Genomic DNA, 57671 nt, shown 5'->3' with positions numbered 1-57671 from the left:
GTATTCCTTTGTTTGTGGAATGGTTTCGCGGCTATAATGGAGCGCGATGAGCGAGCCAAAATCAAAACGCGGGTTTAGACCGCTGGCGGATATGACGTCGGGGCTGATGGACCCGATGCTCCAGAAGCGTGCGGGTATCAATCTTTCGCTGCTGCAATCGTGGGAAGATATTGTCGGTCCGGCCATTGGCGCGACGTCACGCCCCTTGCGCATTCTCTGGCCGCGTCGCCTGCATGAAGACGACCCGTTCAAACCTGCCACGCTGATCATCGCCTGCGAAGGCTTTGCCGCATTGCAAATCCAGCACGAGACCGGCGAGATCATCAGTCGGGTCAACGGTTTTCTTGGCTTTTCGGCGATTGGGCGCATTCGCATCGAGCAAAAGCCGCCCATGCTGCCACCGAAGCGCCGGGTAAAGCGGCTCGCTCCGCTGGCTCCCTCCGAAGAACGGCGGATCGACAAGGCGACGGACGGTATCGAGGATGATGCCTTGCGGGCGGCGCTGGCGCGGCTTGGCAAGAATATTCTGGCCGAAAAGCGGGCCTCCGGTAAAAAATCGGATTGAACATAATCTGATCGCAGTAAAACGCGCTCCAGCTTCAGTGCGCGGCAAGAAATTTCATGCAATTGCAAAAACACTTATTTGCGATACAAGCTGCCATAAATTTGATGCAAGCCTTGGTCAGTCTGCAGCAAGTTGAATGAGGGGGCTGGGCCTGTCGTTCGGAATATGGAAACAATGTTGGCGCTGTGCTGACTTTCATGTGAACGATGCAGGTCTGGCGAATATCTCTCTGCCGCCTTAGATTATATATCGAAACAACTGAATGAAACAGGACTGGATGATTCGTATGCCTGCAGTGCTTAATCGCAGACACGTCATTTCTCTCGCTGGATCGGCTGCTGCCGGGCTGGCTTTTGCAGGAGCTTCTGCAACGGGCGCCCTGGCGCAGGACCGTGCCCCGGAAGGCACTGTCGACGCGGCCAAGGTCGCCGAGCCGGGCAAGCTCAAGGATATGGTCTATGGCAAGGCCGATGCGCCGGTTACGATCATCGAATATGCATCGTTGACCTGCCCGCATTGCGCGGACTTCTCGATCAATACCCTCCCGAAAATCAAGGAAAAATATATCGATACCGGCAAGGCGCGGCTCATCTTCCGCGAATTCCCGTTCGATCCGCGCGCTACCGCTGCTTTCATGCTCGCACGTTGCGCCCCGGAAGATCGTTATTTCCCGATGGTGGACGTGTTCTTCAAGCAGCAGCAGCAGTGGGCAACTGCCGAAGATGGTGAAGCTGCACTGCTGCAAATCGCAAAACTTGCCGGTTTTACACAGGAGTCCTTCAAGGCTTGCTTGACGAACCAGCAAGTTCTCGATGATGTGAGAGCAACGATGGAGCGTGGATCGAAGGATTACGGGGTCAATGCGACGCCAACCTTCTTTATCAACGGACAAAAATACGCTGGAGCCCTTTCGGTTGACGAAATGTCGGCAATCATCGACAAGCTTCTCTGACCCGTTTTCCCGGTTGAAAAGCGGACGCATTATTGCGTCCGTTTTTACCGTTTCCGGAATGGGTGATAAAATTGGGGGCGCTTGCTGATGCGCTTCTCCAAACTGCGTCTGGTCGGTTTCAAGTCCTTTGTCGAACCCATGGAGTTCGTGATCGAAGGCGGGCTGACGGGCGTCGTCGGGCCGAATGGCTGCGGCAAATCCAATCTCGTTGAAGCCTTGCGCTGGGTTATGGGTGAAAACTCATACAAAAACATGCGCGCTTCCGGCATGGATGATGTGATTTTCTCCGGTTCCGCCACGCGCCCGGCGCGCAACACGGCGGAAGTGACGCTTTTCCTCGATAATTCCGACCGCACGGCTCCGGCCAGCTATAATGATGCCGATGAGTTGCAGGTGTCGCGCCGTATCGAGCGCGAGGCCGGTTCGGTCTATCGCATCAATGGCAAGGAAGCCCGCGCCAAGGATGTACAGCTTCTCTTTGCGGATCAGTCAACGGGCGCGCGTTCGCCATCCATGGTCGGGCAGGGTCGCATTGGCGAGCTTATTCAGGCGAAGCCGCAGGCACGCCGCGCTTTGCTGGAAGAAGCTGCCGGTATTTCCGGCCTGCATACGCGCCGCCACGAAGCGGAACTGCGCTTGCGCGCTGCCGAGGGCAATCTCGACCGTCTGGACGATGTGGTCGGCGAATTGGGCAGCCAGATTGAAAGCCTGAAGCGTCAGGCCCGTCAGGCCAACCGGTTCAAGGCGCTTTCCGCCGATATCCGCCGTGCAGAAGCCGCCTTGCTGCATCTGCGCTGGAGTCAGGCCAAGGTTCAGGAAGGCGAGGCGCAAAGCGCATTGTCGGCTTCCACTGCCACCGTGGGCGATATGGCGCAGGCGCAGATGAATGCGGCGCGCGATCAGGCCGTCGGTGCGCATAAGCTGCCAGAACTGCGTGAAGCGGAAGCCAAGGCCGCTGCCGCCTTGCAGCGCCTTTCAATTGCCCGCACCCAGCTTGACGAAGAGGACGGACGTATTCGCGCCCGCCGCGCCGAGCTGATGAAACGGCTGGAACAGCTGACCGCCGATATCGCTCGTGAAGAGCAGATGGTGCGCGAGAACGCCGACATTCTGGCGAAGCTGGAAGAAGAAGAACAGGAACTGGTCGCTTCCAATGAAGCTTCGGGTGAACGCGACGAGGAATTGCGCGCGCTGTTCGAGGAAGCGGAAATCCGCCTGACCGATAGCGAAGGTGCGTTGGCGCGGGTCACGGCCGAGCGCGCGGAAGCAACCGCTGAACGGGCGCAGATCGAACGTGCCCTGAAGGAAACGCAAGGCCAGCGCGACCGCCTTGCCATGCAGATGGACAATATCGAGCGCGATATTGCGTCCGTTGTGGAGCAGATCGGCGGTTTGTTTGATCCGGCTGAAAAGCGCATCGTGGTCGATGCCTGTGCCGATGCGCTTGCCGCGGCAGAAGAGGCGGTTGTTGCGGCAGAAGAACTGGTCGCAGGCGCACGCGAAATGGAAGCGGCAAGCCGTCAGCCATTGAACGAAGCGCGCACCGAACTGAACCGTATCGAGACCGAAGCACAGACGCTTGCGCGTATCCTCAGTGCTGGTGAAACTGGCCAGTTTCCGCCTGTGGTGGAAGAGCTGCGTGTCGAGAAGGGCTATGAAATCGCACTCGGCGCGGCGCTCGGTGAAGACCTCGACGCGGCAAGCGACGAGCATGCACCTGTCTATTGGGCTTATAACCCCGCGCCGGAAGCCGATCCGGTCTTGCCGCAGGGCGCAACCCCGCTCGACCGGCTGGTCGATGGGCCGCAGCAGCTCCGCCGTAGACTGGCGCAGGTTGGTGTCGTGTCGGACAGCGACGGTCAGCGTTTGCAGGCGCTCTTGCGTCCCGGCCAGCGGCTGGTGAGCAAGGCCGGTGCGCTGTGGCGCTGGGATGGCTATACGGCAAGCGCCGATGCGCCGACGCCGGCTGCACAGCGTCTGGCCCAGAAGAACCGCTTGAGCGAGCTGGAGCAGGAATCTGTCGCCGCCCGCAAGAGCGTCGATGATGCCGAACAGGCTGTGCACCGCGCCGAAGCTTCGGTGCGCGAAGCTGTCGAGCATGAGCGCGTTGCGCGCGACCAGTGGCGGACCAACCAGCGCAAGCTGGACGAGGCGCGTGAAGCGCTGGCGGTCGCGGAGCGCGCAGCAGGGCAGCTTGCAACCCGCCGTTCGGCTTTGGACGAATCCAAGGCGCGGCTCGAAGAAAATCTGGAAGAAGCGCAGATCCGCGTTGCGGAAGCGGAAGACCGGCTCGGTGAGATGCCGGATCTGGACGCCATTGCGCAACGCCTTGCAGCGCTGACGAGCGAAGTTCTGTCTGACCGCACGGCTCTGGCCGAAGCGCGCGCCGCTTATGAAGGGCTGCGTCGTGAGGCCGAAGCGCGATTGCGTCGTCTGGACATGATTGCGCTGGAACGCCGCAACTGGATTTCGCGCGCGGAAAATGCCGACCGGCAGATTGCGTCGCTGAACGACCGTCGTGCGGAGACAGCGGACGAGGCGGAAGGTCTGGCCGAAGCGCCTGACGAGATTGAAGCACGCCGCCGGGCGCTTCTGAACGAGCTTTCGCTGGCCGATGATCGCCGCAAAGAAGCCGCGGATATTCTGGCTGCCGCCGAAACCGCTCAGGCCGAACTCGACAAGGCAGCAACGCTCGCCATCCAGCAACTGGCCTCAAGCCGCGAGCAGCGTGCCCGCGCCGAGGAACGTCTTGCCGCCGCAGAAGAACGGCGCAAGGATGCGGAGGCCCGCATCGTCGAGGCGCTGAACTGTGCGCCGCATGAAGCGATCCGCCATACCGGGCTGAAAGCCGACGATCCGATTCCCGATCCCGATCAGTTGGAGCGCCAGCTGGAGCGGCTTAAGATCGAGCGTGAGCGGCTTGGCGCGGTGAACCTGCGCGCCGAAGAGGAAAGCCAGGAACTGTCAGACCGTCTCGACGCGATTGTGTCCGAGCGCGAGGATGTCATTGAGGCGATCAAGAAGCTGCGTCAGGCGATCCAGAGCCTGAACCGCGAAGGGCGTGAGCGCCTGCTTGCCGCCTTCGAGGTGGTGAATGTGCAGTTCCAGCGTCTGTTCACACATCTGTTCGGCGGTGGCACGGCGGAACTGCAACTGATCGAAAGCGACGACCCGCTGGAAGCCGGGCTTGAAATTCTCGCCCGCCCACCCGGCAAGAAGCCGCAGACCATGACGCTGCTTTCAGGCGGCGAACAGGCGCTGACGGCCATGGCGTTGATCTTTGCGGTGTTCCTCACCAATCCGGCGCCGATCTGCGTACTGGACGAAGTGGACGCGCCGCTCGACGACCACAATGTCGAGCGCTATTGCAATCTGATGGACGAGATGGCGGCTTCGACCGAGACGCGTTTCGTGGTCATCACGCATAACCCGATCACCATGGCGCGCATGAACCGTCTGTTCGGCGTTACCATGGGCGAGCAGGGCGTCAGCCAGCTTGTTTCGGTTGATCTGCAAACGGCGGAACGACTGCGCGAGGCGAGCTAACAAATACAATCTGTGCGGAGGACCGGCATGAGCGGTGATCACGACCACGGAAATGTCAGCGACACGCCGCTTCCAAGGCTGTGGATCGCATTTGCTATAACCAGCCTTTTCATGGTCGTCGAGATTGTCGGCAGTTTCGTTACCGGCAGTCTGGCGCTGTTATCTGATGCCATGCATATGGCGACGGACAGTTTTGCGCTCCTTCTTGCCCTGATCGCCATCTATCTGGGCCGCCGGGCCGCCGATATCCTTCGTACTTACGGTTACGCCCGGTTCGAAATCCTTGCTGCGACGGTGAATGCACTTCTGCTTCTCGGCGTGGCATTCTACATCCTCTATGAAGCCTATGTGCGTCTTTCGAGCCCAGCCGATGTGCAATCCGCTGGCATGATGGTCGTTGCCGTGATTGGTCTGGTCATCAACCTGATATCGATGCGGGTCTTGATGGGGCACAAGGATCAAAGCCTCAACGTCAAGGGCGCCTATCTCGAAGTCTGGGCGGATATGCTGGGCTCTGTCGGTGTGATCGTCGGCGCTGCGATCATTTATCTGACCGGATGGGAATGGGTGGATTCAGTGATCGCCATCGGTATTGGCTTCATGGTATTTCCACGCACATGGGTTCTGCTCAAGGAATGCATCAATATTCTGCTGGAAGGCGTCCCCGCGGGGCTCGACCTCAATGATTTGCAGAAAGCCGTGCTGGCTGTACCTGGCGTGGCGACCCTCCACGACCTTCATGTCTGGTCGCTCACCAAGAATCAGAAATCTCTGACCGCGCATATTGTGCTGGCCGACGGAGCAGAGGGCGAAACCGTGCGCCGCGCGGTAGAGCAGCTCTTGCAGGAGAAATACGATCTCGACCACACCACCTTGCAGATGGAAACCGTAGATCGCGCTTCTGCCGAGCACATTCACTGACACTCGATAGTCTACCGCTGCAACGGGTTTTAACGGTCGCTCCACACGGCAAGTTCGTTCCCGGCCGGATCGGTGAAATGAAAGCGGCGTCCGCCCGGAAATGCAAAGATCGGCTTGACGATGGTGCCGCCAGCTTCGATCACGGCCTGCAACGCGGTTTCCAGCCTGAGTGCGTAAAGCACCGGTAGCGGTTTCGCTGTCGCTTGCGGATCGGCGTCAAAGCCGCCGTCCAGCCCTTCGGAGTAAGCGGAATAGGTCGGACCGTAATCTGTAAACGACCAGCCAAATGCCCGTGCATAAAAGCTCTTCGTCGCATCAAGCGATCCGTTTCCGGCTGGCATTTCCAGATAGTCGAGCTTGCCCGTGATACGCATGGTCCAACTCCAGTGTGTTCTCTATATGTTCTTATTTTTGCGGTATCTGCCCGGCAGAGTCAATCTGTTATGTGGCCTCTGTGCAGCTATTCCTGTCTCTAATCGATTCTATTGTCGCGGCTTGTCTTTTTTGGTTGGCAGCGGCCTTGCGGATCGCATAAGCAACGGGAAGCAGGTTCTGGGAGTACTTGCAATTGTTGCAAGCCTTTTATGAACCGGTCCTGCATAAAGGGAGGCCATAATGGCGAAGTGGGTGTACACATTCGGCGACGGCAAGGCAGAGGGCGCTGCCAGTGATCGCAATCTCCTCGGCGGCAAGGGAGCGAACCTGGCTGAGATGAGCAGCCTTGGTCTGCCCGTACCGCCCGGCTTTACGATTACCACCGAGGTCTGCACCTATTATTACGACCACGACCGCAATTATCCGTCCGAACTGGACGAGCAGGTGCGTTCCGCGCTTTCCCATATCGCCAGGGTGACTGGCCGCAATTTCGGCGATGCCGATAAGCCGTTGCTGGTGTCGGTTCGTTCCGGTGCGCGGGCTTCCATGCCGGGCATGATGGATACGGTGCTCAATCTTGGCCTCAACGATGAAACCGTGCAGGCCATCGCCCGTGAAGCCGGTGACGAGCGTTTCGCCTATGACAGCTACCGTCGTTTCATCCAGATGTATTCGGATGTGGTGTTGGGCGTTGATCATGGCTTCTTCGAAGAAATTCTTGAAGACAAGAAGGCCGATCTCGCTGTCGATGTCGACACGGCGCTGACGGCCGAAGACTGGAAAGACGTCATCTCGCTCTACAAGGCCAAGGTCGAGGAAGAGCTGGGCCAGCCTTTCCCGCAGGACCCGCACGAGCAGCTCTGGGGCGCTGTCGGCGCTGTTTTCTCCAGCTGGATGAATGCGCGCGCCATCACCTATCGCCGTTTGCACAGCATTCCGGCGGCCTGGGGCACGGCGGTCAATGTGCAGGCCATGGTGTTCGGCAATATGGGCGAGACCTCCGCCACGGGCGTGGCCTTTACCCGCAACCCGTCGACGGGCGAGAAGAAGCTTTACGGCGAATTCCTCGTCAATGCACAGGGCGAAGACGTGGTGGCGGGCATTCGCACGCCACAGAACATCACCGAGGAAGCGCGTATCGCTGCCGGTTCCGACAAGCCGTCGCTTGAAAAGGTGATGCCGGAAGCCTTTGCGGAATTCCTGAAAGTCGCGGATCGTCTGGAACAGCATTATCGCGACATGCAGGATCTGGAATTCACCATCGAGCGCGGCAAGCTCTGGATGCTCCAGACCCGTTCGGGCAAGCGCACCGCCAAGGCTGCTTTGAAAATGGCGGTCGAAATGGCTGGTGAAGGGCTGATCACCGAAGAAGAGGCCGTGCTGCGTATCGATCCGGCGGCGCTGGATCAGCTGTTGCACCCGACCATCGATCCTCGTGCCGAGCGCCAGATTGTGGGGCAGGGCCTGCCTGCCTCGCCGGGCGCTGCGACAGGTGAAATCGTCTTCTCGTCGGAAGATGCCGAACAGGCAAAATCGGAAGGCCGCAAGGTCATTCTGGTCCGTATCGAGACCAGCCCGGAAGACATTCACGGCATGCATGCGGCAGAAGGCATTCTGACCACACGCGGCGGCATGACCAGCCATGCGGCGGTCGTGGCGCGCGGCATGGGCAAGCCTTGCGTTTCAGGTGCAGGTTCACTGCGCGTCGATTATCGCAACGGCACCATGCTGGCTGCCGGACAGACCTTCAAGAAGGGCGATGTCGTCACCATTGACGGTTCGAGCGGGCAGGTGCTGAAAGGCGCAGTGGCCATGCTTCAACCGGAGCTTTCCGGCGATTTCGGCCAGCTGATGGAATGGGCCGACCGTCAACGCCGCATGAAAGTGCGCGCCAATGCGGAAACCCCTGCCGATGCCCGCACGGCGCGGTCTTTCGGCGCGGAAGGCATTGGCCTTTGCCGCACCGAGCATATGTTCTTTGACGGAAGCCGCATCGTTGCGATGCGCGAAATGATTCTCTCCGACAATGAAGAAGGCCGTCGCGCAGCGCTGACCAAGCTTCTGCCGATGCAGCGTTCGGACTTTGCCGAGCTGTTCGAAATCATGAAGGGGCTGCCGGTCACGATCCGTCTGCTTGACCCGCCGCTGCATGAATTTCTGCCGCATACGGATGAGGAAGTTGCCGAAGTGGCCAGCTCCATGGGCGTGGACGCAGTGAAGCTGCGCGAGCGCGCCGAAAGCCTGCACGAGTTCAACCCGATGCTCGGCCATCGCGGCTGCCGTCTGGCGATTTCCTATCCGGAAATTGCGGAAATGCAGGCGCGGGCGATTTTCGAGGCTGCTGTTGAAGCAGGCAAGAAGACCGGCGAGCCGGTCGTGCCGGAAGTCATGGTGCCGCTGGTTGGTCTCAAGGCAGAGCTGGATTTCGTCAAGGCGCGCATTGATGCCGTGGCGCAGGATGTCATGAAGGAAGCGGGCGTCAAGATCGACTATATGGTCGGTACGATGATCGAACTGCCGCGTGCCGCTTTGCGGGCGGCAGAAATTGCCGAGACGGCAGAGTTCTTCTCGTTTGGCACCAACGACCTGACCCAGACCACCTTCGGCATTTCGCGTGATGATGCGGCAGGCTTCCTCACCACCTACCAGCAGCGCGGTGTGGTGGAGCAGGACCCGTTCGTGTCGCTCGATGTGGATGGCGTGGGTGAACTGGTGCAGATTGCTGCCGAACGTGGACGCAAGACGCGCGACAAGATCAAGCTTGGCATTTGCGGCGAGCATGGCGGCGATCCATCGTCGATTGCTTTCTGCGAAAAGACTGGGCTCGATTATGTCTCCTGCTCGCCGTTCCGTGTGCCGATTGCACGACTGGCAGCGGCACAGGCCGCAGTGCGCAAGGCCTAATGTCAAAAGAAAGCGCCCCTTAGAAAATAGGGGCGCTTCTGTGGCAAAATCAGTGGGAAATCAGCCTGACGGGCTGGTTTCCGCACCTGCCGTGAGCGGGGAAAATATCCAGAAACCAAATGGTTAGCGTGCCGGTCTGCTGTAAGCGGAGCGGCCCACTGGACAATATTACCCGACGTATTAAAATCCGTCGAAATTTACACTTTCAGAAGAACGGGCCATGCGTCGTTTCATTTCTGCGGCGGGGGCCGCGCTTGTTTTCACGTGCAGCGCGGCAGGCGCTGTCGAGGTTTCACCGCAGGATGCGGCAAAGCCTGAAAAGATTCGTATTGTCGAACCGCAGTTGCGCATTGCGCGGGGCGGGGCTGCAACGCCACAAGTGGCGCTGACGCTTGATGCCTGTATGGGCAAGACGGATCACCGTATTCTCGATACGCTGGTCAAGGAGCGCATTCCCGCCACGATTTTTGTGACGGGGCGCTGGTTGAAACAAAACCCTGAAGCCTTTGCTGTGATGAAGGCCAATCCCGATCTGTTCGCGATTGAAGATCACGGTGCCATGCATATTCCGGCCATTACAAATGCGCCGACCATGTATGGCATCAAGACCGCAGGGTCGCTGGATGCCGTTCGCTCGGAGATTGAGGGCGGATCGACGGCAATTGTCGGGGCTGGTGCGCCAAAGCCGCAATTCTATCGCGACGCCACAGCTCGCTATTCAACCGATGCCGTGGCGCTGGCCACAAGCCTTGGCTACAAGATCGGGGGTTATTCGCTGAATGGCGATCAGGGCGCTTCGCTGCTGGCGCCGACAGTGGCGCGGCGGATTTCGGCAGCGCGCGACGGCGATGTGATCATCTCGCACATTAATCAGCCGACACGCTCGGCAGGCGAGGGCGTTGCCAAGGGCGTATTGGCGCTGAAGGCAAAGGGCGTGAAATTCGTGCTGCTGCGCGATGTCGAAACATCGATGACGTTAAACCCGGTGCCTGAGCATAATCTCCAGGCGGGCGTTCCGGCAGCGAAAAAGCCTGTTGCGGAAAAGGCGAAAGCGAAGGTGGATGCAGGGAAATAATGCATCTGGCCAAATGGACCCATTTGGCTTTGCAAAGATGCGCTTCGATCAGCCGCCGTTCGTCTGTTCTTTTGGTGACAGGCTTTTTATGACGGCGGCATAGTTGCGGCCGAGGCTCTCGAAAAGGGCATTCTCGCCTTTTGGCGGTTCGACAGACAAGGTTGTGCCGTCATTGCGCAGCGTGACGAAAATCACCTGATCCTGCGGTTGACCCGCAATGGCGATCGCGCCGATGCGTTGGGCTTCGCTTGTGTCGAGTGCCGGCATGTTGAAAAGAACTTCGCCGCCGACACGTTCGGCGGCCTTGGCAAGTGCTGCGTCGAACCCCTCGATCAGCACGTCAATGGCGCCGAGCGCAAACTCCAGCTCGACGGCTTCGAGCGTCATCGTGCTCGCTTCAATACCCGTCTGGGCGCTTTCTTCGGCGCTGCCCGACTGGGTCGTGGTGCCAATCCCGTTGGCACTGTTTTCAGGCGCGTGGTTCATTCCGTCCTCTCCGACGAATCCGAAAAAAGCCCCCTAATAATTGATCATGCCCTTCATTAGAAGTTGCTGCAATGCTCTTTTGATTGATTTACCTCGCTTTTTTCTGTTAGGCGGCAATAGTGACCCTCAAATAGCCTACACTTCTTGCGTTTTTACGGTGCTGTGATCGCGTATAGCGTGTGCCTTTTCGGCCAGTAGAGACGAATATGCACGACCGTACAGCTGGATGTTTTGCCGGGGTCGAATCTCTCTGCTATTCATAAGCATGGCTGAATGTTGTGGCCGTTTTGGGATTCTGACGTTTTGTTTTTCACGCACATCTGATCCGAAAACCGCTTTGCACTTTTCGGGATGTGCTTCTGGGAATCTGGATGAGAAAACTTCGCTATCAGCGGCGGCAGTCGCGTTCTGCGGTCTGGGCCTTGCGGTTTGGTGTCTTTGCTGCGGTGCTGCTGGTGCTGGCTTTTCTGCTGCATCGCTTCTGGAAGCTCGAAACGCCTGATTTCGTCCTGGCTGCCGGATTGAGCGGCGCTCTTGCGCTGCTGGCACTGCTTTGCGCAGCCAAGGGTTTTCGCAATCTCTGGGTCAATGGCGACAAGGGCGGGGCACGGTCTTTCACGGGCTGCATGTTTGCCTGCATCGTGCTGGTGCCGCTCGGCTTGCTGGGCGTTCTCTGGATCAGCTCGCCAGCGCTCTATGATATCTCGACCGATTTCGACACGCCGCCGCAATTCCCCACCAACATGCCGCATCGCCTGCAATGGATGAACCCGCTGACATCGACAGTCAGCGGCGATGCGCTGACGCAGCTCACCGCCTATCCCGATGTGCTGGGCCGCCGCTATGAGGCCGCGCCCGACCGCGTGGCGCAGGGCGTGCAGACCGTGTTGAAGAATTTCGGCTGGCAGGTGATCGCCAATGATGCGCCGTCGCCGGAAGAAAACGCCACACGCTTTGTGGCAACCGCCCATAGTTTCATTCTCGGCCTCAAGAGCGATATCGTCATCCGGCTGCTGGATGAAGGCGAAACCACCTATGTCGATATCCGCTCGCTGTCGCGCTATGGCAAACGCGACATGGGGCAAAACGCGGCCTTCATCACCGATTTTCTTGGCAGCCTGGAAGGCGAAGTGAACAAGGCGCCTGCCGACGTTGAATAGTGCGACTTATTTGGGCTGGTAAATGCCGTCGAGCGATGGGTCGCCATCGGTCACAATTTCTCCGCGTCCAACCAGATCTTCCAGATGCGCCAGCACCGAGAGGGCTGCCGCGCCATGCAGGCGCGGATCTGTATCGCGGTAGATCGCCCTTACCATGTCGCCGATGGTGCGGTCACCCTGAATGATCCGCTCGAAAATGGCGCGCTCGCGCATTCTGCGGTGGGCGCGCAAGCCGCGCACAAAGGCTGCGGGCTTGGTCACTGCGCCGCCATGGCCGGGCAGATAGACATGATCTTCGCGGGCCAGCAGTTTTTCGAGCGAGGCCATATAATCGCTCATCGAGCCGTCCGGCGGTGCGACGATGGACGTCGCCCAGGCCATGACATGATCGGCTGAAAACAGGATATCTGTGCCTTTCAGCCCGAAAGCCATGTGGTTCGCGGCATGGCCCGGTGTGTGGAGACCTTCCAGCGCCCAGCCATCACCTTCGACGGTCCCGCCATCAGCGAGCACGATATCAGGCGCGAAATCCGTGTCGGCGCTGGCTTCAAGCGCGTTGACCTCGCCCGCATGATAGGGGCGGGCAGGCCGGTGCGGGCCTTCGGCGACCGTCTTCGCGCCAAGCTCGTTTTTGAGGCGCTCGGCCAGCGGCGAATGATCGCGATGGGTATGGCTGACAAAAATATGGCTGACGGGACGTCCGGCAATGGCGGCGAGCAAGGCATGATAATGAGCCTCATCGACCGGCCCCGGATCAATGACGGCCAGCGTGTCATGGCCGACAATGTAGCTGTTGGTGCCATGAAAGGTGAAGGCGCTCGGATTGTTGACCGTCAGGCGGACAATCCCTTTACTTAGCTCAACCGGCTTCCCATATTCAGGAGAGAAACTGCTGTCGAAAACAAGCGCCATGGAAGTCACTTCCAATTTATCTGTGGTGTCATTGTCGAAACGGCATAGGACTTATATAGTGGGATTTCAAACGTTAACTGTCTGAGTGTCTGATCCAAAAGTCGCCATGCCGGGCTGCAAATGGCAATTTCTATACTTCCGGTGCTCATGTACCCAAAAGTACATTCCGCTCCGGTTCTCGAAATCGCCATTTTCGCCGCGACCTATCGCCTTTTTGATTCAGACACTGCAACGGCAAGTATCGCCAGATGGTTGTGCGTTCGAAATTCGGAAATCGTATTCATCACGTTCAGGAGTTGGATATGCCGCATAGAGCAAAGTCACGCGTCGCTACCGCATCGCTCGCCGCCGAATCTCGTCAAACCAAACAACTGGCCCGAATATTCTCGTTCATTTCGTTTGGCTTGATCGCGACGGCCCTCCTTGCGATTGCTTCCGGGGTGAAGGTCGATTTCATCTATATGATCATGGCGGTGCAGGCAGTTGCGCTCTTGGGCTTTTCCGCGCTCTACGGTTTTTCCAAGAAGAAGTGACACGCGCTCCAGAGCGCATGATTGTCAAACTCATCTTCCAATGGCTGCAAAGGCCGGATGACGTCCGGCCTTTATTCATATCTCGTTGAAACTGCTTCGCGATTGACAAGTGACGCCGGACGACGCTTTGTCATCCTCCTGTTCTGATTTGTGGGAGGCACAGTTGAAGGTTGAGACGCTGGCGGTAGAGCCGCTGACCAAGCAGGCATTCGCACCTTTCGGTGATGTCATCGAGGTTGAAGGGGCGGAGCGACGTCTCATCAACAATGGTTCCACCGAGCGTTTTCATGATCTGGCCCGGGTTGAGGCAGATGGCACGGAAGCGCGCGTGCTGATCAATATTTTTCGGGGCCAGTCTTTTGAAGCGCCCATCGATATCGTCATGATGGAGCGTCACCCCTTCGGCTCGCAGGCTTTCATTCCGCTGGAACGGCGTCCGTTTCTCGTCGTGGTGGCCGAAGATGTGGATGGCAAGCCCGGGCGTCCGCGCGTTTTTCTTGCCAAGCCGGATCAGGGTGTCAACTATCTCAAGAATGTCTGGCATCATCCGCTTCTGGCGCTTGAGCAGAAATCGGATTTTCTCATCGTTGACCGTGCTGGCAAGGAGGATAATCTGGAAGAATATTTCTTCCCGGATGTCGTTTTCCGCATCCAGTCGGCGAAACCAGCCTGAAGTTTTTCGAGGGGTAATATGGGTAGACTCTCCACGCACGTTCTCGACACAGCACATGGCAGCCCGGCTGCGGCAATGCGCATCGAGCTTTACCGGATCAGCAAGGGCGCACCGGAACGGATCAAGCGCGTTGTCACCAATCTGGATGGCCGCACCGATGCTCCGCTGCTGACCGGCGACGACATGCAGGTCGGCATTTATGAGCTGCAATTCCATGTGGCGGAGTATTTTGAAGGGCGCGGGGCCGATCAGGCCAATCCGCCTTTCCTTGATCTCATTCCGATCCGGTTTGCTATCGCGGACGTGGAAGGGCACTATCACGTGCCGCTGCTCGTCAGCCCGTGGTCCTATTCGACCTATCGCGGCAGCTGACCGGCATTTATCCCCAACCTGTTCACCAAGTTTAGACTCCTCGCAGTATCAATCGAGGAGCCGAACATGGACGAAACACCCAATCTGAAACTTCCCTATATTCTGCCCAGTCAGGCGCAGAAGCATGTCACGCACAATGAAGCATTGCGTCTGCTGGATGCGGTCGTGAATCTGAGCGTGAAGTCGCGCACCTTAGCCGCCCCACCGGCGACGCCTTCTGCTGGCGCACGCTATATCGTGGCATCGTCCGCGACCGGCGCTTGGTCGGGCAAGAACGGCATGATTGCCTCGTTTATCGATGATGGCTGGCTGTTCATTCAGCCCGCCACCGGCTGGCAGGCCTATATTGAGGCGGAGGCGAAGCTGCTGGTTTTCGATGGCGCGCTATGGAATTCGACCGGCAGTGTGCCGGATACGCTTTCAGTATCGATGCTTGGCATTCAGGCGACAGCGGATGCGGTCAATCGCTTTGCGGTGTCATCGGCGGCGAGCCTGTTCAACAATGCGGGCGCCGGGCATCAGATCAAGCTCAACAAGCAGGCCGCGACTGACACGGTCAGCCTTCTGTTTCAGACAAGCTGGACCGGCTACGCCGAAATGGGCCTGAATGGCAGCAGCGATTTCAGCATCAAGGTCAGCGATGATCTGGGGACATGGCGTCAGGCAATGCGGGTGGATCGTGCAACAGGCAATGTCGCCATCGGCGCTAATACGCCAGTGACACGCCTCGACGTCGATGGGCCGATCCGGCCGGCATCTTATGCGAAACTCAATCTGCCGCAGGCATCGAATCAAGGCACTGGCGCGATGGTCTATGTGACAGATGCATCGGCCGGCGCACAGCTCGCTTATTCTGACGGCACGTCGTGGCGCAGTGTCAGAACAGGTGTCGCGATATCCTGAACGGAAGATCTCGGCCTATCTGTCTGGAAAATCGGAATTTTTCCGGACAGATCGTCGCTTTTTGGTGTTTTTCTGCCGCACCTGCGTTTTAACTTCCTGAAACTGGTTCGTTTATTATATGCAGGCTCAATTAAGATGGTTCGCCTTGCGGACTCATGCTAACGATTGCGGAAATGCGAGGGGCTTCATTGTCGGTTAGGGTAAGCAATTTTTGCCGTCGACAGTGTGGGTAATTGTTTCGCTCTGTTTTGAGAGCAGGATAATGCGCGTATGAGTTTAAGATATCCCTGGCAAAGGCTGGCGCTTTTGCCGCGAATTACCAAGCAAATTATATTGATGCTGAGCGATTGCGTTCTGCTTTTGCTGAGCGCTTATCTGGCGTTTGTGATCCGTCTGGGCTTTGTTTTCGCACCGAATAATGCTCAGCTTTTTCTGATCATCATTGCGCCCATTCTGGCAGTTCCGGTTTTCATCCGCTTCGGACTGTATCGCGCCATCATTCGCTATCTGGCAGAGCGTGCGATCTGGCCGATCTTTCAGGCGACTGCCGTGGCGGCGCTCTTCTGGGTAGCGCTGGTTTTCCTGATGGGACTCTACGGCGGTGTCGGTTTGCCGCGCTCCGTACCACTGCTTTATTGGCTTTTGAGTACGGTGCTGATCACGGCCAGCCGTTTCGGCGCGAAATGGCTGCTGCGCAATGCCGAAACCGGCCGGACTTTTACCAGTTCGGCGCTGATCGTCGGCGTTGGAGAACCTGCACGTCAGTTGGCAACAGCTTTGCGCAGCCACAGCGACACGTTGGTGGTTGGCTTTGTTGATCCAGACGGGCAGCTCAAGGGGATGGATATCATCGGCCTGCGTGTTTACGCGCCAGAAGAAATCCCCGGCCTTATCGAAAATTACGGCGTTAAGCAGGTGCTGGTGTCTGAACCCTCGCTCGATCAGAAGCAGCGGCAGGATTTTGCGCGTCTGCTTGGGCGGCTCCCGGTCAATACGCGCATTCTACCACCGATTGCCGATCTAAGTGCAGGCAAATATCTGGTCTCGGCGCTGCGCAATATCGAGATTGACGACCTTCTCGGTCGTTCGCCGGTGCCGCCAGACGCGGAACTGCTGCGTGAAGTGGTCGAAGGTCGCCGTATCATGGTCACGGGTGCAGGCGGCTCCATCGGCAGCCAGCTTTGCCGGACCATCGTGCAGTGGAATCCTGAATCTCTCGTGCTTTTTGAATCGAGCGAATTCGCGCTTTATCAGATCGAGCGTCAGCTGCGTCAGCTTGCTTCCTGCCAGATCGTGCCGGTGCTGGGTTCGGTGCGTGACCGTGCCTATGTCGAGCAAGCGCTGAGCGATAACCGCATCGATACGGTTTATCACTGCGCAGCCTATAAACATGTGCCCTTGGTGGAAAAGAACCCACTGATTGGCATCTGCAACAATGTTTTTGGCACGCTGGACGTGGCGGCGGCGGCTTTGGCTACCGATGTTGAACGCATGGTGCTGATCTCCTCAGACAAGGCCGTTCGTCCGACCAATGTCATGGGCGCGACAAAGCGTTGGGCCGAGCTGGTTGTCTATTACTATGGCTTGCTGGCAGCACAAGCGGGCAAGCAGAAGGCGTTCTATTCGGTCCGTTTCGGCAATGTGCTTGGATCGAATGGATCGGTTGTGCCACTTTTCCGCGAGCAGATCGCCAATGGTGGCCCCATCACGCTAACCCATGAGGACATGACGCGTTATTTCATGTCGATCAAGGAAGCGGCAGAGCTGATCGTCCAGTCCGGTGCGATTGCCGAATCTGGCGATACGGTGCTGCTCGAGATGGGCGAGCCGGTCAAAATTCGCGATCTGGCTGAAAATATGATCCTGCTGGCCGGTCTGACCGTGCGCAATGCGGAAAATCCGGCAGGCGATATCGCCATCGAAGTGACAGGGATCCGCGAAGGCGAGAAGATGTATGAAGAGCTCTTCTACGATCCATCGCAGGCGCAATCGACGCGACACCCGAAGATCATGCGCGCTCCAAAGGGAAACAAGGCCGCTGTTGACGTGCCTGAAAGCCTTCAGCGCCTTCAGGCGGCGATGGAAAGCGGCGACGTGGACGCGGTACGCAAGATACTGTTCAGCGTTATAGCTTCCTGAAGCGTCCGCGAAAATCCAGTAGCAGCACGAGCGTAGCCACCACTGCGACCAGCAGAAAGGCGAGGCGCGTGATCAGATGGTCAAGCGCCAACAGCGCGACGGCGCAGGCAATCAGGATCAGGTTGAGCAGCGCTACATGGCCGACAACCTTCAGGACGCTCCAGCCTGCGCGCTTAGCGACCTGATAGGCATGTTTCGAATGGGCTTTCAGGATATTTTCGCCCTGGCCGAGACGCATGATAATGGTCGAGCCTGCATCAAGGATATAATAAAGCGGCAAAATCAACGCCACGACGATGTGAGTCTCGCGCGCCAGAAGAAGCAAGGCAGTGCCGGTGATGAGCCCGAGCGGCAAGCTTCCTGAATCGCCGAGGAAAACGCGGGCAGGGGGACGGTTGAAAAATGCAAATCCAAGCAAACCACCGGCAGTAACGGCGCTGAGCCCACCGCTTTCCATACCTGCAAGACCAAGCGCTGCCAGCAGAGCAATACCTGAAAGCGGCATCCCTAGTCCGGCGACGGTCATCAGATCGAGGCCATCCATGAAATTCGTCACATTGATGGCGATCAGAAGCGCAAATAAAATCAATGCAGCTTCCAGCCAATGGGGCAGAACATCTGCTAGAAGCCGAAAATCAGGTCCCAGGCCATATAGAACGATACATGCAGCCAGAAGCTGCGATCCGAGCCGAAAAATCGCGGACAGTTCATACCTGTCATCCAGCCCCCCGATAACCCACAGCAGGGTCGACGCACCGACGAGGCAGAGCAGCAGCCTGTTGGTAATTTCGAGATCGGCCCCGAAAATCAGCAAAGTAGCGAGCGTGGCCGGTATCAAAGCCAGTCCGCCAATCTGCCTGGCTGCGACGGTGTGATTGGAGCGCGAATTCATCCGCGCGGCCAAAAATGTCGCCGGCAGAAGGCGAGAAAGGATCACAAGACCCAGAACGCACAGGGCCGCACTGAATAGAAAAGAGATTGCTAAAAAAAGCATAAGGATACCGACGGCAAATGAAGCTGAGAAAAGGGATTATCAGCTTTGCTGGCCTACGCAAATCCCTGCTTTCACTGACGGTGGAAGAAGTGAGCCGATTGAGTGATTATGGCGTTCGAACTGGTAGTTTGCGCATCGCCGTTGATTTCGCGATTAGGCGATTGCGCTTGCCAAATGAAGCGGCTATAAGGCCGCGCAACCGATTGCTTCGGTTTGATTTGTTGGGGCGTAGCCAAGCGGTAAGGCAGCGGTTTTTGGTACCGCCATTCCCTGGTTCGAATCCAGGCGCCCCAGCCAATAAGTCAGAATTATTTTGTGACAGTTTAAGATACGAGCGTTGCCGTAATCAGTGACTGTTGGTGTCTTCTGCACATAGGCGTGACTTATTGAAGCCTTATTCTCCACTCATTCGGTGTTCGGAATGGTTGACTCTCTAAAAACTATTCCTCTAGTACGCACATCATGTGGGTTACAGTTTTCATAGTTCTCAGGACTGATGTTGGGAATTTTGCGGTTGATGCAGGGCTATCATGAGCGTTGACTCTTTCGAGCGGCACATAACAGTGGATACGGTTTCTATTCGCCCGAAAGCGGGAATTTCCGCTGCATTGAGCGATATTGCTGACGCCTTTTCTAAGTATCGTTTGGCTTTGATATTTGGCTGGCAAGATGTCGCACAGCGTTATCGCCGCTCACGGGTGGGCGCTTTTTGGCTCACCTTGAATATGGCTGTTTTCATCGGCGCCCTCGGAATTATTTTTGGGACGCTGTTTCAGTCAGAAATGCGGGTATTTCTGCCTTATCTATGCGCTGGCGTTATTATGTGGGGGTTTATTTCGACCTCCCTATCAGAGGGTTGCACGACTTTCAGCGCTTCTGATGGTATTATTCTTCAGGTGAGGCTGCCGCTTTTCACACATATCATGCGGACTCTTTGGCGCAATGTCATTATCTTTGGCCACAACATTGTCATCTTTCCAGTTGTTGCCCTAATTCTAGGGCGCGGATTTAACGCTTATGTGTTTTTGAGTATTCCCGGTTTCCTGCTGGTGTGTCTCAATCTTGCATGGGCAATGCTGATATTGGCTGTCATCTGCGCGCGTTTTCGCGACATGACGCAGGTAATTACAAATATTCTGCAGGTCATGTTCTATGCCACGCCCATCATGTGGATGGTCAAGACTTTACCGGGGCACGTATCGCATGCCTTTATTGATTGGAATCCATTTTATCATTTGATTCAACTGGTGCGTGCGCCTTTGTTCGGCGAAGCGCCCGCAACATTGAGTTGGCTTGTGGCTGGCGGTATTGCCGTTGTGGGGTGGGGCGTGGCTCTGTTATTCTTTGGTAAGTATCGCTGGCGCGTGGCATATTGGTTGTAAATTCATGACTTTCATAAAGCTTCAGAATGCGAGTGTGGAATTTCCAATCTACAACTCCTCAAGTCGTTCGCTCAAAAATCGCGTCTTAAGTGTTGCGACAGGCGGCAAAATTGAACGTCGCACAGACCGGACGGTCATTATTCGTGGTTTGGATGATGTTACGATCTCGCTAAATGAAGGTGATCGTGTTGGACTGATCGGTCATAATGGCTCTGGCAAGACGACGTTACTGCGCGTTTTATCTGGCATTTATACACCGACGCAGGGCACCGCACTTATTCACGGACACACAATTTCGCTCATTAATATCAATTTGGGCATTGATCCGGATGCGACTGGCCGCGAGAATATTCGTCTGCGTTGTGCAATGATGGGTATGCACCCGGATGAGATTGCCGAGAAAATAGATGATATTTCGGATTTCTCCGGGCTTGGTGAGTTTCTGGAGGTTCCTTTCAGGACCTATTCGACAGGCATGCAACTACGCTTGGCTTTTGCTGCTTCGACATCAATCAATCCAGAAATTTTGATCATGGATGAATGGCTATCGACCGGGGATGAGGACTTTAAGGTGCGTGCCAATCAGCGTATGCGCAATCTAGTCGATTCAACGAAAATTTTGGTGCTTGCAAGCCATTCTCGCGATTTGCTCGAAAAGAACTGTAACCGAGTGATCTGGCTGGAGCATGGCCGCGTGAAAATGGATGGTAGTACATCCGAGGTTATGAATACTTACTTTGGCTGAACTTGAATTACTGATACCTAATGTGGGTTCTCAATTTGAACGGGCCGAAATAATAATCTCCCATTAGTGAATAGCTCTGCTCGCTTGATCGAATTTTTGTGCCGATATTCTGGTACAATGTTGATGTTAATCTAGCGAAGATGGTTGTCACGGCTGGTCATTCCATAGTACGTGCCTGTCCTTGAATAGTAGCTCACGGCGCAAAAGCGCCAGCCGAAATCGAGATATGGATTCGATATGGTTTATGTGCCGGTCCAGCAGCAGGCAGATATCAGCGACAATAGTAGTGATGTGCGGCTGCCGATCGTTGTTGACCTCGATCAGACGTTAGTTCTTTCTGACACGCTCTATGAAACGGCAGCGATGCTGTTTTTCAAACGTCCTTTGGCTTTTATTCAGTGTCTGCCGCAGCTTGCGAAAGGCCGCCATTCGCTCAAAGCGGCCATCGCTTCGAAAGTAAATCTGTCCGATGCAGTATTCCCGATCCGTGAGGATCTGGTTGAGTGGTTGCATAAACAGGCAAAAGACGGGCACGAACTGCATCTGTGTTCGGCTGCAGATCAGTCCGTGGTGGATAGCGTTGCGGAGCACCTTGGGATTTTCAGTTCGGCCATTGGGTCGGCCCAAGCCAATCTGAAGGGGCCAGCCAAAGCCGATTATCTAAAAAGGCAATTCCCCGACGGATTTATCTATGTCGGCGATCATGCCGCTGACCTGAATGTCTGGAAGGAATCGAGCGGTATTGTTCTGGCCGGTACAAAGCCGGCAGTGACAGCGCGCGCGAAGGCGCTGGAAAAGCCTGTCATTGCAAGTTTTGACAATCCCAAGCTCAATCTTAAGGCATTTCTGAAGGCCATTCGCGTTCATCACTGGTCAAAGAATGTTCTGATGTTTGTGCCGCTCATTCTCGCACATGAGTGGACAAATGCCGGTTTATGGCTGCACGCTATTTTCGCTTTCGCATGTCTGCTCGCGGTGACCTCGGCAACCTATCTGTTGAATGACATCGCCGATGTTCATGCCGATCGCCATCATTGGACGAAGCGCAATCGGGCCATTGCCAGCGGAAGGCTGGCCATCAGGTCGGCGTTCCTGTTGGCGGTCGGATTGCTTGTTGGAGGTTTTGCGGTCGCCTTTACGATAGCGCCCCGTTTTGGATTGGCGTTGCTCGCTTATCTGGTGATCACCGGCGCATATTCGCTTGGTCTCAAGCGGATTCCACTGCTGGATATGCTGATCATCGGCGTACTGTTCACGCTGCGCCTGGTCATGGGCGTGGCTTTGCTCGCTGATCCTCATCCGGAATGGTTGCTCACTTTCGCAGTGTTCTTCTTCTTTTCGCTCGCTTCAGCCAAAAGGCACACGGAAATCGTGCGCGCTTCGCTGATGGGCGAGACGAGCTTGAAAAGCCGGGGTTATGAGGTTGAAGATGCCCCCCTCACACTGGCTATGGGGCTCAGCACCGCGATTGCTTCGCTTGTCGTGATGATGATTTTCATTTTGCAGGAACTTCTGCCAAGCAAAAGCTATTCGCACCCGCAACCATTGGCGCTTATCCCTCTCGTCCTCTCCATCTGGCTCGGACGCATCTGGCTTTTGTCGCATCGCGGTAAGATGAACGACGATCCGGTCAGCTTTGCCATACGCGACCGGACGAGCATCGGCCTGGGCGTCGTCATTGCGCTGCTCTTCGTTGTTGCGCTATGAGCGGTTTCGTTCCCCGCAGTGATATTCGTTCCTGGGGCGGCACCATATTGCGCGAGCATCTGGTCGCTTCGCCAGCATGGCGTGACCAACTGCCTGGTCTGGTCGTGAGCGCACAGGGGCCGAGCAGTAGTTTGCTTGCCTGTGGATTGCGCCGTTCCTACGGCGATAGCGGCCTCAATCCAGACGGAAGCCTGATCGACATTTCCGGGCTGGACAGGGTGATTGAATTTGACCCCGGGACGCGTCTGTTGCGCGCCGAGGCTGGCGTTTCCTTCGATGCCATTCTGAATATTATCGTCAGGCAAGGCTTCTTCCTGCCTGTTACACCCGGTACGCGCTTCGTTACGCTCGGCGGCGCTGTGGCAAACGATGTGCATGGCAAGAACCATCACACGCATGGGACGATTGGCTGCTGGGTGCGCCGGTTGGGATTGCTTCGTTCCGATGGCCGTGAAATCGAGCTGGCGCCCAATGACAATACTGGCCTGTTTGCGGCAACAATTGGCGGACTGGGACTGACAGGCATCATCACCTGGGTTGAACTGGAAGTCATTCCGGTCGGCAGCGCTTTGATGGATGCGGAGAATATTCCTTTCGGCAATCTGGACGAATTCTTCTCGCTCTCTGCTGAAAGCGAGGCGGGCTATGATTATACGGTATCATGGATCGACTGCCTCTCGAAAGGCGATGCCCTTGGACGCGGAATTTTCACGCGGGGCAATCACGCGCGCACAGGGTCGCGACTTCTGAATCGCGGCAATACGCGGTTTACAATGCCGGTCAATCTGCCCGCATTTGCGATGAACCGCTATTCGATACGGGCGTTCAACGCTCTTTATTTCTGGAACGGCAAGCGAAAGAGTGGCAAGGCAACCATTCCAGCGCATCCGTTCTTTTATCCTCTCGATGCTATTGGCAACTGGAACCGGATGTACGGGCGCGGCGGCATGTATCAGTATCAATCGGTTGTCCCGCCGGCTGGCCAGCTGGACGCGACGCGCGAGATGCTGAATGCAATATCGTCGAGTGGACAAGGGTCGTTTCTGGCCGTGTTGAAGACGTTCGGACGCAAACCGTCACCTGGATTGTTGTCCTTTCCGCGCGAAGGAACAACGCTTGCACTGGATTTCCCGAACCGCGGCGATAAAACGCTCCGGCTCATGGAAAAGCTTGACGCGATTGTGCTAGAGGCTGGTGGAAGGCTTTATCCGGCCAAGGATGGGCGCATGTCGGCGAAGATGTTTCAAAGCGGGTATCCCGAATGGGAAGCTTTTGCCGAACATGTCGATCCGCGCTTCAGCTCCCATTTTTGGGCACGTGTCGTGAAATAGAGCATTGCCTGCAAACGCGTCACGAGGTGTCGCGTGCGGTATTGCGTTCGTTAGATGATTAGGGCGGTTCTGATATTCCGTTTGGAAAGAGCCGATTTGAAAAGGGGAAGGTCTTGCGCCTTATCGTTCTTGGAGCCACGTCGGCTATTGCGATTGCAACGGCACGCCTTCACGCAAAGGATGGCGCAGTTATCCTTCTCGTGGGGAGAGATCAGGTTCGGCTTGACCAGATTGCCGCCGATCTGAAAATCCGGGGTGCGGAGCGTGTTGAGACTGCGATCGCTGATCTCGCTGCTCCACAGGATGCGCAAGCGCAATTCGGTGGCTTTGTCGAGCAGATCGGGGGAGTCGACCAGATATTGCTCGCTTATGGCATTCTCGGCGATCAAGGCAAGGCGGAACGCGATCTGGTGGCTGCCGAAGAGATTTTGCGCGTCAATTTCAATTCGGCTGCTGCCTGGACTCTTGCCGCAGCAGATGTGTTCGAGCGACAGGGCCGGGGCACATTGGTGGTAATCGGCTCCGTTGCAGGAGATCGCGGCCGGCGTGCAAACTATATTTACGGTGCGGCCAAGGCCGGGTTGGCCGCGTTGGTCGAAGGCATTGCGCATCGCTTTGCCGATAAGGGGCCGCGCGCGGTGCTTATCAAGCCCGGTCCGACCGTTACCCCCATGACCGAGGGTATGGACCGGAAAGGTCTGCTTTGGGCAAAGCCGGAACAAATCGCTCTCATTGCCTATAATCGGTCCAAACGCGGTGGGCCCATTGCGTATGCGCCGGGCTTCTGGCGGTTGATTATGCTGGTCATTCGCAATCTGCCGAGCGCAATTTTCAATCGTATGGATATCTGATGCAAAAGATTGTTATTACCGGCGCTGCCGGGCTTGTTGGTCAGAATTTGATCGCACGTCTGAAATCCGTACCGGGGTTGAAAATAGTTGGTATCGACAAACATCCAACCAATACGGATTTGCTGCGCCGCCTTCATCCTGAAGTCGAGGTGATTGAGGCAGATCTGGCGCAGGCAGGTGCCTGGCAGGACGCGTTTGCAGGTGCGGATGCAGTTGTTCTCAATCAGGCGCAGATCGGCGGTCTGGTTGAGAAAGAATTTGTCGATAACAATGTTACAGCGACCGAACGGATCGTCGATGCGATGCGGCGGCACAAGACACCTTATTTCGTGCATATCTCGTCGTCAGTCGTTAACTCGCAGGCCGATGATTTCTACACGCGGTCTAAAACCACCCAGGAACATTTCATCGATAAGGTTACAGACATTCCGCATGTCATTCTGCGGCCAACGCTTATGTTCGGCTGGTTTGATCGCAAGCATCTTGGCTGGCTGCGCCGGTTTATGGATCGGACGGCGGTGTTTCCGATTCCGGGAAACGGTGCGTTTATTCGCCAGCCGCTTTACGTCGGTGACTTCTCGGCCATCATTATTTCGGCGTTGAATACGCGGAAGACCGGTACTTTCGATATTTCGGGTCTGGAGCAGATTAATTACGGCGATCTGATCAAGCTGATCCACAATACGGTCAAGCCGAAGGCTCGGATTGTCCATATCCCTTATACGCTTTTCTGGTGGTTGCTATTCGTCTACGGAAAGTTCAGCAAAAACCCGCCTTTCACCACCAGCCAGCTCGAGGCGCTGGTCATACCGGAAACTTTTCCGGTGATCGATTGGCCGAAGGAATTTGCGATTGCAGCCACGCCTTTGAAGCAAGCTGTTGAGGAAACTTACCTCGACAAGACTTATAATACGATTGTTCTGGATTTCTGAGGTAGCGAAATGAGCCGGATTGTTATCATCGGTGCTGGAGCGATGGGGCTTGCGGCTGCGCACCGCGCGGTTCAGCTAGGGCATGAGGTGGATCTCATCGAAAGTGACAGCGTGCCGGGTGGCATGGCTGCCCATTTTGACTTTGGCGGGCTGTCGATTGAGCGCTTCTATCATTTCGTCTGTAAGTCGGACGATCCGACGTTCAGCCTGATGCACGAGCTTGGTATCGGCGACAAGATGAAATGGCGCGCAACCACTATGGGCTATTACATCAAGGACCGTATCCATCCGTGGGGCGATCCGATTTCGTTGCTGAAGTTCCCTTATCTCAGCCTCGTCTCGAAGTTTCGTACCGGCTTGCAGATGTTCCTGACCACGAAGGCCAAGAACTTCAAATCCATCGAACACAAAACAGCGCGTCAGTGGCTGGAGCAGGGTTCCGGCAAGGAAGTCTACAACACGCTGTGGAAGCGTTTGATGGAGCTCAAATTCTATGAGCTTGCCGACGAGATGTCGGCTTCGTGGATTGCGACACGCGTGCGTCGTGTCGGCAATTCGCGACGTTCGATTTTCCAGGAAGAGCTGGGTTATATTGATGGCGGCACGCAAACGCTCGTTGACGCGCTTGTCGACGCTTACGTGAAAAAAGGCGGGCGCTTGCATCTTTCGACGCCTGCCGAGCTTGTGGAAACCAAAGACGGTAAGGTCACCGGCGTGGTCGCAGGCGGGCGTGTCTTCCCTGCCGACGCGGTCATTTCGACTGTCCCAACGCCATTTATCTCATCGCTTGTTCCTGATTTGCCGACAGCATCGAAAGAACAATATGATGCCATCCGCAACATTGGCGTCGTATGCTTGCTCTTCAAACTGAAGAAAAGTGTCAGCAAGAACTTCTGGCTCAACATCATTGATGAGAAGATCGAAATTCCGGGACTGATCGAGTTCTCAAACCTGCGCCCTGTCGATGATCACATCATCTACGTTCCCTATTACATGCCGACAACGCAGCCGAAATGGCAGTGGAGCGACGAGCAGTTCATTGAGGAAGCGTTCTCCTATATTCGCAAGATCAATCCCAATATCAGCCGCGATGACCTGATTGATGCGAGCGTTGGGCGTTTGCGTTATGCCCAGCCCGTTTGTGAGCCGAACTTCCTCGACAAGCTGCCTCCGATTCAGACGCCGATTGACGGGCTGCAAATCGCAGACACGTGCTATTATTATCCGGAAGACCGCGGTATCGCTGAAAGTGTTCGATATGGGCGTATGATGGCGGAAACTGTCAGCAAATGATCGCTGTTGCCAAGTCTCTTCTCGAACGCCCCTTTGTTCGTTTCGCGTTGTCGGGTGGCATCGCAGCGGCGGTCAATATCGGCTCGCGTGTATTGCTGTCGGAAGTGACCAACTTCTCGACAGCAATCGTCATTGCCTATCTGCTGGGAATGACGACGGCTTATATTCTGATGAAGCTGTTCGTGTTTGACGCTTCCGGCCGGAGTGTAGGGCAAGAATATCTCCGCTTTGGACTGGTCAACGCTGTTGCGCTCGTCCAGGTATGGGCTGTCAGCATGTTGTTGGCGAAATACGCGTTTCCGGCGCTGGGCTATAGCTATTATGCAGAAACGACCGCGCATGTGATCGGTGTTCTCAGCCCGATCGCGACAAGTTATTTCATGCATAAGTATTTCACTTTTGCGAGTTAGGGGCGCGCGATGGGTTCAACTTACACTCGTTTTATTTTGTTCTTTATACTCACGTCGATCATAATTATCGTTAAGTTTCAGCCTTTATATTTCCACCCCGTTCTGCCGGGGTTGGATGCGTCGTGGCAATCGGCTCTGGCTTATGGAGCAGAGAAAAGGCTTCTTTTTGGTAAGGATATTGTTTTTACCGGAGGCCCTCTGTCGGGTTAATATAATCGACAGTTTGAAGTGAGTAATGCATATATATTGGCTGCCGCATCGTTATTGGTAGCTTTTTATATTAGCTTGTGTTTCTCGATTTTCCTAACACGTGTAAGTAGTATTCTTTTTGGTCTTGCAGTCCTCATAATTCTAAGCTTATCTTTGTTTATGACGTCGGACGTAATGCTGATGATTGTGCCGCTTTTTGCAGCGCTGTATGGCATTTGGGGCGAGGAAAAGAGCAAAAATTTAGTAGGCGGCTTCGGAGCATTTCTATCTGGAATAATCGTATTAGCAAAGTTCTCGGTATTTCCAATCGCTATACTTGCGATGCTTGTTTTGGACATTTTGGCTCTATGGCGCCGCAGGGTGCCGTTGCATCTTATTATTTTTTCTGGCGGTTTGATCCTGGTGTTTGTGGCGGCGGGTCAACCTCTGGAACAGTTGCCAAGTTTCATCGCGAGTAGCCTGGAGGTTTCAAGCGGATACTCGTCGGCGATGAGTCTACCAATACAGCTGCCAGATCCCTTTGTCTGGCTAGCTGTCGCGAGCCTGTTTGTGGGCGTTCTCGTTTACGAAATTTCGCGTAACTGGAATACGGAAAACCGTTACAGTCTTGTTGCACAAGTTCTGGTTGTATCGGGCTATTTGTTCGTGGCGTTCAAGGCGGGTTTTGTTCGTCATGATCTTCATATGCTGATCGCTTGGACTGCTTTGATCATGGGAATTTTGGCTGTTATTACAGCCCAGCCTTGGAAGCAAAGAAGCCGTTGGCTTTTGGCTGTCCTTGCCTTTGCGTGCCTGATTCCAGGGCACTTGGCCCTATACAAAGTTTACCGAACTGTTCCTTTCAGTTCTGTTGTCCAACTGCCTGACACGTTAACGCGGGAAGCATCGGAACTAACAAGCTTTGTGCTGTCACCGTCGAACTGGAAGAATAGGCTGGTTGAAGAAAATGCGGCATCTTTGGCTTCAATCAAGGAACAGCGGCCTTTGCCGCACTTGTCCGGTTCGGTGGATACGATCCTGAACGATCAATCTTCGATTATCGCCAACGGATTAGACTATCGACCGCGCCCTACGCTGCAAGAATATACAACCTATTCGCCTTCTTTGATTGCCCGGAATCGTTCTTTTTTCCAAAGCGATCAAGCGCCAGACTTTTTGTTCATGGCGCCGGGGTCTATTGATCGGCGTCATCCTGCCTCAGCCGAAGGGGCTTTGTGGCCATTGTTCTTTTCGAAGTATCAACCTTATCTTATTGAGAAGGACTATCTCGTCTTACAGAAGCGTGCTCTTCCGCTGGGCAACATCGAAACCCGTGGCGAGCCAATTCACGCACGCTTGAACGAGGAAGTGCGTCTGCCCGATACAGCCGAACCAATCGTGGCTTCTATTAAGATGAAGCCTACGGGTTTTGGAAAGTTGCTGGACATGCTCTACCGCTCTCCGCTAACGGAACTCGTCGTCTCATATACAAACGGTTCCGTAGAAACTTACCGCATCATTCCGGGAATGGTGAGTGAAGGTCTCATGGTATCTCCGCTGGTAAAGACGCCATCCGATTATCTGTTGGTATCCACGGGGCATTTGGAAGTCGGCGCATTGCAAAAAGCAAAGAGTTTAAAGGTACGCGCGGGCTTTGGTGGAGTGCTTGCCTATCGGTCGGACATAGATGTCCAATTTTCCATTCTGGACAACAAGGGTCTCCGAGATAACTATAGAGGTAATCTTGCTGATTCATACATCGAACAAGAGAAAAACCTGGGTCTTCTCCTGGAGAGCAATTCAATACACGATCCAACGGTCATAAAGGTGCCAGAGGGGTTGCTGGCCCATGCTCCGACGATTTTGAATCTACCTGTGAGCGGTGCACGCAGTCTCGATATACGCTTCGGTATACGGGAAGGAGCGTGGCTGGATGGAGGCAAAACGAACGGTGTTTGTTTCAGTGTGCAAACCGCGTCTTCAAAATTCTTCGAGCGCTGCCTGAGGCCCGTGGAAAACGAAGCCGACCGCCTGGAGCAGCATGCGAGGGTCGAATTGCCGACCGGTACCGAAGAAATTTCCTTGGAAACATCTTGCATCGACGACTGCGCATGGGATTGGAGCTATTGGGCAATGGCGGTGCCGGGACCCTAGTGTTTTTTTTCGTTGGTGAGCAGATTGATAGGTCAGCCGCAGCGCCGAGTACGGGAATGTCTCCGTTTGGGTAGATCAATGCGATCGCTTTGGTGCAGATTTGGAGTCTTGGTGTAATGTGGGTCAGATATGCATTTGCAGGGTAAAGTATATCTTGTGCGCAAAAAAGGCAGTGCGTGTGAGTAGGAGTCTAAGCCCCAAAGGGGGCGATGCTTTTACGATTTCTAAATAAGGACGAAAACTTGTTTATTCGCAATCTTGCAAGAAAAGCATCTATATTTTCTATCTTTGGGCTATGTTCTTATTTTATAATAAGATCGGCAATGTTTGTATATAAATATTATATTGCTCCAATTTATTGGGATCAATGGGAGTTTATTAAGGATATCAAAGGAAGTAATATATTTTCAATTAACTATTTATTCCTCGCGCATAACGAGCATATTATTGCGACGACTAAAATTTTCTTTATCTTGGATTATCTATTTTTTAAATTGACAAACGGACCTCTAGTCTCACTTATTTTTTTCCTCGCATTCGTCATAGCTAGTTCTATCCCTCTTGTGGTGTTTACGGGAAGAGTTAAAGGCATCCTCTATTTTGCCCTCGTTTTTGTGCTTTTTGCTTCCAGTGTTTCGCTTGCTCAGTATGAGAATCTCTTATGGGGTTTCCAGCCACAGTTCTATCTTGTTAGCTTGACGGCAGTTTGGGGTGTTTTCGCTGCATTGAAACTGGTTGAGAGTCGGATCAGCTCCAGACAATTGTTCTGGTTTGTTGCTTTATGTGTCTTCACGTTCCTATGTATCTTCTCGATGGGAAATGGTATCGCATTGCCCATATCTATTGTTCTATTCCTGATTTTTGTTAGATGGCGTCATTGGCCGATGCTCGCAGGATATGTGGCGATCTCGGTGCTTCTTGTTTGTATAGATTTATATTTGACTCGCCACACTTTGCCGATTGGAGGCCTGAGCCAGAGAACGCCACTGAATGTACTTTTTTTCTTTTTCACAATGATTGGTGGTGCCCTTACTCGAAGCCTTGACGCTGCTTACAAAGTTGGGATCGGCATATTTCTGCTCTATGGTTTCACATTCATTCAACTGATCGCGGTGCCTTGGTTTAAGCACCGGAGTATTGATCGAGGTGTTGCTGCACTCCTAGCCCTCGCAAGTTTCTTTTTTGCGGCAGCACTTGCCACAGCTTGGACTAGAAGCCCCCTGGGTGATGGTGCTGCGTTGGCATCGCGCTATAGTACTCCCATGCTTCTTTTGATTATGACTTGGTTCTGTATCTGGCTACGCGAAATTCTTGTTCGGAAGGGCGATAAAAATTTCGCTTCGATCGCTATATTGATTGTCATGGTAGCAATTGTAGGGGCATCGACGCTGAGCGAGAAAAATGCGGCCAACTTTTCCGAAGCGCAAACGCGCGCCGCATATTTTGCCTTGTCTCAAGTGGACTCAGATGAACAGCTTCTAAAGCTATACCCGGATGCGAAGGCCGTGAGTGCGGAGCTGGGATGGTTGCGTCAAAACAACCTCAATATTTTTGCCCGAAACAGCGGGATCCATACTCCAACGACAACCGAATTATTGAGTGTCCAAAATCTGGGCGACGACCGTATCTGCCAGAACTATGCAATTGAAAGTATCATGCAAACATCGTCAGGTCAGCTGCAACTTGTCGGCTGGATAGCCGACAGGCAAAAAAACACACCAGTTTGGGTGTTGGCTTTCGACGAACAAGGCAATTTGCTGGGCTTTACCAAGCCGCTGGAGGATCGTCCTGATATTACTGCGGCTGTAGGTGCAGAGGCAGGTTTTAAGGGGATGATCTTACCCGTAAATATGAACTCTTCTCAGCGCCGCAATGTGGAGCTCAGGGTTATTTCAACCGAGCGCACTAACTCCTGTAAAATTGTCAATTTAAGAACGACTGGCTAATGTGGTTTGCTTGTTGCAGGCGCGCTCAGCCAAAAGCGCCAGCATTTTTTATTCGAAGAAGACCTTCGCCTCTGGCGGAGGATTGGAAGAGTTTAACGCTGTATAAAAGAAACCTCCGGCTTGGATCTCGAAGTGATCGAAACGGAGATTATAATGGATGTTAACCATCTTGTACCAACGCTCATTGATCAGAACCGATGCGCCCAATCGCGCAGTCCGATTGAAATGATTGTTCATGGATCGGCGATTAGCTTGCACCATGCCTTGCAGCAATGATCAACGATGTCCTCGTAGTTTGGAATATCTGGTTTGACAGCCAATTGTCGCGCATGAACTGCCAGATATTCTCCATTGGATTGAGTTCGGGCGCTTTGGAGGAGATCGGTATCAGGGTGATATTGTCGGGAAGGACCAGTTTGTCCGTCAAATGCCATCCCGCTTGATCGAGGATAAGAACGGCGTGAGTGTTGCGCCCGACATGGCGCGATATTTCTTCAAGATGCTCATTCATCGCATGGGTATCGCGCCACGGCATCACAAGTGCTGCTCCCTTGCCCCATTTGGGGAGATTGCACAGAATATATAGACAGATCGCGTCCTCGGATCCTGTGGTGCTGATGGTCTTGTTCCCCGCCTTGCCTATCGCCGGGTCATTTTCGTCTTCTGTCCAACGCGAGCTTCGTCCTGAAACCAGGTTCGATCTGTTTGCCTCTGGCCTGACTCTCACGAATTTCCGATAGTGTGGCAGAAAGTCATTTTTAGAAACGGCGATGGCTTCGTTATCCTGCGTATTATGCCTGGGACGGGCGGATAGTTTGCGATAGCCCATCATGAACTGTTCGCGCGCAACCGTCTGACGGCTGGCCGTAATGCCAAAATCAACCGCAATCCAGCGCATCAAATCGCATAGACGCCAGCGCCCGGTTCCATCCACTTCAAACTGCGGGTCGCTATCAATCAGAACAGCCAGAGCACGGTGTTGCTCTTCATTGAGGAGGGGTTTGCGGCCTAGGGCTTTGCATTGACCAAGCCATCGACGCCGTAGGCGTTGAAACGTAATGCCAGTCCCGGACAATATGTAGACCGACATCAACGAAACGGGCCGCTTCGCTGCGACTTTCTCCGTCATAGATCAGCGTCGCAGAAGTCAGATCGCAATGCTACTGCCCGTCCGATCCAAATCCTCCTGTTTTGAATGGTGAATCACGAAACCCATCAAAGCGGAAGTCACAAACGAGTCAGTATTAGAAAATACAGTACTACAAATCCGACTTGGGTCTGCCAATATCATGTGGCTTTTGGCAGCAAATACCGCACGAAGCGGCTTTATGGCGGCCTTCACCTGGAGCTATGGGCTTTGTTTATTCGATTGAGCTTGCAAAAAGGGTGCCGAATAGAAGAAGGACATCTGATGCCGGACCATGTACATATACTGATATCGATCCCACCGAAATATTCGGTGGCGCACATTGTCGGGTTTTTGAAGGGCAAGACGGCGCTTTACGTTGCTAATGAATATGCAAAGAAGCGCAAATATCGCGGTTATCACTTTTGGGCGCGAGGGTACTTCGTTTCGACCACCGGTTACGATGAACAGGTCGTTAGACGCTATATCCGCAATCAGGAAAAGGCCGGCAAGGATTCAGATCAAGCCGACCTTTTTAAGGGCGCTTACTAACACATAACAAAACCACTTTTAGTGGTTCATGCGTAGCGCCCTAAATCTCCACTTCTGGTGGAGGTCATGACTTAACAACCGGATTTTGAGAAACAACCCGACTTAGCCAAACTTGCGCATCTCAAAGTGCTCGAAGCCGGGGTGGCCAGGCTAACGAGAAATCATCACGGTCAATAGCCAAATTGGGGCTGTATGCTGGATCGTTCCAGCGATTTGTAGCCCAAGTCTGCTCCATATAGCGGACTTCACCAAGAAAACGCTGCTTCTTCTCTGGAGTTGTCTCCAATCCGCGCGTTGCCGATTCATGATGGTACAATTCCGCATAGGGCGTCCAAATATTGCGATAGCCGGCAGCGCGGACTTTCAGGCAGAAATCCACATCGTTGAAGGCAACGGTAAGGTGAGTGTCGTTCAATCCGCCGACCTCGTTGTAGGTGTTCTTGCTAACGATGAGACAGGCTGCAGTGACGGCGCTGAGAGTCTGTATCAGTTGAGCGCGGCCGAAATAACCGCGCGATTGCCGATCAAGTCCTTTTTGAGAATGTCCAGCGACACCTCCTAAGCCAACGATGACCCCGCCATGCTGTAACGTGTCGTTCGGATACCAGAGGCGGGCCCCTACCGCGCCGACCCTCGGCTGCAACGCGATACTCATCATTTCGGAAAGCCATTCCGGCGATATCACCTCAATATCATTATTGATGAGGCCGATATACTCACCCTTGGCGTGTTCAACTGCATTGTTATTCAAGGCCGAATAATTGAATGGCCGTTCGTCCCGCAAAACCCTGACGCGCTTATGTTCTTTGAAGGTTTCGAAATAGGCCAGGGTCTCTGGATCGTCGGAATTGTTATCGACGATAATAACCTCATAGTTGGGGTAAGTCGTTTTCTCTAGAATACTGTCGATACACTGCTTGACTAGCGAAAGGGCGTTTCTCGTCGGGACAATCAGACTGACTAAAGGCGGATTTTTAGGCAACGCGTAATGCACCCGATACATGCCGAAATCCAGCAGTTCAGCTTTGGCTTCCGTGTTGGTACGCTGGAAATGATCGTTTAGTGTCTTTTCGCCGGCGAGGAGAGCATAATTCTTATTACTGCCCGCCTGCGCGGTGCTCTCTGCGTGACTGCGCCAATGATAAAGTATCCTCGGAATATGAAGAATCTGGTCGTCGTTTAGCTTTTCTATCACGCGCATGGCCAGATCATAGTCCTGAGATCCCTCGAAACCCTGACGAAACCCGCCCAACTGGTGCACTAGATCCCTTTGATACACGCCAAGATGACTGATCATATTATGCGATAGGAAAAGGTCTGGGTTCCAATCGGATTTGAAATAGGGATCAAAACGCCTACCCATTTCATCGATCTTGTCCTCATCGGAATAGATTAGCCTCGCTTCGGGGTGCTCCGTGATCGCGTCGGCGACGTGATACAGAGCATCTTCTGGTAGAAGATCGTCCTGATCCATCAGCGCCAGCCATTCGCCGGTGGCAAGTTCAATCGCGCTGTTTGAGGCAGCCGAAATATGCCCATTTTCTGGACGGAAGACCACGCTTATGCGTCGATCACGTTTCTGAAGTGCTTCCAGTTCCTTCTTTACTTCTGGGTTGGGAGAACAGTCGTCCGCAATACAGAGTTCCCAATTGTCATAAAGCTGGCTTCTTACTGATTCGACGGCTTCGCTGAGCCAATCCAGATTGGGATTGTAAACGGGCATTATGATCGAAATTTTTGGCTTTGCCTGCATCCGATCAATGTTGTTGCGAATCTTCTTTCGGGTTGTTTCGTCGACGGAGCTATAAAGACGCACCCATTCAAAATAGTTATTTCTATCCACGATCTGACCGTCCATGGAAACCTGTATTTGGTCTCCAGGAGTATTGGCGCGAATCCACCGACGTTTGAGGCCGGAAATACCTTCGTCCCTAAGCGTCTCATATGCTTTATAACTGAGTGCTTTCAAACCGCCAGCACGACGAATAATACTAGGCATTGCTTTTGTGACGTGCGCGGCACGGCGTCCTTGTCGACCGAGATATCGATAAGGTTTGGTCATGCGCCAACTCTTTGAATTCAAGATGGCCCTGTTTTTTTCTTGTTCTGCGGTGAGTTCATCAAGAACTTGCGCGGTCTCAAAATTCTTGCGCTCGATCTTATTCTCTATTTCAGAGATTTTATGCTCATAATGTTGGGTGACATTTAATTGCTGATTCTTCCAATGTTCAGAAATTGCTGCTTTCTCTGCTTCATATTTGTCTTTGATAATACGACCGAGTTCAAGTGTGTTTGTATGGAATTTTTCCATGTCACTAGCTGTCAGGCCGCATTCTCGAAGAACGGAATGATTGTGAGAATTGACTACGCCGAATTGATAAAGAACAGAATTTAAGTATCCGAGACGCGCGTAAGTCTCACGTGCGAGTTGCATTTCCTTGAAGCTGGCATTGTGCAGTTTTGACAGAGTTTGAGGCGCATTCTTCCCCCACATGAGGACCCCAAGACCATTGCCGTGGTGGAATTCGAAAGTCGGGTATTGTGATTCAAGTTCCTTCCAGAACTTCCAAACGCCGAAATCTGTATGCTGGACGCGCGTGTCGTGAAAAAGCACGACGCTTCGATCAGAAAGTACACTTTTCCAGTTTTGGAAATCTTCGACGACGTCTTCGTATCTGTGTCGCCCGTCAATATGCAATAGATCAACAGAACCGTCTGCAAATTGAGATCGGGCTTCGCTAAACGTTGAACGTATCAAAACCCCAATGCCGGGATATTGAGTGCGCAGTTCTGCTTCAAGTGCGTCATAGACGTCAGAAGCGTAAAATCCGGCATGTTCATCACCTTGCCAGGTGTCGACGGCATATATTGTTGTGTTCAATTCTGCTGATTTTGCCGCTTGGCACATTGAAAGAAAAGAGAAGCCGTTATGAGTACCTAGCTCAACGACTGTCCTCGGCTTCAGAACGTCCATAAGCCAAAACGCAAATGGTGCGTGCTCAAGCCATGCTGAGATTCGAATATGATTAGAGGGCATGAGCGATTTGGAGTTAAGGTACATCAATTCCTCTGTGTGTCAGCGACATAATCTGAAAATACAATATTGAGCGATGTTAGTGCTGTTCTTTGTCAGTTCTTAGATCAAACGAACGCCGTGATCGCTATAGAATTTTACGCTCGATCGCAAAAATTGCCATATGTGCCAATGGCCTTTTTTTGCAGCGTGTCCGCCCATATGGACGATCTCGACGCTAGGAACGTATGCAATTTTTGTGATGCGGCTTGATCTCACAGACAAATCGAAATCCTCGAAATAGAGGAAATATCCGGGGTCAAAACCGCCAGCCTTCACGAGCACTTCACGACGAAACAGCATAAAGCACCCGCTTACAATAGGTGGGTTCCAGAATATGTCATTCTGGGTTTCGACACGCATTTCGTATCGCTTCAACCGGGTGTCGAAAAATCGCTGGATTCGTTTCGGGGCAAAGCCGCGGAGCAGGAGGTCAAGTATCGCTGGATAGCGCTTGCACAAATATTGGCGTTTGCCGTCTGGCCAGAAGGCTCGCGGTGAGAGCAGTCCGCAATCAGGGTGCTTTTGCATGAAATCAATGGCGTTTCTCAAAGCGAGGTGATCCATCTGAATGTCGGGATTAAGGATGAGATGAAACTCGCCCATATCCGACAGAGCCAGATTGTGTGCGCGACCGAAGCCGACATTACCTTGCCCATGAATAACACGCGTCTGCGAGCCTGGGAGCTGCTCTTCAACAATTGCAGAGACGCCATCTTGGCTCGAATTGTCGATGATAGTGATAACAACGGATGTTGGATCGAAGGGGGTTAAAGCATCTGCAAGCGCTGCAAGCGTGGCGCGAAACTCGTTTATATCCGGGTTGAATGTCACGATTGAAATCGTGAGCATCTGGGTTGTATTCAAGTCTTGCCGGGCAGTGGTTTCTATCAAGGCGTTACTTTCGACCCATTCGATTGATGATTCCGTGCCACAGACCCAGGGTCATCATTTTCGCGTGGCGCATTCCATGCGGGACAAAAAAGGTGAAAAAGAGATATTGGCGGATGAGGCGCCACAGAAGCACAATTTTCCACGAAAAGGATAGCCATGGGCGACGGCAAAGCCAGATAGCGTTGCGGAAGTGATAGTAATGTCTGAGTGGGCTATGGACCGGAATACGACGACCACGGAACTTTATCCACTGGTCTCCAAGCGTGTGTTCCATTTTGGCATCAAAAACGCCGAAGCAGTAATATCTTTTTTCGCGTGCGCGCAAACCCCATTCGATATCGACGTAATCGATGAACATGCCTTCGTCCATGAGGCCGACGGCGTCGAAGCTTTCTATCGGTGTTAGGCAGCCAGAGGCGATGAGGAAGTCGGTTTCCACAAACGCATCAAGGGGCTGCCGTTCACGACGCTTCAGCTTTAGCCCATCCAGATATACGAAGGCTGCGGCCTCTCCTTGCCGGGCATCTATATAGGAAGGACCGACACCCGCTACGTGAACCCCTTTTGCAGCCAGTGTTTTCGCTACGTTCAGAAGCTCGGCCACCATGTTCGGGGCAGGAATGCTGTCTTGATCGAGAAGAAGTACGTAGTCAGAGCCAATTGCTTTGGCGCGTTCGATGCCGACATTTTGGGCCTTTGCGATGCCGAAATTCTCGCCGAGTGCAATCAGTTCAATGTCGGGCTGATCTTTCAAAATGAGGGCGAGGTTGTCGTGGGATCCGTTGTCGACGACAATAAGGTGGCCTAATTGAGGAGTGACAGCGCCGATTAACTGCTTTAGCGGTTCGACATCGGGATTGAATGTGACAATAATCCCGGTCACTCGAGCTGGAGTATTATCGCTTTTTTGACAATCAATAATCATGAATGTTGTTCGTTCGTCGCTCGCTATTCAAGGCAGCATAATGGTTCGGTATTCCAAAAAAAACTTGCCTACAAGCTTCTTTGCGTATTCCGTCGCCAAATCATGGTCAAAGTGCTAGGGCAATAGCCAGCATTCCAATGTTGTTAAGGGAAGTTACATGAAGGGCATTATTCTGGCCGGAGGAAGCGGCACAAGGCTATATCCTCTCACAATAGCCGTTTCTAAACAAATCCTTCCGATCTACGACAAGCCAATGATCTATTATCCGCTGAGCGTTCTCATGCTCGCGGGGATTCAGGATATTCTGATCATCTCGACGCCACAGGATCTGCCGCTATTCCAGAAGCTTCTCGGCGATGGCAGCGAGTTCGGCGTGAACTTCTCCTATGCCGAACAGCCGCATCCCAATGGTCTGGCCGAAGCCTTCATCATCGGACGCGAGTTCATCGGCAATGACAGTGTCGCGATGATTCTCGGTGACAACATCTATTTCGGCGACGGCCTGTCCAAGCTCTGCGAGATTTCGGCAACCGCGACGAAAGGTGGTACCGTGTTCGCCTATCACGTTGACGATCCTGAGCGCTATGGCGTCGTGGATTTCGATAAGGCGACGGGCAAGGCTCTATCGATTGAAGAAAAGCCTGCAAAGCCGAAGTCGCACTGGGCGGTTACCGGGCTCTATTTCTACGACAATCAGGTGGTCGATATCGCCCATTCGATCAAGCCGTCCGAACGCGGAGAGCTGGAGATCACGACCGTCAATAATATCTATCTCGAGCGCGGTGAACTGAATGTGCAGCAGCTCGGACGCGGATATGCCTGGCTCGATACCGGCACGCATGACAGCTTGCACGAAGCGTCGTCGTTCGTGCGTACCATCGAGAAGCGCCAAGGCATCAAGATTGCCTGCCCCGAGGAAATCGGCCTGGAAAAGGGCTGGATTTCGGGCGATGCCGTGTTGGAACGTGCCGGCAAACTGGGTAAAACCGAATATGCGGCCTATTTGCGCCGCCGTGTAAACGAACTGGGAAATCAATAATGGAAGTCCGCTCGCTTGGTCTTGATGGAGTGTTCGAAATCATCCCGCGTAAATTCGGTGATGATCGCGGCTTCTTCTCGGAAACCTACAATGCCAAGTCATTTGCCGAGGCTGGGATCGATCTGCAATTTGTGCAGGACAACCACTCTTTTTCGGCAGCGAAGGGCGTGGTGCGCGGTCTTCATTACCAGTTGCCGACGCGGGCGCAGGACAAGCTCGTCCGCGTGATTCGCGGTGCGATTCTCGACGTCGCGGTCGATATCCGTAAAAGCTCGCCGACATTCGGCAAGTGGGTAGCGCTGGAAGTTTCCGCCGAAAAGTGGAACCAGATTCTGGTGCCCAAGGGCTTTGCCCATGGTTTCATGACGCTCGTGGAGAACACCGAGGTCATCTACAAGGTTACGGATTACTATTCGCCGGAACATGATCGCTCGATCCGTTTTGACGATCCGGCTATCGGTATCGAATGGCCGCTTCCTTCTTCGGGCGTCCAGCTTTCCGACAAGGATCAGAAAGCGCCGCTTTTCGCCGATGCAGAAGTTTTTGCTTGAGGAATGATATGAATATTCTCGTCACTGGCGGTGCAGGCTTCATCGGTTCGGCAGTATGCCGTCATCTGGCTGCCGATCCGAAGGTCAATGTTCTCAATCTCGACAAGCTGACCTATGCGGGCAATCTCGCATCGCTGCGTCAGATCGAAAACCACCCGAACTACAGTTTCCTGCAGGCCGATATCTGCGACGACAATCTCATTCTGGATACGCTGCGTTCGAATGATGTCGATATCGTCATGCATCTGGCCGCTGAAAGCCATGTCGACCGTTCTATTGATGGCCCGGCGGCGTTCATCGAAACCAATATCATTGGCACGTTCCGTCTGCTCAACGCGGCGCTCGCCTATTGGCGTGAACTGCCGGAACCGCGCAAATCTAACTTCCGCTTCCACCATATCTCGACCGATGAAGTTTTCGGCGACTTGCCGTTCGACAGCGGCATTTTCACGGAAGAAACGCCCTATAAGCCCTCGTCGCCCTATTCGGCGTCCAAGGCTTCCTCTGATCATCTGGTACGCGCATGGCACGAGACCTATGGTTTGCCGGTGGTTCTCTCGAATTGTTCGAACAATTACGGGCCATTCCATTTCCCGGAAAAGCTCATTCCGCTTGTCATTCTGAACGCGCTCGATGAAAAGCCGCTGCCCGTTTACGGGGCAGGGGCGAATGTGCGTGACTGGCTTTATGTCGAAGATCACGCCCGCGCGCTGGCTTTGGTCGCGACGACCGGTAAAATCGGCGAAAGCTATAATATCGGCGGACGTTCAGAGCGCACCAATCTCAATGTCGTGGAAACGATCTGCGCCATTCTCGACAAGAAGCGCCCGCGCGCCAACGGCAAGAAATACGGCGACCTGATTACATTCGTGACGGATCGTCCGGGGCATGACCGTCGTTACGCCATTGATGCTTCGAAGATCGAGCGTGACCTCGGATGGACCCCACAGGAAACCTTCGAAACCGGCCTTGAGAAGACCATTCAATGGTATCTCGACAATGGCTGGTGGTGGGAGCCGATCCGCAGCGGTACTTATGCCGGTGAGCGTCTGGGCGGCGGTCAAGCCAAAGCAGGTGCGGCCAAAGCGGGTGCAGTATGAAGATCGTCGTCACCGGGCGGGAAGGGCAGGTCGTTCAGAGCCTTCTGGAAAAGGCCGCAGAGCGCCCGGATCTTGAAGTGATTGCTCTGGGAAGGCCGGAACTTGATCTGGCTGACCCCGAAACGATCCGCAAGGCGATCGTCAATGCCAAGCCAGATGTCGTCGTTTCGGCTGCGGCCTATACGGCTGTGGATCAGGCCGAGGATGAGCCAGAAATCACCTTGGCAGTGAATGCGGCTGGTGCTGCTGCTGTCGCCGAAGCGGCGAAGGCATGCGGTGCGCCGGTCATTCATCTGTCGACGGATTATGTTTTCGCCGGCGATAGCGATAGGCCCTATGTGGAGACTGATCCAACCGGCCCTCGCAGTATCTATGGCAGTTCCAAGCTTGAAGGCGAAAGGCTGGTTGCCGCGGCGCATCCGCAGCATATCATCCTGCGCACGGCCTGGGTTTACAGCCCGTTCGGCAAGAATTTCGTCAAGACGATGCTGCGCCTTGCTGAAACCCGCGACGGCCTGTCGGTCGTGTCCGACCAGTGGGGCAATCCGACTTCCGCGCTCGATATTGCCGAAGCGGTCATCCGCGTGGCGGATCATCTGGCGGCAAAGCCGGATTTTGCTGGCTATGGCGTCTATCATCTTGTTGGTACAGGCGACATCAACTGGAGCGGTTTTGCGCGCGGGATTTTCGCTGAAAGCGCGAAACATGACGGCCCGACCGCCGAAGTGACGGATATTGCCACCGCAGACTATCCGACGAAGGCGGCGCGCCCTGCCAATTCACGCCTTTCCACGAAGAAGTTCAGTACGACATTTGGCTGGGCCATGCCGCATTGGCAGGCTTCGCTGGCGGATGTCGTGGCGCGTCTGCCGTAATCAATTAAGTCTGAATTTGAGAAACGCGGTGCGGTTGATGACCGTCACCGCGTTTTTTGCTTTGCGCAAATATGTTCCCTGCCTTATGCCTTAAGCACTGACTGAACTGTTAGTGCAAAATCACCCGAAACGTGAAAGCTTTTCGGACGTGACAGTGCGGTTGGAGTTCAGTGATAGGTATGCGGTCTGGAGTGCCGCGCACAACACCGGTGAGGAGCATTAAACGTGAGCAGCAATGAAACTTTCGCCTCGGGAACATTTGTCGGGCGAGCATGGAGCCCGACGGCCAAGGGGCCGGTTCTGGTGACTTTGCGCGAAGGGCGCGTCATCGACATTACCACCAAAGCTGCACCGACAATGCGCGACCTGCTCGAACTTGACGATGCGCTGGCTCATGTGCGCGCAACCGCAGGACAGGATATCGGTTCGCTCGAAGCCCTGTTCACGGCCAAGCCCGGCGATGAAAACACACTGCACCTTCTGGCGCCGAATGACCTGCAGTCCATCAAGGCCTGCGGCGTGACCTTTGCCCGCTCCATGATCGAACGCGTGATCGAGGAACGCGCTGCCGGTAATCCCGATCTTGCTTTGAAAATCCGCGAGCGCGTGGGTGCGATCATCGGCGACAGCCTGCGCAACCTCAAGGCAGGCTCGGAAGAGGCGGCCCGCGTCAAGGCGGCGCTGATCGAAGAAGGCGTCTGGTCGCAGTATCTCGAAGTCGGTATCGGCCCCGATGCGGAAGTCTTCACCAAGAGCCAGCCCATGTCGGCGGTCGGCCATGGCGCCGAGGTTGGCCTGCATCCGATTTCCACCTGGAACAACCCCGAGCCGGAAGTGGTGCTGGCAGTCAACAGCCAGGGCCAGGTCAAGGGCGCGACGCTTGGCAATGACGTGAATTTGCGAGACGTCGAAGGCCGCTCAGCCCTGCTGCTTGGCAAGGCCAAGGATAACAATGCGTCCTGTTCGGTTGGACCGTTCATCCGCCTGTTCGACGAAACCTATTCGATGGAAGATGTGCGCTCGGCGGAACTGGCTCTGAAGGTCGAAGGACCGGATGGCTATGTTCTCAACGGTCGCAGCACCATGAAGGAAATCAGCCGCGATCCGCTGGATCTGGTTGCTCAGACCATCGGCAAGCACCATCAGTATCCGGATGGTTTCGTGCTGTTCATGGGAACGTTGTTTGCGCCGGTCGAAGACCGTGACACGCCGGGGCAGGGCTTTACGCACAAGATCGGCGATGTGGTCACCATCTCCAATCCGCAGCTTGGCGCTCTCACCAACACTGTGCGCCTGTCGACTGAATGCAGCCCATGGCGGTTCGGCTCGTCGCATCTGATGCGCAATCTCGCATCGCGCGGCCTGATCTGATTGAACGAGAGCATTTCCAGCAAAAGTGCGTAGCGGTTTTGCGTAGGATAATGCGTAAAAACAAATAACTGCGCGGCGGGTAAGCCGCCGCGCATATAGCCCTTAGTAAGGGCTGTCGACCTTGCCCATCTCGACATAGACGGTCTTGATCTGGCTGTAATGCGCAAGGGCTGCAACGCCGTTTTCGCGCCCGATGCCGGATTGCTTGTAACCACCGAACGGCACTTCCACCGGCGTCAGATTATAGGCATTGATCCAGCAGGTGCCTGCCTTGATCTGGCCGATGACGCGGTGACCGCGCGCGATGTCGGCGGTGAATACGCCTGCCGCCAGACCGAATTCGGTGTCATTGGCCCGCGCGATGACTTCATCCTCATCCGAAAATTCGAGAACGCTCATGACAGGTCCGAAGATTTCTTCGCGCGCGATGGTCATGGTGTCGGTCACGTCGGTAAAGACTGTCGGTTCGATGAAGTAACCCTTGTCGAAGCCCTGTAGCTTGGGAATACCGCCGCCGCAGGCAAGCGTTGCGCCTTCTGCCTTGCCTTTTTCGATATAGGAAAGAACCTTGTCGCGTTGGGCGCTGTTGACGAGCGGCCCCATCTGGGTGGCCTCATCCAGCGGGTCACCGATACGAATCTTGCGCGTGCGTTCGACCAATCGTTCGACAAAACGCTCGCGGACCTTCTTGTGCACGAAGACGCGGGTGCCGTTGGAGCAGACCTGACCTGTCGAATAGAAATTGCCGAGCATCGCGCCGCCGATGGCGCTTTCGAGATCGGCATCGTCGAACACGATTATGGGCGACTTGCCGCCTAGCTCCATCGTCACATGCTTCAGATGTTCGCCTGCCTGCGCCATAATGCGCTTGCCGGTCGGAACCGAGCCGGTGAGCGAAACCTTGGCCGTCTGGCGATGATTGACGAGGGCCGCACCCACATCGCCGTAGCCCTGAACGACATTGAAGAGGCCATCGGGCAGCCCGGCTTCCTGATAGGCTTCCGCCAGAGCGAGGGCCGAGAGCGGTGTATTTTCTGACGGCTTGAAGATGAAGGCGTTGCCCATGGCGAGCGCCGGAGCGGACTTCCACGCTGCAATCTGGATTGGATAGTTCCACGCGCCGATGCCGACACATATGCCCAGCGCTTCGCGGCGCGTATAGGCGAAGGAACCGCCCAGTTCCACGAATTCACCGTTGAAACCGGAAATGATGCCGCCGAAAAACTCCAGCGCATCGGCAGCCGAGGCCGCATCCGCAACGAGCGTTTCCTGAAGCGCCTTGCCGGTATCGAGCGTTTCGAGCTTGGAGAGCTTCTTGTTCTTCTCGCGCAGGATTTCGGCGGTGCGGCGCAGAATGCGGCCCCGTTCGACAGGCTTCAGCGCAGCCCATGCTTCCTGCGCCTTCATCGCCGCCGCATAGGCAGCTTCGATCACGCTTGGCGTGGCGGAATAAAGCTTGGCAATTTCTTCGCCAGTCGCCGGATAAATGACGGGAAGCGGCTTGCCAGCCTTGTCTTCCACAAACGAGCCGCCGATGAAGTGCGAGGCTTTGGGTTGTGCTTTCATGATGTATTCCTTCGAAAAGAAGGGAATAGGGCAGTAGGGGAATAAGGGAATATGTTTTGGTTGTGAACAACATACTCCCTTATTCCCCTATTCCCTTACTCCCCTAAAAATTACCTATCCGAAACCTGCCAGCGCGGATTGATCCACGGCTCCTGATTGGAGCGTGCCAGTGGTGTGCGGCCAAGGATATGATCGGACGCCTTTTCGCCGACCATGATCGATGGCCCGTTGAGATTGCCATTGGGGATGCGCGGAAAGATGGATGAATCCGCCACGCGCAAGCCATCGACGCCGATCACCCGGCATTCAGGATCAACCACCGCAAACGGATCGTCAACCGCGCCCATCTTGACCGTTCCGCAGGGGTGGAAGGCACTCTCGACATGCTCGCGGATGAAATTGTCGATTTCATCATCGGTCTGTACTTTCGCGCCGGGCTGGATTTCCGCGCCGCGATAGGGGTCGAAGGCCGCTTGCCCGAAGATCTCGCGGGTCAGTCGCACGCAGTGGCGGAAATCGGCCCAGTCGTCTTCATGAGACATATAGTTGAATTTGATGACAGGCTTTTCACGCGGATTGGCCGTGCGCAATGTCACGCTGCCACGCGACTTGGAGCGCATCGGGCCGACATGGGCTTGAAACCCGTGGGATTGTGCTGCCGCCTTGCCATCGTAGCGGATCGCCACCGGCAGGAAGTGGTACTGAATATCAGGATATTCCACGCCCGCTTTCGAGCGCACGAAGGCTGCGGATTCGAAATGGTTGGTCGCGCCGTCACCGGTTTTGAAGAACAGCCATTCGGCCCCGATCTTCGCTTTCGAAAACAGGTTCAGCTTGGAATAAAGCGTAATGGGCTGTGTGCATTCCTGCTGGATATAGACTTCCAGATGGTCCTGAAGGTTCTGGCCCACGCCGGGACGATCAGCCACCACTTCAATGCCGTGCTCCTTGAGATGCGCCGCCGGGCCAATGCCGGACAGCATCAACAGCTTCGGCGAGTTGATCGAGGAAGCAGCAATGATGACCTCGCGGCGTGCACGAATGGTCGAGAAGCTGCGCCCCGATTCGATCTCCACACCGACAGCGCGTTTGCCTTCAAGGACGATCTTGCGCGCCAACCCTTTGACGAGCTGCACATTCGGGCGTTTCAGCGCCGGTTTCAGATAGGCATTGGCGGCGGACCAACGACGACCATTATAGATCGTCTGCTCCATGGGACCGAAGCCTTCCTGCTTCTCGCCGTTATAATCTTCGGTCACTTCGAACCCGGCTTCGTGGCCTGCTTCGACGAAGGCGTGAAACAGCGGGTTGTCGCGCTTGCCCCGCTGCACATGCAACGGCCCGTCGGTTCCGCGCCAGCCTTCCTGCCCGCCCCCCTCTTTCTCTCGAAAATGCGCGTTTTCCATGCGCTTGAAATAGGGGAGCACATCGGCATAGGCCCAGCCTTGCGCGCCGCTTTCCGACCAGAAGTCGTAATCGCGTGCATGGCCGCGCACATAGACCATGCCGTTGATCGAGGACGAGCCGCCGAGCACCTTGCCGCGCGGCGTGACAAGGCTGCGCCCGCCAATATGTGGTTCAGGCTCGGTGGAAAAACCCCAGTCGTAGGTTTCCATATTCATCGGAAAGGAGAGGGCGGCGGGCATCTGGATCAAAGGCCCGACATCCGGCACGCCATATTCAATGACGATCACCGAATATCGCCCGTCTTCCGACAGGCGATAGGCCATGGCCGAACCGGCGGAGCCTGAGCCGATGATGACGAAATCCGCTTCCATACTCATGTCTCCACCGAAAGCTGAATAGAAATATAATCTTCCACCAATGTGACGGCGGATTGGGCGTCGGGCGCGTCGGCGCCGAGCGCATGGCGAATGTAAAGCCCGTCGATCATCGCGCCCGCACCTTCCGCGATGCGGTGTGCCCGATCCCGCCCTGTGAGCTGCTCCAGCGCAAAGACCAGATTGGAATGCAGGCGGCGCGCATAAATGCGCAAAAGCCGCCGCGTGTCCTCCGACTGCTGGGCGTGGACATAGAAAGTCAGCCAGGCGGCGATGGTTTCCTGCGTGAACTGCGAGGCGGAAAAATTGACGGCTACGATTGCCGCAATCCGCTCACGCGGCGTCTCGGTCTGCTTTACCGCCTCATTGAGATCATGGCCCAGTTCGCGCAGCAGATGGCGCATCGTGGCGAGAATGAGCTTGTCCTTGCCGCCGAAATAATGATGCGCGAGCGCAGGCGAGACGCCCGCTTCATGAGCGATCTGCGCAACGGTTACGTCCAGCGAACCGCGCTGTCCGATGGTGCGTATGGCAGCGTCGATCAGTTCGCGCCGCCGCAAAGGTTCCATCCCGATCTTCGGCATCGTCTCAATTCCTGTCCGGTTTTCAGGTCTGTTACCGCTATTTTATCTTTGATTGACTCATCAATCAATAAAAACTCCGACCTGTGGGAAATGGGGTTTGGATGCTGAAGCTTGAGCGGGGACAAGGCTTGCGGGGGCGTTATGTGCCGCTTACATTCATTGAATGAGCAGAGCTTTTACAAAAGAACAGGATGATGCGCCGACCGATCTCGGTGAGCGTCCGGTCAGTCCGCACCGCAATCTCGTTACGCCGACCGGCCTGAAGATGATGGATGACGAGATTGCCCGCCTTCAGCGCGAGCTGGCGGAAGCGAACGTCGCCGGTGAGCGCTCGGCCATTGCGCGCATCTCGCGTGACCTGCGCTACTGGACCGTGCGTCGTGAAACGGCAGAGCTGTCCGTGCCTGATGCCGACAGCGACGTGGTGCGGTTCGGTATGACGGTAGAGCTGGAAAATCTGGACGATGGTCAAACCCGCCGCTGGACGATTGTCGGCGAAGACGAAGCCGATCCGTCGAGCGGTAAGATCTCACATGTCGCGCCGGTCGCCATTATGCTGTTCGGCAAACCGGCTGGTGATGTGTTGAAGATTAACGGCAAGGACTGGGAAATCGTGTCGCTGAAAGCCTGGGCTTAGCCTTCCAGCGCCACGCTATGATCGCGGAAGAAAGGACTGGATGAGAGTGATGTGAGCTCACTCAGCAAGCTTCTGCAAGGTAACCTTATATTTGTCCATGACTTTACGAGCCGCTTCCACTTGCTGCTCGAAACTGTCGTCGATGGGCTCCAGCGAAAGACCACTCTGTGTCTCGGCGAGCTGCAGCTTGTCTCCCGCTCTCAAATTAAGTCGCTTGAGCACTTCCTTGGGCAGGATCACGCCTTCGGAATTGCCGATCTTGCGCAAAGTGACGTACATGGCTTTTATCCTATGTTACGGCAATGATCTAACATAGTTGTGCTCTTGTCGAGCTGGCCGCTTAGAGCCAGCCCTTGCGGCGGAAATAATAGAGTGGCAACAGGGCCGAGGCGATCATCAGTCCGAGTGCCATTGGATAGCCCCAGGGCGACGTCAGTTCCGGCATGAAGGAAAAGTTCATGCCGTAGATGGAAGCCACCAGCGTTGGTGGCATGAAGCCCACGGCAGCCACCGAAAATATCTTGATGATGGCGTTCTGCTCCACGGAGATCAGTCCGACGATGGTATCGAGCAGGAAGGTGACCTTATTGGACAGAAAGTCCACATAGGCAGTCAGCGATTGCATGTCGCGTTCGAGCGACTTGATCCAGGAGCGCGTTTCCTTCTTGCCGGTCGCGGGATTGCTGGTTGCCGAGAGGTAGACCAGCATGCGGCTGATGCCTGCAAGACTTTCACGCATGCGCGACAGAAACGTTCCCTGACCACCGATCTGTGTCAGGATGTGCCGAAAATCCTGCGTCGTCATCGGCCGCGCCTTTGGCTGGCGGCGATAGATCGAATGCGATGCGGCGTCAATTTTACCGGCCACACCTTCCAGAATATCCGCAAGGCGGTTGGTGGTGGCTTCGGTAATGCCGAGCATGATCGAAAGCCCGGTGCATTTGGCGGAAATCAGCCCGTTGCCCGGCTTGGTGGAGCGGAGAATATAGGTCGTGAAGGATTTGGGGTCCGCATAGCGCACAGTGATCAGACGTGAGCCGTGCAGGATAAACGTCACCGGCGCGAGTTCACGATGGTCGAGATCGACCGCATGGAGAATAGGCACGGTGAGATATTGCGCGCCGTTTTCCATGTAGAAGCGGCTGGATTCCTCGATTTCCGTCATGTCTTCACGGGTGGGTATGGAAATGCCCGTCCACGCTTCGACGATGTGATCTTCATTGACGCCGGGTGTGGACAGGTCGATCCAGATCACGTTGTCCGGTAATGGCGTGCCCGGTTCAACTTCCGTTTTTTCAAGATGGTCACCGGAAAGGCTGTAGAGCGTGATCATGCTGGCACCTGCTGGCTGCGTATGAAAATCCAATCTGCGCGAGAATTCTTAGAGCATTTTGAAGCCAATTGAAAACATTTGCCTGCACACAAATATGGCATGACCTCGGGAATATGAAAGCGCACCTGAACCCGACTTGTGCCAATCACCCTATATATTGACAGTTCCATTCGTCTGCTCTAATTCATCAAGTCATCCGATGAATTTGGAGTGCCTATGAAGACGGTTTCCCGCAAAAGCCTGACGGAAGCGGCGACGCAATCCATTCGTTCCGAAATCACCTCGGGGCGCTGGGCTGTGGGCGAGCAATTGCCGAACGAAGCCCAGCTTTCGGCGCGGCTTGGCGTCAGTCGCGGTACGGTGCGTGAGGCCGTCAGGGCGCTGGTGGCGCAAGGCATGCTGGAGACGCGCCAGGGCTCGGGCACCTATGTCCGCTCGAAGACCGATACGGCGCGCAGCCTCAATCGCATACGCCATACGAGCCTGCGCGACAGGCTTGAAATGCGCGCTGCGCTGGAAGTGGAGGCCGCGCGCCTTGCCGCGCAGCGCGTCACGCCGCAGACGATTGCTCATCTCGAAGCCGTGCTGACCACACGTGGATTGCGCGAAGATACCGACCGGACGACATTCGTTGAGCGCGATTTTGCATTTCATGAAGCCATCGCCGCCGCTTCCGGCAATCAAGCGTTGATCGAGGTCTATGGCTTCTTTTCCGCGTCGATCCGCGAATCCATTGAAGCCACGCTTGATGGCGAGTTGCCGGAGCCGGACTTCGAGGCGCATCGGCAGATCATCGAAGCCATTGCTACCGGCGACCCGGACAAGGCCAGCGCGACGGTTCGTCGTTTTCTGGCGCCCCTGATTGAAGAACTGGAAAGGTTGCTCGCATCATGAGCCGCATAAACGCCGTGCCGCCCACAGCACGGGAGGAACACACCATGACATCTCAGGCAGAGCAGCCAGAACCGCTTGTCGACGCTGAAGCGGACAGCGTGCCGCCGCCGTCTGTGCCGCAAACGCCGAGCAAGGCCACGCGCATCCTGCTGGGGTTGAGCCTTGTTCTCATTGCCGCCAATCTGCGTCCGGTTTTTTCCAGTGTTTCGGTGCTTTTGCCGGAAATCATCGATGGTATCGGCATGTCGTCGCTCGCCGCAGGCGTGCTGACCACCTTGCCGGTTGTCTGCCTTGGCGCATTTGCTCCCTTCGCGCCGCGTCTCGCACAACGTTTCGGCGCTGAGCGCGTACTTCTGGCGGTGCTGGTGGTCTTGACCATCGGTACGGCGCTGCGTGGTGTCGGGTCTTTCTGGTCACTCTATATGGGCGCGACGCTTGCCGGTGCGGCGATTGCCATGGGCAATGTGCTGCTGCCGGGTGTGGTGAAACGCGATTTCCCAAAAACCGCCGCGATCATGACTGGTCTCTATACCATGGCGCTTTGCGGGGGGGCGGCTTCCGCGGCTGGCTTCACGATCCCGATCAAGAACATGCTTGGCGGTTCGTGGAATCTCGCTCTGGCGTTCTGGGCGGTTCCGGCTGTGCTGGTGCTCGTGCTATGGCTGCCGCAGGCGCTGCGCAGCAAGCACAATGTCGCGCATTCGGGTTTCCGTGTCGTTGGTCTGTGGAACGACGCGCTTGCCTGGCAGGTGACGCTGTTCATGGGGCTGCAATCGTCGACGGCCTATATCGTATTCGGCTGGCTGGCGCCGATCCTGCGTGAACGGGGCATGAGCCCGGCTGCGGCGGGCGGTCTGGTGTCGTTTTCGATCATGGCGCAGGTCGTGACATGCCTGCTGATACCGTCGATTGCCGTGCGACAGAAAAGCCAGAGCTTTATCAATGTGTTCCTCTGCGCCTGCGCATCGCTCGCGCTGATCGGCTTTCTCTATCTGCCGGAATGGAGCTTCTGGCTTCTGGCCATCATTCAGGGGATCGGGCAGGGCGGGCTGATCGCGGCTGCGATGATGGTGATCGTGCTGCGCTCGCCGGATTCGCACACGGCAGCGCATCTGTCCGGTATGGCGCAATGCGTCGGCTATATTCTCGCGGCCATTGGCCCGCTGCTGGTTGGTGTGATTCACAGCGCCACGGGAAGCTTCGCGGCCTGCGGTCTGTTCTTTGTGATTCTGTGGATCGGGGCCAGCATCAATGGCTGGCTGTCGGGACGCGCCCTCCATGTCGGGGCGAGAACCATACACAAAGACGCATAGAGCGCATCCCGAAAAGTGTGAAACGTCTCCGCAGGAAAATCAGTCCACTGGACTGATTTCTGATCCTGCTTCGATCAGAAAAGATGTGCGTTAAAACAAAGAATTAGAGCGCCGATCTGATCCAATCAGATCGAAACGCGCTCTAAACAAAAACCCCGGCCATCGAGCCGGGGTTTTTCGTTGCGGAATGTATTCGCTCAGATGAACTGGCCGAGACCCGGGATCGAGCCGATCACGGCATCGACAGGCTCGTCGCCAGCCTTTTCCTTGGCGAAACGAATGGTTTCCTTGGCAACGCCGGAAATCTCGCCCATGCCGAGGCCGGCACCCATGAGCTGCGAGCCGAGGCCCATCACGCCGCCCATCAGGTTGGACAGGAAACCGCCGCCCTTGACCTGTGCAACGGCTTCGGTAGCACCGGGGATCGCGGCCAGAAGCTGCTGAACCTGATCCGCCGGACCTTCTTTCTGAAGGAATGCGAGGATCATGCCGACAGACTTTTCCGCCGTCGCGGCATCGATGCCGACATTCGAGGTGATACGTGCGATCAGTTCTTCCATGGAAACTCTCCCAAAAATCTTACGTTTACGTAATATGCATTCTCGCTATCGCTTTGCAAGCAGGTCCGGATCAAAATTATAGGGAATTTTTTCAGCGCTTATGACAGCAAAAACGGTTCTCTATCCGCAGTGTGGGCTTTATCGTTGTCGCATCACGGGACGGCGTCTATATCTGACAAGAGTGCGGCTCTGGATGTGCCGGTCGAAATAAGGAGCAAATCGCCTGATGACTGCTGACGACGCTATTTTTCTTGGCGCAAGCCGCAAGCCTGACGATTCCTACCAGCAGCCGGAATATCTGGCGCTGAAATACGGCAACAGGCACGGTCTGGTCACCGGCGCGACGGGTACGGGCAAGACCGTGACCCTTCAGGTGCTGGCGGAAAGCTTTTCCGCTGCTGGCGTTCCGGTTTTCTGCGCCGACATCAAGGGCGATCTATCCGGCATTGCCGCGATTGGCGTCGAGAATGAAGGCCTGACCAAGCGGGCCGAGGAAATCAAGCTCGATCCTTATCAGCTGCGCGCATCGCCGGTTATTTTCTGGGATATTTTTGGCGAGCAGGGGCACCCGGTTCGCGCCACCATTTCGGAAATGGGGCCGCTGCTGCTGTCACGCCTTATGAACCTGACGGAAGCGCAGGAAGGCGTGTTGAATATCGCATTCCGCCTGTCCGACGAAGAGGGACTTCTGCTGCTTGATCTCAAGGATTTGCAGGCGATCCTCAAGGAAATGGCGGAGCGTTCCGCCGAGCTTTCGGGTAAATACGGCAACGTCAACAAGGCGTCGGTTGGTGCCGTGCAGCGGTCGCTGCTGGTGCTGGAGCAACAGGGCGGTGCGAAGTTCTTTGGCGAACCGGCTTTGACCATCGCCGACCTGATGCGCACGACGACGGATGGGCGCGGCGTGGTCAGCGTGCTTGCCGCCGACAAGCTGATGATGAGCCCGCGTCTATATTCGACCTTCCTGCTCTGGCTGATGTCGGAACTGTTCGAGGCGCTGCCGGAAGTGGGCGACCCGGACAAGCCGAGGCTCGTCTTCTTCTTCGACGAAGCGCATCTTCTGTTCGATGAAGCGCCCAAGGCGCTGGTCGACCGCGTCGAACAGGTCGTTCGCCTCATCCGTTCCAAGGGCGTTGGCGTTTATTTCGTCACGCAAAACCCGCTCGACGTGCCGGAAACGGTGCTGGCGCAGCTTGGTAACCGTGTGCAACATGCGCTGCGCGCCTATACGCCGCGCGAGACCAATGCGGTGAAAACCGCCGCGGATACGTTCCGTCCCAATCCGGACTTCAAGACATTCGACGCGATCACCAATCTGGCGACCGGCGAGGCGCTGGTCTCGACCTTGCAGGCCAAGGGCGTGCCGTCCATGGTGCAGCGGACATTGATCCGCCCACCATCGTCACGCATCGGCCCGTTGACACCAGAAGAGCGCGCCAAGATCATTGCCGCAAGCCCGGTCTCCGGCCAGTACGATACGCTTGTGGACCGCGATTCCGCATTCGAAATGCTGGCGCGCAAGGCGCAGAACGCGACGGTCGAACAGCAGAAAACCAAGCAGGAAGAGGAAGGCGGCGGCGGAATACTGGGCGATCTCCTCGGCACGGCATTGGGCACGGGCAAGCGCTCAGGTCGTCAGACCGTTGCGGAAACGGCCATGAAGTCCGTGGTGCGTACGGTCGGCAATTCGCTGGGTCGCGCATTGGTGCGCGGCATTCTCGGCAGTTTCAAGAAATAAGGGAGCAGGGGAATAGGGGAGTAGGGGAATAGGGGAGTAAGGCAGTAAGGCAGTATGTTGCCTCTCCCCATTCCTTCGCACTGGTGTTCCGAAAGAGCCGAGCGAATCCACCCAATAATGGGTTATTCGACATTGCTAATGTTGATTTACGGCAGCGAATTTTCTGCCTAATGTCCGCCAGCCCAATCTTGGGCGGGGCGGGATAACACTATGAAACTATTGAAAATTGCAGGCATGGCGTCGGCCGTGCTGCTGACGCTTGCCGGCGTTTCGAAGGCTGATGATCTGGTCTTCAAGCTGAAGAACGGCACCAACTCCACATTGACCCATTTCTATACGTCGCCGGTCGGCGTCAACAATTGGGAAGGTGAGGTTTTCGGTGATCAGGTTCTGGAGCCGGGCGAAACCATCGAAATCACCATCGCTGACGGTCGCCGCGTTTGCAAATACGATATGCGGTTCGAATTTCAGGATAGTGACGACCTCGACACCACCACCGACACGCAAGATTTATGCGAACTCGGCTCCTATACAATCGAGGAATAGTTTAATTTAGGCGGGGGCGCCGCGGCTGGGTCGAAAGACCCAGCCGCTTTTTTATGTGTCGAATAGTTTTTTGGCCGCTCCGTGCATGCCCTTGCTGATTGCCGCGAATTTGAGCGCTTGCCATTGACGGTAATCCTGCACGAGCGTGGCGGAGATCCAGCAATCACCGCGATTACCGGGGCGTTCCCAGCCGATCAGCCCGGCGTCGCGTGCCCGTGCCAGAATGCGCGCCGTGTTGCTCTGCGACATGCGATAGCGCGTCGATATCCCGTTGGACGTGACTTTGCCGATCCACGCCCGGTCGCCGGAAAATGTCCATGGCGCGCGGGATGCAACATCGTGAAGGATGTTGTTGCCGGATTCCGAATGGGTGAAATTCGCAATGCTGGGCTGCGGGCGGCACCAGTCGCTGTTGTGCAGCACATCGCGCGTCATGATCGGCTGGGCATATCTCAGCATATCGGGATGGCGGAGCATGAGTGCCGCCCGGTTGCCGTTATCCATCCGGTCGATTGCGATGAGATGGGTGGTCAGCCACAGGCGGATCAGCTCTTCCGTGGCCGTACAGGCGCGGAAGAGGTGCTGCCTGCGATCCCGGGTCGGGAGCGGTTCGATGAAATTGTAGTGCCGGGTTTCCTGAAGAAAGGCCAGCGTGGTGTTCTTGCTGGCAATCGGCGTCCCTTTCAGGAAGTTCAGCAGATTGGTTGGCGAGATCGGCGGATTGCGCGGATCGGTCTGATGCTCGAAATGAATGGCGAAGGTCGCCTGGCTCAACAGCCATTTCTGCATATCGGAAAGATAGCGCACCTCGCGCGGCAACTCAGCCGTAATGGCCAAAAGTTCACTGGCGGTCGTTTGCAGGCAATCGTGAAAGCGCTCATTCCGGACAAGGTCCGCAGGATCGAATATGGCCGGTATGTTAATATCGGCGAGAGCGACAGTTGCTGTATGCATGATGATAAACTTGCATCAGGTGGAGTTTATTGCCGCTAATATATTTCCCGCTCCTGAACAAGGTGAAAACGTGTGGGATCGCAAGTCTTTCTGGCGTGGCCTGCTTAAAAGAAAAACCCCGGAGCATCGGATGCTCCGGGGTTTTCGATAGGAATTCTATCGTCCGTCTTCGTCTTACATGACGAGGATAGGCGACTTCGGCGGCACGCGATCATAAAGATCGATGATATCCTGATTGAGGAAGCGCACGCAGCCCGACGAAACCGCCTTGCCGATGGACCACCACTCCGGATTGCCATGCAGGCGATAGAGCGTGTCTTTGCCGTCCTGGAAGATATAGAGCGCACGCGCACCGAGCGGGTTCTTGAGGCCCGGAGCCATGCCGCCATTGGCAGCGCTGTACTGGACCAGCTCCGGCTGGCGGGCGACCATTTCATCCGGCGGCGTCCAGCGCGGCCACTGGCGCTTGTACTGGATCACAGCACGGCCGGACCATGCAAAGCCTTCGCGGCCGATGCCGACGCCATAACGCAGCGCCTGGCCATTATCGAGCACGAGATAGCAGAAGCGGTTGGCAGTATCGATGACCAGCGTGCCGGGCGTTTCGCCGGTGGGGTCCTGTACGACCTGACGCAGATAGCGCTTGTCCATTTTCTGGATCGGGATTGCCGGAAGCTGGAAGCCGCCATCATTGACGGAGGCATACATCTGCTCCCAGCCGCCATAGGACGAATCCACATTGGCCTGGGGCGTCCTGTTGATCGGGTTGCCGGACGCATCGACATCGATGATAGGTACATTCTGTCCCAACTGGGCGCAACCGGCGAGACCGGCAGCCGCAGTGGCAGTCATTGCCGTCAGGAAAGAGCGGCGGGTGAGGGTCGTTTGCATAAGAAAACCAGACTAGTGACGGGAGGGTTATGAATACAACAATCAGGGTTAACGAAGTGCGACCAAACCAGATGTGGTAGAGGCGCCATGGGGGAAGGCACGGACTTGGACGGTGTTTTTCGCCAAGCATCGAGTTTCGACTGATCGGAAAACGCCCTAGAAATGTGGCGTCGAGCCGGTCTGAATACGGCCTAAACGTGGCGAAAAGCCACCCGCAGGGCGCGTGTTGCAGCCACGACACAATTTTGCGGACAATCGACCTGTTTGCCGGAAGCTGGATAATTCAAATTTTAGTGAAATGCTCAATTAGTTCTGCGCGACCGTCCGTGTTTTCAGTCGAGAAGCTGGAGACTCGGCAAAATAAGGGCAGGCGGGAACGACCGATATTCGTCCGGCTGGTTGGAACGATTGACCCAGACGCCGCGCATGCCGAACTTGACCGCGCCTGCCACATCCCACCGATTGGAGGATTGAAAGGAGATTGCGGAAGGATAAAGCCGCCATTGCATGGTGATCAGCTCATAGGCGGAAGGCGACGTCTTGTATTTGCGCACGGCATCGACCGAAATCACATCATCCAGCAAAACGTCCAGCGCAGCCGACTTCACGGCGGCTTCCAGCATGGCAGGCGAGCCGTTGGACAGGATGGCAAGCCGCGCGCCGCGATCCTTGAGATGCTTCAACGCGGCAGGGACTTCCGGATAGCAGTCGAGTTTCCAGTATGCGTCGAGCAGGTCGTTGCGCAACGACGGATCGACGGACGGATAGCGCGCAAAGGCGAAATCGAGAGACTCTTCCGTCAGCTTCCAGAAGTCGCTGTAAGCGCCCATCAGGCTCAGCACCCAGGAATATTCAAGCTGCTTGGCGCGCCAGAGTTCGGAAAAGGCGCGTCCATCGGGGCCAGCCTTGTCCGCATGCCGCCGAACTGCCGAATGGACATCGAACAATGTGCCATAGGCATCGAAGACATAGGAACTAATTGGGCCGGACACGGTTACTCCTTTACCGATGCGGTGATGCGGAAATTCTCAATGGGGTTCATCCTACTGTGATTTCAATAATATTTCATTGCCGCTCACGCGGTTGGGGCCTATGTAGAGTCCGCACGCAATTTTTCGGGTAGGCAACACATTGCCCGCCGCGCGATGAGAGATAAAGAGGAGAGTTTCCAATGGCTTTCGAACTGCCCGCCCTTCCATATGACTATGAAGCACTTGCGCCTTTCATGTCGCGCGAAACGCTTGAACTGCACCACGACAAGCACCATCAGGCTTATGTCACCAACGGCAACAAGCTGCTCGAAGGTTCCGGCCTCGAAGGCAAGAGCCTGGAAGAAGTCGTCAAGGAAAGCTACGGCAAGAATCAGGGCCTCTTCAACAATGCCGGCCAGCACTACAACCACATCCATTTCTGGAAGTGGATGAAGAAGGGCGGCGGCGGCACGAAGCTGCCGGGCAAGCTTGAAAAGGCAATCGAATCCGATCTCGGCGGCTACGCCAAGTTCCGCGAAGATTTCATCGCAGCTGGCGTCGGCCAGTTCGGTTCGGGCTGGGCATGGCTTTCGGTCAAGGATGGCAAGCTGGAAATCTCCAAGACCCCGAACGGCGAAAACCCGCTGGTTCATGGCGCAAAGCCGATCCTCGGCGTGGACGTGTGGGAACACTCCTACTATGTCGATTACCGCAACCTGCGTCCGAAGTATCTCGAAGCTTTCGTCGACAGCCTGATCAACTGGGACTACGTTCTGGAAATGTACGAACAGGCATAATGCCAAGGCATTGATGTTATGAGATGAGCCCCGCTTCGGCGGGGCTTTTTCTTTCATGAGAAGAAAACCTTCGCCTCTGGCGGAGGATTGGAAGAGTTTTACGCTGTATGAAAGAAACCTCCGGCTTGGATCACGAAGTGATCGAAAGCG

Annotated in this window: 52 protein-coding genes and 1 tRNA gene (1 of these 53 running past the window's edge); 36 read left to right on the top strand and 17 right to left on the bottom strand. The window is 55.2% G+C overall.

From position 1 onward, the window contains the following. From FGI60_RS19205 to FGI60_RS19185, 5 genes are all read left to right on the top strand, one after another. On the top strand, positions 1–50 hold the end of the coding sequence (locus tag FGI60_RS19205) for an SDR family NAD(P)-dependent oxidoreductase (RefSeq protein WP_138786548.1). Its footprint begins 928 nt before the window's first position; only the last 50 of its 978 coding nucleotides appear in the window; its start codon lies off the left edge, out of view; it ends in the stop codon at positions 48–50. Next, positions 47–565 (top strand): DUF721 domain-containing protein, encoded by a 519-nt coding sequence (locus tag FGI60_RS19200; RefSeq protein WP_138786547.1) that lies wholly within the window; start codon positions 47–49, stop codon positions 563–565. The genes FGI60_RS19205 and FGI60_RS19200 overlap by 4 nt, the downstream gene beginning before the upstream one ends. Before the next feature lie 286 nt (positions 566–851). Then, entirely contained in the window at positions 852–1517 is a 666-nt protein-coding gene (locus tag FGI60_RS19195) for a DsbA family protein (protein ID WP_138786546.1), read from the top strand. 87 nt (positions 1518–1604) lie between these two features. Beyond that, on the top strand, positions 1605–5063 hold the full coding sequence (locus FGI60_RS19190; protein WP_138786545.1) for a chromosome segregation SMC family protein: 3459 nt from the start codon (positions 1605–1607) through the stop codon (positions 5061–5063). Positions 5064–5090: 27 nt separating this feature from the next. After that, the gene (locus tag FGI60_RS19185; RefSeq protein WP_138786544.1) at positions 5091–5984 is read left to right on the top strand and encodes a cation diffusion facilitator family transporter; all 894 of its coding nucleotides are present in this window, start codon (positions 5091–5093) and stop codon (positions 5982–5984) included. Positions 5985–6013: 29 nt separating this feature from the next. Here the strand turns inward: FGI60_RS19185 and FGI60_RS19180 are convergent, their stop codons facing one another. After that, positions 6014–6358 carry a VOC family protein gene (locus tag FGI60_RS19180; RefSeq protein WP_138786543.1) on the bottom strand — a complete coding sequence of 115 codons (345 nt, stop codon included), beginning with the start codon at positions 6356–6358 and terminating at the stop codon, positions 6014–6016. 241 nt (positions 6359–6599) lie between these two features. Between FGI60_RS19180 and ppdK the strand changes: the two genes are divergently transcribed. Further along, the gene (ppdK, locus tag FGI60_RS19175; protein WP_138786542.1) at positions 6600–9263 is read left to right on the top strand and encodes a pyruvate, phosphate dikinase; all 2664 of its coding nucleotides are present in this window, start codon (positions 6600–6602) and stop codon (positions 9261–9263) included. A gap of 220 nt (positions 9264–9483) precedes the next feature. Then, on the top strand, positions 9484–10338 hold the full coding sequence (locus FGI60_RS19170; RefSeq protein WP_138786541.1) for a polysaccharide deacetylase family protein: 855 nt from the start codon (positions 9484–9486) through the stop codon (positions 10336–10338). Positions 10339–10386: 48 nt separating this feature from the next. On the opposite strand, the gene FGI60_RS26550 is transcribed toward FGI60_RS19170, so the two are convergent. Continuing rightward, on the bottom strand, positions 10387–10725 hold the full coding sequence (locus tag FGI60_RS26550; RefSeq protein ID WP_235889866.1) for a hypothetical protein: 339 nt from the start codon (positions 10723–10725) through the stop codon (positions 10387–10389). Between the two features lie 470 nt (positions 10726–11195). Here FGI60_RS26550 and FGI60_RS19160 point away from each other — a divergent pair, with 470 nt between their 5' ends. Further along, positions 11196–11984: a DUF1499 domain-containing protein gene (locus FGI60_RS19160; protein WP_138786540.1), complete on the top strand. Its 789-nt coding sequence runs from the start codon at positions 11196–11198 to the stop codon at positions 11982–11984. A gap of 6 nt (positions 11985–11990) precedes the next feature. Here the strand turns inward: FGI60_RS19160 and FGI60_RS19155 are convergent, their stop codons facing one another. Then, on the bottom strand, positions 11991–12896 hold the full coding sequence (locus FGI60_RS19155) for an MBL fold metallo-hydrolase (protein WP_138786539.1): 906 nt from the start codon (positions 12894–12896) through the stop codon (positions 11991–11993). Between the two features lie 302 nt (positions 12897–13198). Between FGI60_RS19155 and FGI60_RS19150 the strand changes: the two genes are divergently transcribed. The 5 genes from FGI60_RS19150 (at position 13199) to FGI60_RS19130 (ending at position 17516) form a co-directional block, all read left to right on the top strand. Further along, on the top strand, positions 13199–13429 hold the full coding sequence (locus FGI60_RS19150; protein ID WP_138786538.1) for a hypothetical protein: 231 nt from the start codon (positions 13199–13201) through the stop codon (positions 13427–13429). A gap of 163 nt (positions 13430–13592) precedes the next feature. Then, positions 13593–14102 carry an ureidoglycolate lyase gene (locus FGI60_RS19145; protein WP_138786537.1) on the top strand — a complete coding sequence of 170 codons (510 nt, stop codon included), beginning with the start codon at positions 13593–13595 and terminating at the stop codon, positions 14100–14102. An 18-nt stretch (positions 14103–14120) separates the two neighbouring features. Next, positions 14121–14474: a hydroxyisourate hydrolase gene (gene uraH, locus FGI60_RS19140; RefSeq protein WP_138786536.1), complete on the top strand. Its 354-nt coding sequence runs from the start codon at positions 14121–14123 to the stop codon at positions 14472–14474. A 66-nt stretch (positions 14475–14540) separates the two neighbouring features. Then, positions 14541–15377, top strand: a complete 837-nt coding sequence (locus tag FGI60_RS19135) for a DUF2793 domain-containing protein (protein WP_138786535.1) — start codon at positions 14541–14543, stop codon at positions 15375–15377. Positions 15378–15647: 270 nt separating this feature from the next. Further along, positions 15648–17516, top strand: a complete 1869-nt coding sequence (locus FGI60_RS19130) for a polysaccharide biosynthesis protein (RefSeq protein ID WP_138786534.1) — start codon at positions 15648–15650, stop codon at positions 17514–17516. On the opposite strand, the gene FGI60_RS19125 is transcribed toward FGI60_RS19130, so the two are convergent. Further along, positions 17503–18510: an MraY family glycosyltransferase gene (locus FGI60_RS19125; RefSeq protein WP_138786533.1), complete on the bottom strand. Its 1008-nt coding sequence runs from the start codon at positions 18508–18510 to the stop codon at positions 17503–17505. The genes FGI60_RS19130 and FGI60_RS19125 overlap by 14 nt on opposite strands. 222 nt (positions 18511–18732) lie before the next feature. Here FGI60_RS19125 and FGI60_RS19120 point away from each other — a divergent pair. The 11 genes from FGI60_RS19120 (at position 18733) to FGI60_RS19070 (ending at position 31450) form a co-directional block, all read left to right on the top strand. Next, positions 18733–18807: transfer RNA gene (locus FGI60_RS19120), tRNA-Gln, on the top strand. A gap of 233 nt (positions 18808–19040) precedes the next feature. Continuing rightward, the gene (locus FGI60_RS19115) at positions 19041–19892 is read left to right on the top strand and encodes an ABC transporter permease (protein ID WP_138786532.1); all 852 of its coding nucleotides are present in this window, start codon (positions 19041–19043) and stop codon (positions 19890–19892) included. Positions 19893–19896: 4 nt separating this feature from the next. Beyond that, complete coding sequence (locus FGI60_RS19110) at positions 19897–20637, top strand: ABC transporter ATP-binding protein (RefSeq protein WP_138786531.1); 741 nt, start codon at positions 19897–19899, stop codon at positions 20635–20637. 237 nt (positions 20638–20874) lie between these two features. Beyond that, positions 20875–22344, top strand: coding sequence for a UbiA family prenyltransferase (locus FGI60_RS19105; protein WP_138786530.1), 1470 nt, complete (start codon positions 20875–20877; stop codon positions 22342–22344). Further along, on the top strand, positions 22341–23675 hold the full coding sequence (locus FGI60_RS19100; protein WP_171058811.1) for an FAD-binding oxidoreductase: 1335 nt from the start codon (positions 22341–22343) through the stop codon (positions 23673–23675). The genes FGI60_RS19105 and FGI60_RS19100 overlap by 4 nt, the downstream gene beginning before the upstream one ends. 113 nt (positions 23676–23788) lie before the next feature. Further along, positions 23789–24526 carry an SDR family NAD(P)-dependent oxidoreductase gene (locus tag FGI60_RS19095; RefSeq protein WP_171058810.1) on the top strand — a complete coding sequence of 246 codons (738 nt, stop codon included), beginning with the start codon at positions 23789–23791 and terminating at the stop codon, positions 24524–24526. Next, positions 24526–25458, top strand: coding sequence for an NAD-dependent epimerase/dehydratase family protein (locus FGI60_RS19090; protein WP_138786529.1), 933 nt, complete (start codon positions 24526–24528; stop codon positions 25456–25458). Before FGI60_RS19095 ends, FGI60_RS19090 begins: the two co-directional genes overlap by 1 nt. Before the next feature lie 9 nt (positions 25459–25467). Further along, entirely contained in the window at positions 25468–26751 is a 1284-nt protein-coding gene (locus FGI60_RS19085) for an NAD(P)/FAD-dependent oxidoreductase (protein WP_138786528.1), read from the top strand. Next, positions 26748–27161: a GtrA family protein gene (locus FGI60_RS19080; RefSeq protein WP_138786527.1), complete on the top strand. Its 414-nt coding sequence runs from the start codon at positions 26748–26750 to the stop codon at positions 27159–27161. Before FGI60_RS19085 ends, FGI60_RS19080 begins: the two co-directional genes overlap by 4 nt. Positions 27162–27551: 390 nt before the next feature. Further along, on the top strand, positions 27552–29504 hold the full coding sequence (locus FGI60_RS19075) for a hypothetical protein (protein ID WP_210238452.1): 1953 nt from the start codon (positions 27552–27554) through the stop codon (positions 29502–29504). A 242-nt stretch (positions 29505–29746) separates the two neighbouring features. Then, positions 29747–31450 carry a hypothetical protein gene (locus tag FGI60_RS19070; RefSeq protein WP_210238451.1) on the top strand — a complete coding sequence of 568 codons (1704 nt, stop codon included), beginning with the start codon at positions 29747–29749 and terminating at the stop codon, positions 31448–31450. A 247-nt stretch (positions 31451–31697) separates the two neighbouring features. On the opposite strand, the gene FGI60_RS19065 is transcribed toward FGI60_RS19070, so the two are convergent. Continuing rightward, on the bottom strand, positions 31698–32579 hold the full coding sequence (locus tag FGI60_RS19065) for an IS630 family transposase (protein ID WP_138786524.1): 882 nt from the start codon (positions 32577–32579) through the stop codon (positions 31698–31700). Positions 32580–32645: 66 nt separating this feature from the next. Here FGI60_RS19065 and tnpA point away from each other — a divergent pair, with 66 nt between their 5' ends. Then, positions 32646–33128 (top strand): IS200/IS605 family transposase, encoded by a 483-nt coding sequence (gene tnpA, locus FGI60_RS19060; protein WP_374843816.1) that lies wholly within the window; start codon positions 32646–32648, stop codon positions 33126–33128. Between the two features lie 121 nt (positions 33129–33249). Here the strand turns inward: tnpA and FGI60_RS19055 are convergent, their stop codons facing one another. The 3 genes from FGI60_RS19055 to FGI60_RS19045 all read right to left on the bottom strand — a co-directional run bounded on the left by FGI60_RS19055 (position 33250) and on the right by FGI60_RS19045 (position 38020). Then, positions 33250–36189: a glycosyltransferase gene (locus FGI60_RS19055; protein WP_138786523.1), complete on the bottom strand. Its 2940-nt coding sequence runs from the start codon at positions 36187–36189 to the stop codon at positions 33250–33252. A gap of 75 nt (positions 36190–36264) precedes the next feature. Beyond that, complete coding sequence (locus FGI60_RS19050) at positions 36265–37095, bottom strand: glycosyltransferase family 2 protein (RefSeq protein WP_235889860.1); 831 nt, start codon at positions 37093–37095, stop codon at positions 36265–36267. A 4-nt stretch (positions 37096–37099) separates the two neighbouring features. Then, the gene (locus tag FGI60_RS19045; RefSeq protein ID WP_235889859.1) at positions 37100–38020 is read right to left on the bottom strand and encodes a glycosyltransferase family 2 protein; all 921 of its coding nucleotides are present in this window, start codon (positions 38018–38020) and stop codon (positions 37100–37102) included. A gap of 157 nt (positions 38021–38177) precedes the next feature. Here FGI60_RS19045 and rfbA point away from each other — a divergent pair, with 157 nt between their 5' ends. The 5 genes from rfbA (at position 38178) to FGI60_RS19020 (ending at position 42956) form a co-directional block, all read left to right on the top strand. Continuing rightward, positions 38178–39059, top strand: coding sequence for a glucose-1-phosphate thymidylyltransferase RfbA (rfbA, locus tag FGI60_RS19040; protein WP_138786522.1), 882 nt, complete (start codon positions 38178–38180; stop codon positions 39057–39059). After that, on the top strand, positions 39059–39610 hold the full coding sequence (gene rfbC, locus FGI60_RS19035; protein WP_171058808.1) for a dTDP-4-dehydrorhamnose 3,5-epimerase: 552 nt from the start codon (positions 39059–39061) through the stop codon (positions 39608–39610). The genes rfbA and rfbC overlap by 1 nt, the downstream gene beginning before the upstream one ends. Before the next feature lie 8 nt (positions 39611–39618). After that, a complete protein-coding gene (rfbB, locus tag FGI60_RS19030) occupies positions 39619–40710 on the top strand; it encodes a dTDP-glucose 4,6-dehydratase (RefSeq protein ID WP_138786521.1) in 1092 nt (363 codons plus the stop codon). Further along, entirely contained in the window at positions 40707–41585 is an 879-nt protein-coding gene (gene rfbD, locus FGI60_RS19025; RefSeq protein ID WP_138786520.1) for a dTDP-4-dehydrorhamnose reductase, read from the top strand. The genes rfbB and rfbD overlap by 4 nt, the downstream gene beginning before the upstream one ends. A gap of 225 nt (positions 41586–41810) precedes the next feature. Then, positions 41811–42956 (top strand): fumarylacetoacetate hydrolase family protein, encoded by a 1146-nt coding sequence (locus FGI60_RS19020; protein ID WP_138786519.1) that lies wholly within the window; start codon positions 41811–41813, stop codon positions 42954–42956. 102 nt (positions 42957–43058) lie between these two features. Here FGI60_RS19020 and betB read toward each other — a convergent pair whose 3' ends face one another. From betB to betI, 3 genes are all read right to left on the bottom strand, one after another. Next, positions 43059–44522 (bottom strand): betaine-aldehyde dehydrogenase, encoded by a 1464-nt coding sequence (betB, locus tag FGI60_RS19015; RefSeq protein WP_138786518.1) that lies wholly within the window; start codon positions 44520–44522, stop codon positions 43059–43061. A 110-nt stretch (positions 44523–44632) separates the two neighbouring features. Then, complete coding sequence (betA, locus tag FGI60_RS19010) at positions 44633–46300, bottom strand: choline dehydrogenase (protein WP_138786631.1); 1668 nt, start codon at positions 46298–46300, stop codon at positions 44633–44635. A gap of 2 nt (positions 46301–46302) precedes the next feature. After that, positions 46303–46887 carry a transcriptional regulator BetI gene (betI, locus tag FGI60_RS19005; protein WP_138786517.1) on the bottom strand — a complete coding sequence of 195 codons (585 nt, stop codon included), beginning with the start codon at positions 46885–46887 and terminating at the stop codon, positions 46303–46305. Between the two features lie 163 nt (positions 46888–47050). On the opposite strand from betI, the gene FGI60_RS19000 reads away from it, so the two are divergent. After that, positions 47051–47524 carry a GreA/GreB family elongation factor gene (locus FGI60_RS19000; protein WP_138786516.1) on the top strand — a complete coding sequence of 158 codons (474 nt, stop codon included), beginning with the start codon at positions 47051–47053 and terminating at the stop codon, positions 47522–47524. Between the two features lie 57 nt (positions 47525–47581). On the opposite strand, the gene FGI60_RS18995 is transcribed toward FGI60_RS19000, so the two are convergent. Beyond that, a complete protein-coding gene (locus FGI60_RS18995; protein ID WP_138786515.1) occupies positions 47582–47803 on the bottom strand; it encodes an AbrB/MazE/SpoVT family DNA-binding domain-containing protein in 222 nt (73 codons plus the stop codon). Between the two features lie 61 nt (positions 47804–47864). After that, a complete protein-coding gene (locus tag FGI60_RS18990; protein ID WP_078340219.1) occupies positions 47865–48857 on the bottom strand; it encodes a magnesium transporter CorA family protein in 993 nt (330 codons plus the stop codon). A gap of 216 nt (positions 48858–49073) precedes the next feature. Here FGI60_RS18990 and FGI60_RS18985 point away from each other — a divergent pair, with 216 nt between their 5' ends. Then, positions 49074–49751 carry a FadR/GntR family transcriptional regulator gene (locus FGI60_RS18985; RefSeq protein ID WP_138786514.1) on the top strand — a complete coding sequence of 226 codons (678 nt, stop codon included), beginning with the start codon at positions 49074–49076 and terminating at the stop codon, positions 49749–49751. Positions 49752–49795: 44 nt separating this feature from the next. Further along, positions 49796–51064 carry a CynX/NimT family MFS transporter gene (locus tag FGI60_RS18980; protein WP_374843821.1) on the top strand — a complete coding sequence of 423 codons (1269 nt, stop codon included), beginning with the start codon at positions 49796–49798 and terminating at the stop codon, positions 51062–51064. A gap of 197 nt (positions 51065–51261) precedes the next feature. On the opposite strand, the gene FGI60_RS18975 is transcribed toward FGI60_RS18980, so the two are convergent. Then, positions 51262–51624 (bottom strand): DUF2780 domain-containing protein, encoded by a 363-nt coding sequence (locus FGI60_RS18975; RefSeq protein ID WP_138786512.1) that lies wholly within the window; start codon positions 51622–51624, stop codon positions 51262–51264. A gap of 226 nt (positions 51625–51850) precedes the next feature. Here FGI60_RS18975 and FGI60_RS18970 point away from each other — a divergent pair, with 226 nt between their 5' ends. Further along, positions 51851–53362, top strand: coding sequence for a helicase HerA-like C-terminal domain-containing protein (locus FGI60_RS18970; protein WP_138786511.1), 1512 nt, complete (start codon positions 51851–51853; stop codon positions 53360–53362). A gap of 234 nt (positions 53363–53596) precedes the next feature. After that, complete coding sequence (locus FGI60_RS18965; RefSeq protein ID WP_374843842.1) at positions 53597–53908, top strand: hypothetical protein; 312 nt, start codon at positions 53597–53599, stop codon at positions 53906–53908. A 51-nt stretch (positions 53909–53959) separates the two neighbouring features. On the opposite strand, the gene FGI60_RS18960 is transcribed toward FGI60_RS18965, so the two are convergent. From FGI60_RS18960 to FGI60_RS18950, 3 genes are all read right to left on the bottom strand, one after another. Then, the gene (locus FGI60_RS18960; protein WP_138786510.1) at positions 53960–54862 is read right to left on the bottom strand and encodes a hypothetical protein; all 903 of its coding nucleotides are present in this window, start codon (positions 54860–54862) and stop codon (positions 53960–53962) included. 174 nt (positions 54863–55036) lie between these two features. Then, positions 55037–55753, bottom strand: a complete 717-nt coding sequence (locus tag FGI60_RS18955) for a L,D-transpeptidase (RefSeq protein ID WP_078340191.1) — start codon at positions 55751–55753, stop codon at positions 55037–55039. 332 nt (positions 55754–56085) lie between these two features. After that, positions 56086–56745, bottom strand: a complete 660-nt coding sequence (locus tag FGI60_RS18950; RefSeq protein ID WP_235889858.1) for a haloacid dehalogenase type II — start codon at positions 56743–56745, stop codon at positions 56086–56088. 179 nt (positions 56746–56924) lie between these two features. Here FGI60_RS18950 and FGI60_RS18945 point away from each other — a divergent pair, with 179 nt between their 5' ends. Next, positions 56925–57521, top strand: coding sequence for a superoxide dismutase (locus FGI60_RS18945; RefSeq protein ID WP_138786509.1), 597 nt, complete (start codon positions 56925–56927; stop codon positions 57519–57521). The last annotated feature ends 150 nt before the right edge of the window (positions 57522–57671 follow it).

The organism is Brucella haematophila (assembly GCF_005938105.1).
Lineage (GTDB): Bacteria > Pseudomonadota > Alphaproteobacteria > Rhizobiales > Rhizobiaceae > Brucella > Brucella haematophila.
This window is presented reverse-complemented; position numbering and strand designations above follow the sequence as displayed.

Coding starts and splice junctions, on each gene's coding strand:
- FGI60_RS19125 (WP_138786533.1), bottom strand. CDS start 18,510: ATGCTTTTTTTAGCAATCTCTTTTCTATTCAGTGCGGCCCTGTGCGTT.
- FGI60_RS18970 (WP_138786511.1), top strand. CDS start 51,851: ATGACTGCTGACGACGCTATTTTTCTTGGCGCAAGCCGCAAGCCTGAC.
- FGI60_RS19155 (WP_138786539.1), bottom strand. CDS start 12,896: ATGGCGCTTGTTTTCGACAGCAGTTTCTCTCCTGAATATGGGAAGCCG.
- FGI60_RS19200 (WP_138786547.1), top strand. CDS start 47: ATGAGCGAGCCAAAATCAAAACGCGGGTTTAGACCGCTGGCGGATATG.
- FGI60_RS19150 (WP_138786538.1), top strand. CDS start 13,199: ATGCCGCATAGAGCAAAGTCACGCGTCGCTACCGCATCGCTCGCCGCC.
- FGI60_RS19185 (WP_138786544.1), top strand. CDS start 5,091: ATGAGCGGTGATCACGACCACGGAAATGTCAGCGACACGCCGCTTCCA.
- FGI60_RS26550 (WP_235889866.1), bottom strand. CDS start 10,725: ATGACGCTCGAAGCCGTCGAGCTGGAGTTTGCGCTCGGCGCCATTGAC.
- betI (WP_138786517.1), bottom strand. CDS start 46,887: ATGCCGAAGATCGGGATGGAACCTTTGCGGCGGCGCGAACTGATCGAC.
- FGI60_RS19135 (WP_138786535.1), top strand. CDS start 14,541: ATGGACGAAACACCCAATCTGAAACTTCCCTATATTCTGCCCAGTCAG.
- rfbA (WP_138786522.1), top strand. CDS start 38,178: ATGAAGGGCATTATTCTGGCCGGAGGAAGCGGCACAAGGCTATATCCT.
- FGI60_RS18965 (WP_374843842.1), top strand. CDS start 53,597: ATGGCGTCGGCCGTGCTGCTGACGCTTGCCGGCGTTTCGAAGGCTGAT.
- FGI60_RS19075 (WP_210238452.1), top strand. CDS start 27,552: ATGATTGTGCCGCTTTTTGCAGCGCTGTATGGCATTTGGGGCGAGGAA.
- FGI60_RS19110 (WP_138786531.1), top strand. CDS start 19,897: ATGACTTTCATAAAGCTTCAGAATGCGAGTGTGGAATTTCCAATCTAC.
- FGI60_RS18980 (WP_374843821.1), top strand. CDS start 49,796: ATGACATCTCAGGCAGAGCAGCCAGAACCGCTTGTCGACGCTGAAGCG.
- FGI60_RS18990 (WP_078340219.1), bottom strand. CDS start 48,857: ATGATCACGCTCTACAGCCTTTCCGGTGACCATCTTGAAAAAACGGAA.
- FGI60_RS18985 (WP_138786514.1), top strand. CDS start 49,074: ATGAAGACGGTTTCCCGCAAAAGCCTGACGGAAGCGGCGACGCAATCC.
- rfbC (WP_171058808.1), top strand. CDS start 39,059: ATGGAAGTCCGCTCGCTTGGTCTTGATGGAGTGTTCGAAATCATCCCG.
- FGI60_RS19090 (WP_138786529.1), top strand. CDS start 24,526: ATGCAAAAGATTGTTATTACCGGCGCTGCCGGGCTTGTTGGTCAGAAT.
- FGI60_RS18995 (WP_138786515.1), bottom strand. CDS start 47,803: ATGTACGTCACTTTGCGCAAGATCGGCAATTCCGAAGGCGTGATCCTG.
- FGI60_RS19100 (WP_171058811.1), top strand. CDS start 22,341: ATGAGCGGTTTCGTTCCCCGCAGTGATATTCGTTCCTGGGGCGGCACC.
- FGI60_RS19055 (WP_138786523.1), bottom strand. CDS start 36,189: ATGTACCTTAACTCCAAATCGCTCATGCCCTCTAATCATATTCGAATC.
- FGI60_RS19065 (WP_138786524.1), bottom strand. CDS start 32,579: ATGACGGAGAAAGTCGCAGCGAAGCGGCCCGTTTCGTTGATGTCGGTC.
- betB (WP_138786518.1), bottom strand. CDS start 44,522: ATGAAAGCACAACCCAAAGCCTCGCACTTCATCGGCGGCTCGTTTGTG.
- FGI60_RS19080 (WP_138786527.1), top strand. CDS start 26,748: ATGATCGCTGTTGCCAAGTCTCTTCTCGAACGCCCCTTTGTTCGTTTC.
- ppdK (WP_138786542.1), top strand. CDS start 6,600: ATGGCGAAGTGGGTGTACACATTCGGCGACGGCAAGGCAGAGGGCGCT.
- FGI60_RS19105 (WP_138786530.1), top strand. CDS start 20,875: ATGGTTTATGTGCCGGTCCAGCAGCAGGCAGATATCAGCGACAATAGT.
- FGI60_RS19170 (WP_138786541.1), top strand. CDS start 9,484: ATGCGTCGTTTCATTTCTGCGGCGGGGGCCGCGCTTGTTTTCACGTGC.
- FGI60_RS19045 (WP_235889859.1), bottom strand. CDS start 38,020: ATGATTATTGATTGTCAAAAAAGCGATAATACTCCAGCTCGAGTGACC.
- betA (WP_138786631.1), bottom strand. CDS start 46,300: ATGGAAGCGGATTTCGTCATCATCGGCTCAGGCTCCGCCGGTTCGGCC.
- FGI60_RS19085 (WP_138786528.1), top strand. CDS start 25,468: ATGAGCCGGATTGTTATCATCGGTGCTGGAGCGATGGGGCTTGCGGCT.
- FGI60_RS18960 (WP_138786510.1), bottom strand. CDS start 54,862: ATGCATACAGCAACTGTCGCTCTCGCCGATATTAACATACCGGCCATA.
- rfbD (WP_138786520.1), top strand. CDS start 40,707: ATGAAGATCGTCGTCACCGGGCGGGAAGGGCAGGTCGTTCAGAGCCTT.
- FGI60_RS19130 (WP_138786534.1), top strand. CDS start 15,648: ATGAGTTTAAGATATCCCTGGCAAAGGCTGGCGCTTTTGCCGCGAATT.
- FGI60_RS18955 (WP_078340191.1), bottom strand. CDS start 55,753: ATGCAAACGACCCTCACCCGCCGCTCTTTCCTGACGGCAATGACTGCC.
- FGI60_RS19160 (WP_138786540.1), top strand. CDS start 11,196: ATGAGAAAACTTCGCTATCAGCGGCGGCAGTCGCGTTCTGCGGTCTGG.
- tnpA (WP_374843816.1), top strand. CDS start 32,646: ATGGTGAATCACGAAACCCATCAAAGCGGAAGTCACAAACGAGTCAGT.
- FGI60_RS19115 (WP_138786532.1), top strand. CDS start 19,041: ATGAGCGTTGACTCTTTCGAGCGGCACATAACAGTGGATACGGTTTCT.
- FGI60_RS18975 (WP_138786512.1), bottom strand. CDS start 51,624: ATGGAAGAACTGATCGCACGTATCACCTCGAATGTCGGCATCGATGCC.
- FGI60_RS18945 (WP_138786509.1), top strand. CDS start 56,925: ATGGCTTTCGAACTGCCCGCCCTTCCATATGACTATGAAGCACTTGCG.
- FGI60_RS19195 (WP_138786546.1), top strand. CDS start 852: ATGCCTGCAGTGCTTAATCGCAGACACGTCATTTCTCTCGCTGGATCG.
- rfbB (WP_138786521.1), top strand. CDS start 39,619: ATGAATATTCTCGTCACTGGCGGTGCAGGCTTCATCGGTTCGGCAGTA.
- uraH (WP_138786536.1), top strand. CDS start 14,121: ATGGGTAGACTCTCCACGCACGTTCTCGACACAGCACATGGCAGCCCG.
- FGI60_RS19180 (WP_138786543.1), bottom strand. CDS start 6,358: ATGCGTATCACGGGCAAGCTCGACTATCTGGAAATGCCAGCCGGAAAC.
- FGI60_RS19190 (WP_138786545.1), top strand. CDS start 1,605: ATGCGCTTCTCCAAACTGCGTCTGGTCGGTTTCAAGTCCTTTGTCGAA.
- FGI60_RS19000 (WP_138786516.1), top strand. CDS start 47,051: ATGAGCAGAGCTTTTACAAAAGAACAGGATGATGCGCCGACCGATCTC.